The following is a 55,932-nucleotide window of genomic DNA, read 5'->3' as shown; positions in this document are numbered from 1 at the left end:
CGCCACGCCGTCGCGCAATTGATCCACGTGATCGGCAAACAGCCCTTTTATCAGGACGACGCCGTCGGTCTGGTAGGTGTCGATCATCTCTTTGGATACGAGGGGATGTGGCATGGCGACCTCCTTGATGTTTGCAACGGTTAAATGCCAACCATGCCTTCTGTTCAAATCATATCTTTGGAAGTTTTAAATAACCTGATGTTATATATTTCATTGCGCCAGTATGAATATGTCTGCGCCATCGGGCGCCATGGCAGCCTGTCTGCGGCAGCTCAGGCCCTCAATGTCTCGCAACCGGCTCTGTCCACTGCGCTGACGCGGGTCGAATCGCATCTTGGCTATCCTCTGTTCACCCGCAGGCGCGGGGCGGCCATGGCTTTGACGCCGCAGGGTCGCCGGTTCATCGAACAGGCACAAGGGCTGGTAAGCGCGGCGGCGGCAATCGAAGGCCCCTCGCCCGTGTCGCAGGGCTCATCCCAGTTGAGGTTGGGCTGTTTCGTCGATCTGGCACCCTTCCATCTGGCCTCGGCGTTGCAGGCCCTGAAGGCGGTCATGCCGGATGTTTCTGTGTCCTACCGGGTTGAAAGCTTCGAGGGATTGCAGGACTGCCTCATCGACGGGCAGATCGACATTGCCATCACCTATGATCTGGGCATGGATGCGGGTTTCGTCCGGCAAAAGCTGTTCGACTCTGTGCCTTGCGCCCTTGTCCCACCGGATCATCCCCTGGCGTCAGCTGGGACTGTGTCGCTGGCAGGGTTGGCAAGCGACCCCCTTATTCTGTCCAAGGAAGGCCTGTCCGCGCAGCATGTGCTGACCCTGTTCCGGCAAAACGGGCTGAACCCAACGGTCGCGCACAGGGCCGCAACGCTCGAGATTCAACGCAGCCTTGCCGCACATGGCGAGGGGATCGCGATCAGCTATGCCAGCCCTTCGAATGCGCTTAGCTACGACGCCAAGCCCTTGGTCAGCCTTCCGATTACAGACAAAGACGCGCCCGAGGCTGTCGTATTGGCCCGGCACGGGACAGGACCGGTCGATGCAACAGTCGCTCTGGCCGAGCAAACCCTGCTGGACAGACTAACGGCGTTTTAGGTTACTGCTTTTTGCGCAGGCGGATAACCACGTCGACCGAGGCGATCTCGACCCCTTCCGGGGCTTCGGGAAGGCGTTGAATGACCAGTTGCTCTGATGGCGCATCGCTCAGGCGGCCCTCGTCTTCCCAGAAGAAATGCGGGTGGTCATGCGTGTTGGTGTCGAAATAGCTTTTCGATCCGTCCACCGTGATTTCCTGCAAAACACCGGCGTCGCAAAACGCACGCAGGGTGTTGTAGACCGTCGCCAGCGACACTGCGTCGCCATTGGACTTGGCCGAGTCAAACAGGCTTTCGGCTGTCACGTGACGATGACGCCCGTCCCCAACCAGCAATTCGGCCAATGCCACACGCTGACGCGTCGGGCGCAAACCCGCGCCTTCCAACCAATTTGTCGCTATGTTCCGGCTCTGAGGTGTCATAAATCCGATACCCGTTCTTGCTGGTTATATATATAGGGTCGCTTGGTCAGGAATTTCAAATGAAATTCATTCGCAAAAACCTTGCGGGTGCAGGGAAAAGAGTGTCGCTGGAACACCATGACGTGGCCTGCCGCTCTTGCAGGACCTTGCATACGGGTGTTAGACGAGGCCAGATATAACGAACTGACCCCTGGCAGGAGAGGCGGCAAGAATGGCCCAATTCCCGAGCAGCTTTGACAAAGACGATCTGCTGAAATGCGCCCGAGGCGAGCTTTTTGGCCCCGGCAACGCGCAATTGCCCGCCCCGCCGATGCTGATGATGGACCGGATCACCGATATTTCGGCAGACGGGGGTGCGCATGGCAAAGGCCATGTTCTGGCAGAGTTCGACATTACGCCCGATCTTTGGTTCTTTGACTGTCACTTCCCCGGCAACCCGATCATGCCCGGCTGCCTTGGTCTGGACGGCCTGTGGCAGCTGACCGGCTTCAACCTGGGCTGGCGCGGCTGGCAGGGGCGCGGCATGGCGGTCGGCGTGGGCGAGGTCAAGCTGACCGGAATGGTGCGCCCGGACCGCAAGATGCTGACGTATAAAATTGATTTCAAAAAGGCGATCCAGACCCGCCGCCTGACCATGGGCGTCGCGGATGGTATCGTCGAAGCGGACGGTGAAATGATTTACGACGTCAAAGACATGAAAGTCGTTCTGTCCGAAGCCTGAGCCTGACCGGCCCGAATGTAAGGAGCACGCACATGCGTCGAGTAGTTGTCACCGGTCTGGGGATCGTCTCCTCTATCGGCAACAATGCCCAAGAGGTTCTGGCCTCGCTGAAAGCTGGCAAATCCGGCATCGAAGCCAACGAACAGATGGTCGAACATGGCTTTCGCAGCCAGATCGCCGGAACGCTGAAAATCGACGTGGCCGAGCATGTGGACAAGCGTACCCTGCGGTTCATGGGCCCCGGCGCAGCCTATGCCCATATCGCCATGAGCCAGGCGATTGCCGATTCCGGGTTGGGCGAAGACCAGGTGGTCAACCCGCGCACGGGTCTGGTGGCCGGTTCCGGCGGGCCATCCACAAGCGCCATGCTGACGGCGCATCAGACGGTTCTGAAAACCGGCGCAACCAAGCGGATCGGGCCCTTTGCGGTTCCCAAATGCATGTGTTCGACGATTTCCGCCAACCTCGCGACTGCGTTCAAGATCAAGGGTATCAACTACTCTATCACCTCGGCCTGCTCGACGTCGCTGCACTGCATCGGCAACGCGGCGGAACAGATCATGCTGGGCAAGCAGGACGTGATGTTCGCAGGCGGCGGAGAAGAGCTGGACTGGACCCTGTCCTGCCTGTTCGACGCGATGGGCGCGATGTCGTCGAAATACAATGACACGCCCGAAAAAGCCTCGCGCGCGTTTGATGAACACCGCGACGGATTCGTGATCTCGGGCGGCGGCGGCATCGTCGTGCTGGAAGAGCTGGAACATGCGCTGGCGCGCGGTGCCAAGATCTATGCCGAGGTCACGGGCTATGCCGCCACCTCGGACGGTCACGACATGGTGGCCCCATCCGGAGAAGGCGGAGAGCGCGCCATGCGACTGGCGCTGGATACGCTGCCCGAAGGCCGCAAGGTGGGCTACATCAACGCACACGGTACCTCGACCCCGGTCGGTGACGTGGGTGAGGTCGAAGCCGTCCGCCGCATCTTTGGCGAAGGCAACGTGCCGCCGATTTCCTCGACCAAGTCGATGACCGGCCACGCCCAGGGCGCGGCTGGCGCGCTTGAGGCGATCTTCTGTCTGCTGATGCTGGACAACGACTTTATTACTCCGTCGATCAATGTCGACACACTTGCCGAAGGCATCCTGCCCGGTGAAATTGCAACGAAAACAGTTGAAAACGCAGGACTGGACAGTGTCATGACCAACAGCTTCGGCTTTGGCGGCACCAACGGATCCATGATTCTGTCAAAGTATAACGGGTGAATGTGATGTCGGAACTTCTTAAGGGTAAGCGCGGCCTGATCATGGGCGTCGCCAATGACCGCTCGATTGCGTGGGGCATCGCCAAGGCCATGCACGAAGCCGGCGCAGAGCTGGCATTCACCTATCAGGGCGAGGCATTTGGCAAGCGGTTGGCGCCGCTGGCCGAAAGTCTTGGCAGCGATTTCATGGTGGATGCGGATGTCACCGATGACGCCTCGCTGGATCGTGCCTTCGCACAATTGGCCGCGCGTTGGCCCACGATTGATTTTCTGGTTCACGCAATTGCCTATTCCGACAAGTCGGAACTGGCGGGTCGGTTCCTGGACACCACACGGGCGAACTTCAAGCACTCGATGGACGTTTCAGCCTATTCCTTTGTCGAGGTCGCGCGCCGCGCCTATCCAATGATGAAGGACAATGGCGGCTCGCTGCTGACACTGACTTATCAGGGGTCGAACCGCGTTGTTCCGAACTACAACGTCATGGGCGTCGCCAAGGCCGCGCTGGAGTCGGCAACGCGCTATCTGGCCAATGATCTGGGCCCCGAAGGCATCCGCGTGAACGCCATTTCACCCGGCCCGATGAAAACGCTGGCGGGCGCAGCGATCGGCGGCGCGCGCAAGACCTACAAGTTCTGCGACCAGAACGCACCGATGCGTTCGAACGCCACGCTGGAAGCTGTTGGCGGGACAGCGGTTTACCTGACATCTGACGCCGGTGCCTGCACATCGGGCGAGATTATCCGCGTCGATGGCGGTTTTCACGTGCTCGGAATGCCACAGCCCGATTTCATGTGACCATATCTTTCCCTGCCGCCGCCAAGATTTAACCATCTTTCAGCGGCAGGGATTGCAGCATGAGCAAATTTGACCAGATCATCGCAAGCAATGCCCGGACGGCCCGACGCAAATCGGGGTTCCTGAGCCAACGCGCCCGCGTGCTGTTGCTGACCCTGACCACTCTGCTGGTGCTGTTCGTGTTCTTTACGCAGCCGCAGGTGCGCGGCGCGATCGAAGCCCTACTGGGATAGCCCCACGATCAGTTGACCGAGACGACCTCGATCTCGAAGATCAGGTCCTGCCCGGCCAATGGATGGTTGGCATCCAGCGTCACGGTCGCCTCATTCGCCTCGACCACCATAACCGGCAGCGCCTGACCGTCCGGGGTTTGCATCTGCAACTGCGTACCGGGTTCAAGCGGAATGTCATCCGGAATGCCTTCGCGTGGTATAACCTGCCGCATCGCCGGGTTAATCGGGCCATAAGCGTCAACGCAGGCAATCTCGACCCGCTTTTTGTCCCCGACCGCCAGCCCCGGCATGGCGCTGTCCAGACCGGGGATGATCTGGCCCGAGCCCACGACAAACTCCAGCGGATCGCGCCCGTCCGAGCTGTCAAAGACGTTTCCGTCCAGCAGCGTCCCGGTGTAGTGGATGCGAACCGTGTCACCTTGTTTGATGTCGGTCATTGGGGCCTCCGGGCCGTTTGGGAACTGAACGGCCAACCCTAGGGGCTTACACAATGATGTAAACCCTTCGCCCTTTAACGCCCTGCCCTTGTGTGCCAACCTGCGCCCGAATGTGGAGGGGAGCAGATGGCAATCACAACTTGTATCTTCGATGCCTATGGCACGTTGTTCGACGTGGCCGCAGCCGCCCGTCAGGCCGCATCCGAGCCCGGCTTTGAGGCATTGCGCGACACCTGGCCCGAGGTTGCAGGGCATTGGCGTCTGAAACAGTTGCAATACACCTGGTTGCGGGCCGTGGCCGATGCCCATGCCGATTTCTGGGATGTGACGCAGGACGGTCTGGACTGGGCGCTGGAAGCCGCCGGTTTGCAAGGGGATGCCAAACTGCGGCAGCGCCTGCTGGACCTGTACTGGGAACTGCAAGCCTACCCCGAAGTTCCGGCCATGCTGAAGGCGCTCAAGGATGGCGGCCTGCAAACGGCGATCTTGTCCAACGGCTCGCCCCCGATGCTGGAAGGCGCGGTAAAATCGGCCGGGATCGAGGACGTTCTGGACGACGTGCTTTCGGTCGAAAGTGTTGGTGTCTTCAAGCCGCATGTCCGGGTCTACGATCTGGTTCAGGACAGGTTCGGCTGCGCCCGTGACGAGGTCCTGTTCGTCAGTTCGAACGGCTGGGACGCTGCCGGGGCAAGCGGATACGGCTTTGTCACCGCATGGGTCAATCGCGCCGGGGAACCAATGGACCGGCTGCCCTGGACACCCGCGCATGTGCTGTCCGACCTGACCGCAATCCCCGAACTGGCAGGGCTTTGATGCCTGATTTCACGACCTCAGACGGCAGGCGGCTTCATTTTGAGGATACAGGCTCCGGTCAACCGGTGCTGTGTCTGGCGGGATTGACGCGCAACAGCCGCGATTTCTCGTTTACGCAACCGCACCTTTCCGACAAACGTCTGATCATGATGGACTACCGGGGGCGCGGGCAGTCCGAATACGATCCGGATTTCATGAACTACAACATCTTTCGCGAATCCCACGACGCGATCGAATTGCTGGATCATCTGGATGTGCCGAAAGCTGCGATTCTGGGCACGTCACGCGGCGGATTGATCGCCATGGCCCTTGCCGCCAGCCACCCTGAACGCTTGACGCATGTGATCCTGAACGATGTGGGCCCCGTGATCGAACCTGCGGGCATCGCCAAGATCATGGATTACGTCGGCAAGGCCCCGGTTTCGAAAACCTATGACGAAGCCGCCGAGACCCTGCAATCCGTGATGAAGCCGCAATTCCCGGGCGTTCCATACGAACGCTGGCGTGCGCAGGCCGAGATCCAGTACGCGGCAACCTCTGACGGCCTGAGCCTGCGCTACGATCCTGCCTTGCGCACGGCTTTGCTGGAACAGGCGGGTACCGGCGCGATCCCGGATATGTGGATGTTCTTCGACGCCCTGCGCGACATTCCAACGGGCGTGCTGAGGGGCGCAAATTCGGATGTTTTGGGTGCCGAGACACTGACCGAGATGCACAACCGCCACCCCGGCTTGATTTCGGCCGAGATTCCGAATCGCGGGCATGTCCCGTTTCTGGATGAACCCGAATCCTTAGACATCATTCGCAGGGTCCTGAGTGTGACATGAGTACGATTGAACTGATCGAAGCCGCCGCTGGACGGCTGCATGGACATGCTCGGGAAACCCCGATTCTGACCTCGCCCTTTCTGGACCAGATCGCAGGTCGACGTGTTCTGATAAAACCCGAGTGCCTGCAACACACCGGCAGCTTCAAATTTCGCGGCGCGTGGTCGGCCATCTCGGCGCTGGAACCGGATCAACGGCAGCGCGGGGTGATCGCTTATTCCTCGGGCAATCACGCGCAGGGCATTGCCATGGCGGCGTCGAAACATGGCGTGGCGTCGGTGATCATCATGCCCTCGGACGCGCCGCAGTTGAAGATCGACAACACACGCGCTTTGGGCGGTGAAGTGGTGCTGTATGACCGCGCGAGCGAGAGCCGTGAAGAGATTGGCGAGGCTTTGGCCTCGGATCGCGGGCTGACCCTGATCCGCCCCTATGACGAACCTCAGGTCATCGCCGGGCAAGGCACGGTGGGCCTTGAGATCGCACGTCAGGCCAAGGCGTTGGGCGTTACTCAGGCCGATGTGCTGGTATGTTGCGGCGGTGGCGGTCTGACCTCGGGCATCGCGCTGGCGCTGGAGAAACACGCCCCCGACCTGCGCCCCCGCCCGTGTGAGCCCGAGGGGTTCGATGACATAAAACGCTCTTTGGCAACGGGGCTGATCCAGAAGAACGCGGCGACCTCGGGCAATATCTGCGATGCGATTCTGACCCCGCAGCCGGGTGAAATTACCTTCCCGATTCTGAAACGCCTTTGCGGCCCCGGCCTGTCGATCACCGAGGACGAGGCGCTGCGTACCATGGCCTTGGCCTTCCTACGCCTGAAAGTCGTGCTGGAACCGGGCGGAGCCGTGGCGCTGGCTTCGGCCCTGTTCCGGACAGACGAGATCGAAGGTGACGCCGTGATCGTGGTGGCATCCGGCGGAAACGCCGACCCGGAAGTATTTGCAAAGGCGTTGGAATTCCTGACCTGACAATCGCCACAGTTCTGTGCAAAACATCGACACGGACAGAAGGATCAAACGCATGACCTGCGCGGATTTTGGCGATGTAAAGCTGCATTACCGGATCGATGGCGCCCCGGATGGCACCCCTATTGTCTTTGCCAATTCGCTGGGCACCGATCTGCATCTTTGGGACGCGATGCTGCCCCATCTGCCCGCCGGCCTGCGGATCATCCGGTATGACAAACGCGGGCATGGGCAATCCTCAGTCCCGCGTGGCCCTTATTCCATGGGTGCCCTGATTCGGGATGTCGAACGGTTGCTGGATCACCTTGAGGTGCGCGACTGTGTCTTTGTCGGTCTGTCCATCGGTGGTATGATTGCGCAAGGTCTGGCCGTCAAACGCATGGATCAGGTCCGCGCGCTGGTCTTGTCGAACACTGCAGCCAAGATCGGCAACCCGCCGATTTGGCAGGATCGGATACAGGCCGTGCAACAGGGCGGTATCGAAGCATTGGCCGATGCCACGATGGAGCGCTGGTTTTCCCGGGATTTCCGGGCAGCGCAGAAACATCTGCCGTGGCGAGATATGATGGTTGGGCAGCCGGTCGAAGGCTATCTTGGATGCTGCGCGGCCATTGCGGGCACGGATTTTTATACGCCCACCAGCGGCTTGCGGCTGCCTACCTTGGGCATCGCCGGCAGCGAGGACGGCTCGACCCCACCGGATTTGGTGCGCGAGACGGTCGAGCTGATCCCGGGCGCAGATTTTAAACTGATGCGCAGGGCGGGCCATCTGCCCTGCGTGGAAAAACCTGAAGACTACGCAGCTTTGCTGAACGAATTCTTGACCGGTATCGGGCATATTTGAAGGAGCCAATACATGGCTGATTTCCTTTTGGTCCACGGGTCCTGCCACGGCGCGTGGTGTTGGCGCGACCTGATTCCTGTTCTGGAATCCCTCGGCCACTCGGTCCGCGCCATCGACATGCCCAGCCATGGCGCTGATCCAACCCCCATTGCAGATGTCACGCTGGATGGGTGCAGGGATTCTATCCTGTCGGCGACAACCCCGGAAACGATCATCGTGGGCCATTCGTGGGGCGGGTATCCCATCAGCGCCGCGGCCGAGGCGCAGCCGGATACCATGCGCGCGCTGATATACCTCAGCGCCTATGTCCCGCAGGATGGTCTGTCGATGGTCGAAATGCGCCGACGCGGACCCAGCCAGACGATTGCCGACGCGGTGGAAAAATCCGCCGACGGGCTGTCCTATACCGTCCGTCCGGACTGCGTAAGAGAGTTATTCTACCACGACTGCGACCCGGACATCACACCCTACGCCTTTGGCCGCTTGTGCCCTCAGGCCATTCGTCCGCAAGATACTCCTTTGCATCTTGGCGCGCGCTACCAAAAGGTCCCGCGCGCCTATATCGCCACCAGCGATGACCACACAGTACCGTTTGAGTATCAGTGCAAGATGAGCGAGGGCATCCCGCCCGCGTTCCGACGCACCATCCACTCGGGGCATTCGGCCTTCTTTTCGCACCCGGATCAACTGGCCAACATCCTGTCTGATCTGAAACAGCAATTGTCGCATCACCAAACATAGATGACCTCGGGCAACTCTTTCCTAACGCGGTAACCCCGCCTAGGGTGCGAGGGTTGAAACGACGCGACGGTTCTGATGCGCCTGCCTTTTGTCTTTGTTCTTTCCATCGTCATGATCGACGCAATGGGCATCGGGTTGGTCATGCCGATCATGCCCCAACTGATTGTCGAGGTTCAGGGCGGTACGCTGGCCAATGCGGCGGTGTGGGGTGGCATCCTCAGCACCGCCTTTGCCGCGATGCAGTTCGTGTTCGGGCCGATTCTGGGTAATTTGTCCGATGCTTACGGACGCCGATCCGTTCTGCTGGTATCCCTGTTTGTCATGGCGTTGGACTATGTGGTCATGGCGCTGGCGGGCAGTATATGGCTGCTTCTGGCGGGCCGTATCGTCGGCGGGATCACGGCGGCCACGCATTCAACGGCGGCCGCCTTCATGGCCGACGTCTCGAAACCGCAGGACAAGGCGGCGAATTTCGGGCTGTTGGGCGCGGCTTTTGGCGTCGGTTTTGTGCTGGGCCCTGTCGTGGGCGGGTTGCTGAGCGAATACGGCACCCGCGCGCCTTTTTGGGCGGCTGCGGCCCTGTCTGCACTGACCTTTGCCATTGGCTTGTTCGTGATGCCGGAAACGGTAACGGACAAGACCCGCCGGGCCTTCAGTCTGAGGCGCGCGAACCCGATCAATTCGTTGAAGGCTATTGCCGCCCTGCCCGGCATTCGCCCCTTGCTGTGGGTCTATTTCCTCTACTCGGTGTCGATCTATGTCTATCCGGCCATCTGGGCCTATTTCACGACCGAGCGGTTCGGATGGTCTCCGCAGATGATCGGCGTGTCTTTGGGCGTCTACGGCCTTGCCATGGCAGCAGTTCAGGGCGGGTTGATCCGCCCTGCCACCCGCTATCTGGGTGAACGGGTGACAATCATATACGGGATGGTATTCGAAATCGTCAGCTTTGGCATTCTGGGTTTTCTGACCAACGGCCTGATCGCCCTGATGCTGATCCCGATCACCGCCATCGGGGCCGTCATTACTCCTGCACTGCAGGCAATGATGTCGCGCGCCACGCCGGATTCGCAACAGGGGGAATTGCAGGGTGTCCTGACTTCGCTGCATGCCTTGTCGATGGTCATCTCACCCCTGCTGATGACCAGCATCTTCGCGCAGTTCATCAGACCCGACACACTTATATACCTGCCTGGCGCACCGTTCCTTCTGGCGCTGGTTCTGATGCTGGCAGGTTGTGTGCTGTTTTTGCGCGCCCGCCCGGTCCAGGGCGTAACAGCGACATCAAACTGACGATTTCCGCCTTGCGGCCTGCATCTTCCCGCGCCACCGTGGCTGAAACAGTTCGGTGCAGCGCACGCGTCGACACGTCAAACCCACAGGGCCGGAGGGCACGGGATGAAACTGCAGGACCTCGATATCATTGTCACAGCGCCACCCGCACCGGGATGGGGCGGGCGCTATTGGATACTGGTCAAAGTGTCCACCGACACAGGCATTACCGGTTGGGGCGAATGCTATGCCTCATCCATCGGCCCCGAAGCCATGCGCCACGTGATCCGCGATGTGTTCGAACGGCACATGCTGGGCGAAAACCCCGAGAATATCGAGTTGATGTTCCGCCGCGCCTATTCCAGCGGTTTCACCCAACGCCCGGACCTGACCGTCATGGGCGCGTTCTCGGGGCTCGAAATCGCCTGCTGGGATATTCTGGGCAAGGACCGGGACCGGCCTGTCTACGCCTTGCTGGGCGGGCTGATGAACGAACGCATCCGCTCGTACACCTACCTCTACCCCCTGCCGCAGCATAACCTGAATGATTTCTGGACCGCTCCGGATCAGGCCGGGGAATGCGCCGCAGAAATGGTCCGGCGCGGCTATACCGCGGTCAAGTTCGACCCGGCTGGCCCTTATACGGTCCGGGGTGGGCATATGCCCGCCATGTCCGACATCTCAATGTCCGTAGCGTTCTGCAAAGCGATCCGTGAAGCGGTTGGAGACAAAGCCGACCTGCTGTTCGGCACCCATGGTCAGTTCAACACGGCTGGCGCAATTCGGTTGGGTCAGGCGTTGGAACCCTATTCGCCGCTGTGGTTCGAAGAACCCACCCCGCCGGACAATATCGAGGATATGGCCCGCGTCGCCCGCAACGTGCGCATCCCGGTCGCAACCGGCGAGCGCATGACCACCAAGGCCGAATTCGGTGCAGTTTTGCGCGCCGGTGCCGCCGAGATTCTGCAACCCGCCCTGGGCCGCGCTGGCGGGATATGGGAGATGAAGAAGGTCGCCGCCATGGCCGAGGTCTTCAACGCGCAGATTGCTCCGCATCTTTATGCCGGTCCGGTGGAATGGGCCGCGAATACGCATCTGGCCGCATCGATTCCGAATCTTCTGTTGCTGGAAACCATCGAAACACCGTTCCATGATCAGTTGATCAATGGCGCAATCCGGGTCGAGGACGGCTTTGTCACGCCACCAAGCGCGCCCGGTCTGGGGATCGAAGTCAACGAAGATCTGGCCCGCGCGCACCCGTACACCGGAGACGGGCTGCACCTGCAAATGCAGGAAGACCCCTGCGATTATGCCAACGGCAATGCCTTTCAGGGCGGAGCCCCCGCCACCGAGGGGTGACAAGCCCGTATGGGTTGGGGCATATTGCGCCAACCCCAATCGGACAAGTGGCCTACCCGTGACCCTGAATGAACTAACCGACGAAACCCCTGATACGTCGGCAAATATGAAAGAAAACGCGGCAAGCGCCGCGGCCTATCTCAAGACACTGGCCCATGAAGGGCGTCTTATGATCCTGTGCCATTTGGGCGACGGGGAAAAATCGGTTGGGCAGTTGGAAGACCTGCTGCAAATCCGGCAGGCGGCCGTCAGCCAGATGCTGGCGCGGCTGCGCGAGGAAAATCTGGTGTCTACCCGCCGCGATGGCAAGACCATCTATTATTCGCTGGCAGACGGGAACACACGGCAGGTGATCGGGTTGTTGTATGAACTGTTTTGCAAGCCCGCCGGCTAGCGGTCAGTTCGACACGTAACCGGCAATCACCTGCATCAGCTTGAAGGCGGTCGCAGCGTCGTTTTCGACCACGGCCAGGAATTCTTCCTCACCAATGCGCAGGCAGGACATCTTGGTCTCGGCCACCATGCTCAGCGCGCGAGGTTCCTTGCGGATCAGGCCCAACTCGCCCACCAACTCACCCGGCCCCACCTTGGTAATCAGCTGATCGGGGCCGTCGGGTTGCGGAAGGAACAGGCCCGCCTCACCTTCCAAAACCACATAGGCCCCATCGGTCGGCTGATCGTCTTTCAGGAACACCACCTGCCCCGGGATCGCCTCGAACCAGCGCGCACCAAAGGCCAGCAGACGCAATTGTCTGCGATCCAGGCCGGAAAACAGAGGTGTTTGTTCCAGGGCGCGCAGCTTGCGCGCAAGGTCAGCCGAGGCGGCGCTGTCTTCTTCCACGTCCGCAGGTCCTTCGTCCGTGACCACACGACCTTGCCGGATTTCGGCATACATGTCGAATACATCCGGGTTCTCGAACTGATCGTTCAGGTAGATGACCGTCGTGTCCGGCATCAGTTCGCGCAGGTTTTTGTAGACCGCTACCTGCGTTTGCATGTCATAGCTGGCCAGCGCGTTTTCCAGAATCAGGATGTCGGGTTTCTTGATCGTCGCACGGGTGAAGGCCAGCGGCTCGGCAAACACGGCGGGCAGGTTCTGACCGCCCAGCGCAACCGGAACGTCATAGATCAACTCGACAACCAGCAGCCGCGCGCCGTTTTCGGCCAGCACATCGACGATCAGCTTGCGCGCCTCGTCGGATCGCGCGCCGCCGATCTGGCTGACTTTGCCAAACAGCGCGTTCTCCATCACCGTCAGGCCGGGGGCGAACTGATCCGGGTCCAGTGAAACGAATACATCCTGCAACCGCGCCAAAAGCTTGTCGGAATGGCTGTGCCGCAGTTCAAGAATGCGGTTCTTCAACTCATCCGTGAAGGCCGGACCGATCTGTTCCGCGGAAATCACCAATGGCACGGCCAGCAGGTTGGCCAATTGCTCGTCATCCAGACCCGAGGCACCCTCTTTCCGTGTCCGCTCAACCAGTTCGACCGCAGTCTCATAGGTTGCGGCCTCAAGCCCCAGTTTGCGGAACAGCGGGTGATCGGTGCCATCAAGACCAAAGATCTGCCGCAACATATCTATCACATCGCGCGTCAGGGCGATCAGCGTTTCATCCAGACCCAACTCTCGCAACTGGCCCAGGAAGACGGTCTGTTTGGCCAGCAAATCCTGCGTCACCGGAACGCGTGGGGTGGCGAACAACAGGTTTTCGGCCACCGGCAACGCGGGGTTATAGCTTTGGCGGTCGAAAATCAGCGCCTGCTGCGTCAGGCCCGCTTTTTGAACAGCCTCTTGAACCTTTGGGCGAAGATCGATCAGTTTGCGGGCAAGCTCCGGGTGGGTGCCCGGATCAAAGACCTGCTCGGCCCCGCGTTGGAACAAGGCGGCACCCGATCCCATTCCATCGATCAGCTTCAACCACCAGTCCCGCAACTCGCTGGCATCCTGCAAACCGGCAAGGGACGGGTCCAGCCATTCGGTCTGGAACGGATCGTCGCTGTTGCCCGCCCGCAAGGTTTCGGCAAAATCCGGATCATCCGTCTGATCGGACAAGGGCTTGAACCGCATCGGCATCATGACATTGTCACCCAGCGTGCCCTGAAACATGACTGGCCGGGACGAGGCATAGCCGATCCGCGCCGCCACCACACCCTGATGAAGCTCGGACAGATTATGTTCACCGATTGCCACCTTGCCCGCGCTGGGCAGAATCTCGCGCGTCAGCAATTCGCTTACGGCGCGCCGATCTTCTTCGCTTGGGGCCGCGATGCCGATGATCTTGCCGCCCGGGAACGTCAGGTTCAGATCGTCCAGCACCTGATTGCCGTCCATATCGCGGACCGAGACGTGATCCAGAACGATGTCGCCGTTCAGATGCGGGCGTGCCTGTGGCTCACCCTCGAATAGTCTCTCGTCCTGCATTCCCAAAGGCGCGAAGCGTTCGATCACAACGTCCCAGCGCAGCGACATATCCTGCGTCTGGTTGTAATAGGTCAGCAGTTCCTTCCATGGCGAGCTCAGGTCCTTATACGCCGCCAAAGCCGCCACAAGTGCCCCCAGCGAGACCGAACCCTGCAGCACCAGCAAGCCGCCAACCAGATAGAACATGAACGGCGTCAGTTGCGAGATGAAGTTGTTTATGAACTTCATAAAGAACTTCTTCTGATAGATCTCGAACCGGATCCCGAACAACCGCCCCAACTGATCCGAGATCATAGCGCGACGATAGCGCCAGCCACCATTGGCGCGCAGGGTCGAGGCACCGGCGGCATTCTCGCCGATCTGGGCGGCCAGCACGCGCACCTCTTGTATGCGTTTTTTGTTCAACAGGTTGATCTGGCGCTGCAATTTCGGAATCAACCAGGCCTGCAAGGGGATCAGGGCCACCGCCGCCAGACCGAACCAGACGCTTTGCAGGAACAGGAAGGACAGGATAGTAATCATCTGTCCCGCCTGCAAAACCGGCTGGCTGATCGCATCCCCCATCAGCCCGCCCATCGGCTCGCTTTCGGCGGTGATCATCGACACCATCTCACCCTGACTGACCCGCTCGAAATAGGGCTGCGGGAAACGCAGGGCACGGCTGATCAACTGATAACGAAAGCGCCGCAGCATCCGTTCGCTCAGCACCCCTTTCATGGTGTTGATGCGCATCTTCATCAGGCCATGGGCCAGAACCGCCGCAAGAAAGGCAAAACACAGGATGATCAGGAAATTGGTCTGCGGCAGGCTGTATCCCCAGACATCCACAACATCGCTGCTGGCACCGATCGCATCGTTGATGATGCGTTTGGGCAACTCCAACGTCAGGTACAGCAAGGGAAACAGCGTCGAGGTCACGGCCAGCAGGATCAGCTGGTCGCGTTTGGAATACTTCCAGATAAAACGAAAGATCGTGCGCTCTATGGAACCTGCCCCTGCTTGTACTCAAAACTCATGATTGGCGATATGCCGGAAAACTGAACAGTATAAATCTACACAATCCCAGCAAAATTTCGCAAACACGTTTTCGAGCCTCAGATTTCTTTGCCAAATGTGAACTAGTTCATTTACCAATTGACGCATTCACGCCTAGTATCCGCTGAAGGACGATTTCGGGAGGGAACTTTTGACTGCCAGTTTTGGCGCAGTGTTTGTCATGCTCTGCTTGTTGCAGATCAAACATATGTTCGCTGACTATTACTTACAAACACCGAAAATGTTGTCCGGTCGGGGTGAATATCTTCACATGGGCCGTGCGCAGCATGCCGCTGTGCATGTTGTTGGCTCGATCATTGTCTTTCTGATTTTTGGCACGCCGTTGGCCTTTATCCTGATCATCGGCGCGCTTGAGTGGTTTATTCACTTCAATATCGACTACGCCAAAGCCAGCTATTCCGACAAAAAACGGCTAGAGCCCAACCAGCCCGCATTCTGGCGCGCGGCAGGTCTGGACCAGTTGATGCACAATCTGACCTACATCGCCATGGCCTGGGCCTGGGTTACTTTCGCACACTGACCGGGACCGCGTCGTGTTTCCGTCGCGCGGCAATGACCAGCATATTGACCAAGGTGTGACCCGCTAGAATTTGGGCCTCCAGTCATTCAGAACGTTTGGTCGCCTTTCGACTACCCCAAAACCGAAAAACTGCTTTCCTCGTTGATCGGGCGTTTGCGCGAATAAAAGCCGACATCGATCATGCGTTTGATGTAGGGCAGTTCAAACTGAAGCGGTTCGGCGTCGTGATCCGCTCCGCCCTCGCAATAATCGATCAGGGCGGTCATCATCTTCCCGGCGATCGGAGCGTTCTTGTACTGGTTCCCGCTGGTGCCGCAGGCCATGTAGAATCCCGGAAGGCTGGACTTGTCATAGATCGGAATCCAATCCGTCGAGGCGTCATACAGGTCAACCACCCCACGGGTCTTGGACGGAATGCCAAGGCTGGGCACACGCTGAGCGTAGCGCATGGCCTGCGTGGTCCACTGGTCGGTAAAATCGCGGTTGTAGTGGATGTCATCCTCGCACCACTGATGCGGGTCGCATTCCGGGTCTTCTGATCCGACAAGGATGTGATTGCCATGCTCGGGGCGGCAATAACACGCGATGTCGCTGTCCGAGACGATGGTGCCGTCGTTTTCGAAATCAAACCCCTCGGGGGCGGGCACATGCACCACCTCTTGCCGTAGGGGGCGGGTTTCGATGGTCATATCGTCCAGCACATTCGCCAGTTTGTTGATGATGGCCGATCCCGGCCCCGCCACGTTCACCACCACTTTGGCGTGGATTTCCTCGCCCGAGGCCAGCTTGACCCCGGCCACACGACCGCCGTCGGTCAGGATCTCGACCACCTCGGCCCCGGTGCGAACCTCGGCCCCGTGTTGTTTGGCCGCGTCCATCAGGTTCTGTGCCGACAGCGCCGGGTCGGTCACGTACCCCGCTTGTGGCCAGTAAACACCGCCCTGCATCTTGCGGCCATTGGGTTGGCCGAACTCCGGATCATCCATGCGGCGCGCGGGCGCGAAACTATCCAGCGAATAGACCGGCAAGCGTTCAACAACCTTGTCGGGCGACCATTCCTCGAACGGGCAATCCAGATCGGCGCTGTTCTTCATGTGCTTTTCCAGCATGCCATTGGCATCGGTTTTCATCACCAGACAGCCCGTTTCACGGAACTGCGCCAGATTGGCATCTGACGGCAGGCCCAGATATTCGGCCCAATCGCGCCAGTAGTGATAACCCTCCCACGCAAAGGCCGTGCCATCGAAGGTCGAATAATGCATCCGAATGATTGCACAAGACCCTGCGGTTGAGCCGTGCCCGACCTGCGCATTGCGATCCAGCGACAGCGCCTTCCATCCAGCCTTGGCCATCTCAAACGCGATGGCGGCACCGATCACTCCGGTCCCTATGATGATTGCATCCGGTTGGCTCATTCTGTGTCTCCTTCCCAATAGCGCTTGGAATAGGCGCTGAATTCTTCCACTTCTTCTGGGCGCGGCTCGACACCCGTGAATACGTACAGGTAATGCGAAACCATCGACAGCCGCGTCTCCATCGGCTCGTTCAGCTGCGCCAGATCGTATCCGATCTGCATGTAATACAGCACGCGGGCGCGGGTCTCGGATTCGATCTCGGAATAGCCAAAACGCGCGAACATGGCGTGAAGCGCCTGCAATCGTCGGGCATCCGATTGATCCAATGCGCGGCGCACCTTGCCGGATTTGCGCGCCCAGTCGCGCACCGCAAAGTCCAGCGCCGTATCGAACAGGTCGGTGTTCACCACACATCGATGCACGTTACAGACCGCTGCCGTGATCGTCCTGGCCGGTGCCTCTGCCTGCGCGACCAACGCAGCCGTATTGGTGGCCTGCCAGCGCGACAGCAGCGCGTCCAGAAGCTCCTGCCGGGATTTGAAATACCAATAGAAGGACGAGCGCGAGACTGCCATGCGCTCGGCCAGGTTCAGGACCTTGATCTGGTCCACACCGTCCGAGATCAGTACGTCCATGGCCACATTCAGCCAGTCGTCGCGCGTGACCTTGATGTTGCCGACCAAGGGTTCAGCCAGTGGATCATCCCGATGCAGAATTGGTTTGGTGTTCATTCAACTCTCCGGCGGTGCGCCGCCCTCGGCGGTCCGGCGCGCGATGAAATCATGTAAGGCACCCAGCCGGTCGCTGTCGCCAGCAGGGGCCTTGAAATCGTTCAGGATTGCCTTCCAGACACCGGTCGCGCGATGGTTGGCATCAACGCCCCCCCGCTCGGTCCAGGTGCCGAAATTGGCGTAGTCGTGGACGTGGGGCTGATAGAATTCGGTGTTGTAGCGCTCCATCGTTTGACTTGAGGCGAAGAAGTGGCCGCTGGGCTCGACCTCGGCCAGTGCTGTGTCAAAGCCGATCTCGGCAGTCCCGGCCTGCGCACCGGCGCAAAGCTCCGCAATCATGTTCAGAACCTCGGCATCGCAGATCATCTTCTCAAAGGACACCGTCAGACCGCCCTCAAGCCAGCCTGCCGAATGGATGATCACCGTCGCCCCGGCCATCAGACAACCCCAGAGGCCAAACTGATTTTCATTGGCCGCCTGCACATCGTTGATATTCGATGCCGACCCCGCCGCCGACCGCCATGGCAGACCCAGATGCCGCGCCAGTTGCCCTGCCGCAAGCGAGGCTTGGAAATGCGAAGGCGTGCCAAAGGCAGGCGCACCCGATTTCATGTCCACATTGCTGGTGAACGTCCCGTAACAAACCGGCGCGCCGGGACCCGCCAGTTGGGTCAGGGTCAGCGCCGCCAGTGCCTCGGCATGGGACAGCGTGATTGCGCCTGCCACGGTGATCGGGGCCATCGCGCCCATCAGGGTGAACGGGGTGATGATCGACATTTGGCCGTGCCGCGCAAAGTCGATCAGGCCTTGCGCCATTGGAATATCCAGCGTGCGGGGACTGTTGGTGTTGATAATCGTGTAGCAGTGCGGGTTGGCGCGGAACTCCTGATCCGACAGACCGCGCGCGGTAGAGAGCATTTCAAAGCAATCCATCACCTGCGGCGTCCCGCGCGAGAAGAAGAAGGGGAACTTGTCCGTCAACTCCATCTGCGCCTTGGTCGTGAAGTAATGGCGTAAATGGGTCGGCATGTCCTGCGGCTCGACCTGGGGCGAGATCATCTGGAACACGTCGAAATGATGGGTGAGTTTCAGGAACTCCAGATAGTCTTGCCCGGTCGCGGGGCGTCGCCCGCGTTCCAGATCGGTGGCGTTGGGTGCGCCAGCACCGGGCTGAAACACCAGCGAACCCAGTTCCAAAGTAAAATCCCTGCGCCGTGCCCCGGCGCGGCACGCGATCGATTTGGGGGCCGAACCCACAGCTGCCTCGACCATATCGCGCCCGATGAAGACCATTTCGCTGTCTTCATCCACCTTTGCGCCACCTGCCGCAAACAGGCGTCGCGCCTCGGGCAAAAGGACTTTGACGCCCAGCTCTTCCAACGTGCGCAAGGCCGTTTCGTGCATGTCGGCGATCTGATCGGCGGGGAACACCTCCATTTGCGGGAACGGGTTCCGCAATTGGCGGTAATTTACGTCGCGACTGGGTGTGGGCGCGGCCTCGGCCCCACGTCCGCGCCGTCGCCTGCCACGCTCAGGGGTTTGCGAGATCATCCTCAGCCCCTCATCGCCTTGCCCTGGGGATCATACGGCGATGGGGCGATCACCCGCGCGGGTCGTTCGACCCCCACCACATGCACGGTCAGTTCCGTACCCGGCGCGGCCTTGTCGCGGTTGACCAAGGCCATTGCCAGCGACTTGCCAGTGTAATGGCCATAGCCGCCCGAGGTGACGAAACCAACGCGGTCCTCGCCCGACCAGATGGGTTCATAGCCGCTGGCATCGGCATCCAAAGCGTCCACCTCCAGCGTCACCTGCACCTGCGCCGGGCCGTTGCCATCGCGCTCGGCCAAGGCAGCGTCTTTGCCGACAAAGTTCTTATCCCAGTCGATCCAGCGATCCATACCGGTCATGCCGGGGGTATAGGCCTGGGTGAACTCGGCGGACCAAATGCCAAAGCTTTTCTCAAGCCGAGTCGACAGCATTGCGTTGAAACCGCACTCGCGAATACCGTCCTCGGCCCCGGCCTCCAGCAACATGCGCCTCAGTTTGATGTGATCGCCATAGCGGCAGTTGATCTCGTACCCCTTCTCGCCCGTCACCGACATGCGGGCCACGCGGGCGCGGACCAAACCGATGTCGAAATCTCCACACCCCATGAATTTCAGGCCCGAGATATCCTGTTCCGCCAGTTTCTCGACCACTGCCTGCGATTTCGGGCCAACCACGGCGAACCCGCAGTATTCTTCGCCCAGATCGCGGACCTCAACCCCGTCGATCATGTGATCGTCGAACCAGCGCATGTGCCAGGCGCGCAGATAGTAGCTGCCCATGATCCACCAGGTGCCATCACCCCAGTTCAGGACGGTCAGATCACCCTTGAGGCGCCCGTTCTCGCCCAGCATCGGGGCCAGCTTGGCCCGACCCGGCGCGGGCAGTTTCGAGGCCATGATCTTGTCCAGCCAGATCTCTGCATTCGACCCTGTGACCTCGAACCGGGAAAAGCCTGAAATATCCAGCAGCCCAACGCCGTCGCGGATCACCCTGCATTCCTCGGCCACGATGTCATGCGCGTTCGAGCGTTTCAGCGTCGGCGTCTCTTGGAACCCTTTCGGCGCAAAATACAGCGGCACCTCAAGGTCCCAGCTGACGCCCCATTTGCAGCCCGCCTCGGTCATTGCATCATGGGCCGGGGCCATTTTCAGCGGACGGCCCGCAGGAAGCTGTTCGTTCGGATAGGTCATCACGAAACGGCGGGAATAGAACTGGCCGGTCGTCTCGCGGATGTATCGCTTGTTCTGCGCAAAATCTCCGTAACGTGCCACGTCCATCGGCCATGCGTCGGCTTCGGGCTCACCATGGATCATCCACTCGGCCAGCGTTTTGCCAACGCCGCCACCCTGAAGGAATCCGGCCATCACCGCGCAGGCCGACCAATAGCCACGCTTGCCCGGCACCGGCCCGACCAGAGGGTTGCCATCGGGCGAGAAGGTAAACGCGCCGTTTACCCATGTCTTGATGCCCACGTTCTGGATCGAGGGATAGCGTTCAAAGCCCAGCGTCAACTCGTTCTCGATCCGGTCGAGCTGTTCCTGAAACAGTTCCTCACCATAATTCCACGGCGCGCCATCCATGGCCCAGTGTTCGTGATCGACCTCATAAATGCCGACCAGAACACCCTTCTGGTCCTGCCGCATATAGGTGAACCCTTCCAGGTCCACGGTCATCGGCATCTCGAAATCGGCCTGCGCCACCTCGGGTACGGTGTCAGTAATCAGATAGTGGTGCTTGAGCGGCGAAACCGGCAGTTCCACGCCCGCCATCCGGCCCACCTGCTTGGCCCAGAGACCGGCGGCATTGACCACGTGTTCGCAGGTGATCGTGCCCTTATCGGTCACCACTTCCCAGCCATCGGCCGTCTGCGTCAGGTGTTCGACCTTGGTTTCCTCGTAATACTCGGCCCCGCGTTTTCTGGCGGCGGTGGCATAAGCCTGAACGGTGCCGGTGGTGTCGATATACCCCTCGCGATCCGCCCACATCGCGCCCAAAACGCCTTCAGTGGACATGATCGGGCAGCGTTTCTGTGCCTCTTGCGGGCTCAGCAACTCGCAATCGTCAATGCCGATGGATTGGAAGATTCGGTAATTGGCCTGCAACCACTCCCACCGTTCGGGCGTGCCAGCCAGCGTCAGGCCGCCGGTCATGTGCAACCCGATATTCTGGCCCGATTCCTTTTCGATCTCGCTGAGCAGGTCGATGGTATAGGCCTGTAGCGAGGCCATATTCGGATCCGCGTTCAGCGCATGAATGCCACCCGCCGCGTGCCAGGACGAGCCCGAGGCGAGCCGCCGCCGTTCCAGCATCACAACATCCGACCAGCCGAACTTGGCCAGATGATACAGAACCGAGGCGCCAACAACGCCGCCCCCGATGACCACGACACGGTATTGGGATTTCATCCCGACCTCCCCTAATCAGAACCTGGAAAGACGCTAGTGGCACTGTTCACTTCTGTCTAGACATTTCTGTACAGTAATCGACCCAATCAGACACCCGCCTGTTTTGGCTGCTTTCAAAGACTGGCGCTGGGCCTGGATTGAACCGTGTGAAACCACGTTTGCGTGGCGGTATTGCCCTCGGGTATCCGCATTTTGATCACGCGCGCGAAATCGACGAAAACGAAGGTCGAGATATCGGCGAGGCTGAAGGTATCCCCGGCGACAAAGGGGCTCTCGGCCAATCTGCCCTCAAGCAAGTCAAAAAACGCCCCGACACGTGCCGCACCACGTTCCGCCAGTTGAGGGATCTGGGCGTAATCGACCGGACCGGGAATGGCGCGATCCTTGAAGGCCGGATGCGCGTTCCGCAGCGCATCGGCAATCGGGGCACCGCCCTGTTGTTCGACAAGGGCGTGCCACATTAACACCTGGCCTTTTTCGTCAGGTGTACGCCCCATCAAGGGCGGTTCGGGAAAGCTCGCCTCAAGATAGGCCGCGATTCCCAGGTTTTCCGTCAGGACCGCGCCCTCGTCCGTCACAAGAACCGGCAGGGTCGCGCGCGGGTTCACCGCCAGAAACGCATCCTCCAGCTGCTCACCCTTGGCAATCGAGACCTCGCGCGTTTCGATGTCGATCCCCTTTTCGGCGATAAACATGCGAGCCCGGCGGGGGTTTGGCGCTGTTGAACAATCATAGAAGATCATCGGCTGGGTCCTTCTTGGATCATCGGCGATAGACGAAACAGCGCCCTACGACGGCCTCGCCGGGCAAAGGCAGTTCAGTCAGCGTTTCGAAATACATTCGGTCACTCGACACCATCAGCCCGCCCTCGGCCAGCAGCGGCTCGATCAGCGGGGAAACAAGGCGCGCGAAGGCATCGTTCTTCTCGCGATTATGCCCGCCAAGATCCGCGTGGATCAGGCTGGCAGACGCGCCGAAACGCGCGACCGAGGCGGGCAGCGTCTCGCGCACATCGCCCAGAATGACCCGATCCTCGGGCGGGGTGCTGTCCGGGTGCGAGGCCACCGCGCGTTCGAACACGTAAACCGGGCGGTCCTGAATGTGCCGGATCATGTGATGATAAGTCCGGCCATTGCCCAGACCCAGTTCGAATACCGGCCCCTCCATCCCTGCGGTCTGCGCTATCGCAAAATCCAGACAGGCGCGCTGCGACACCATGCGGTCGATGAACAGATCCAGACGGCTTTGATTCTCGGACACGGGGAAATCTCTCCTTGATACCGCTCACCAGCATAGACGCAGGCGGCTGTGCACTAGATGACAAAAACTCAAGAGTTTGTGTAGCAGCGAAGACATAACTTTCATATTCCCGAGACATTTCAGTCTAAGAACGGGTTTGACTAGACGGGCGGAACCGCGCGACACTGACGAAAAAATCACGGGGAGTTGATACAGCCGATGCTACCGTACGGCCAACGGGGTGGAAAACCCGAATGAGCGCGTTGTTGTCCGTCAGAGACCTCAGCATTGGTTTTGGCGTGGGTGATCCTGTGGTCACAGACGTGAATTTCGACGTTGAGGCCGGGCAGACACTTGCCCTTGTGGGCGAGTCCGGGTCGGGCAAGACGATCTCGTGCCGGGCAGCGCTGCGCATCCTTCCCCGAACCGCACAGATTCGCAGCGGCTCGATCATTCTGAACGATTCCAAGGGCACCGCTGATCTTGTAAAGATCGGCGAGCGTGAGATGCGCGGCATTCGCGGCAACCGGATTTCGATGATCTTTCAGGAACCCATGCGTTCGCTGTCGCCGCTGCACAAGATCGGCAATCAGGTTAGCGAGGTGCTGTGGCTGCATCGCGGCGCGTCCGAGGCGCAGGCCCGCAAAGAGGTGCTGACGCAATTCGAACGCGTCGGCTTCCCCGACCCGCAGCGCGCCTATGACTCCTATCCGTTCGAGCTGTCCGGCGGTATGCGTCAGCGCGCGATGATCGCGATGGCGATGGTGGCCAAGCCTGAATTGCTGATCGCGGATGAGCCGACAACCGCGCTGGACGTGACAACACAGGCGCAGGTGCTTGGTCTGATCAAGGAATTGCAACGCGAAACCGGGATGGCGCTGATCCTTGTGACCCATGACCTTGGCGTGGTTGCCAACATGGCCGAGCAGGTCGTGGTCATGCACAAGGGCCGCGTGATGGAGGCGGGTCCCGCCGCGCCCATCCTGACTGCGCCCGCACATCCCTATACCAAGCAGTTGTTCGATGCGGCGCCCGAAATCCCCGATCAGGATGCCGTGGGCATTCCCATGCCTGACGAAGACCTGATCCTGCAAATGAAAGGGGTTTCCAAGACCTATACGATGCGGGCCAGCAAGGGCTGGCAGGCAGATAAGGAAATTCATGCCTGTCGCGGCGTCGATCTGAAACTTGCGCGCGGTAAAACGCTGGCCATCGTAGGTGAAAGCGGCTCGGGCAAGACCACCGCGGCCCGGATCGCCCTTGGCGCGGAACTGCCCGATCCGGGCGGAGAGGTGCTGTTCCGCACCTCCGCAACCGAAGACCCGATCCCCGTCCACAAAATGAGCCGCGCCCAGCGCACCGCCTTTCAGCGCAAGGCGCAGATGGTGTTTCAGGACCCCTATAGCTCGCTCAGCCCCCGCATGCGAATACAGGATGCGATGACTGAGCCGTTGGAGATTCACCGGATAGGCTCAACGTCGGAACAGCGGGACAAGGCCGCCGAGATGTTGCAGCGTGTTGGTCTGAACGCCGACATGCTGAAACGCTACCCGCACGCCTTTTCCGGCGGTCAACGCCAGCGCCTGTCCATCGCCCGCGCCATGATGCTGGACCCGCAACTGATCGTGTGTGACGAGCCGACCTCGGCGCTGGACGTGTCGGTACAGGAACAAATCCTGACATTGCTGGAAAACCTGCAGGACAGTCTGAACTTGTCCTACTTCTTCATCTCTCACGATCTTGCGGTCGTGGCGCGCATTGCTGATGAGGTCGCCGTGATGCGCCGGGGGTTGATCGTTGAACAAGCCCCACCCGAAACCCTTTTCTACAATCCGCGCCACCCCTACACCAAGGCGTTGATTGCCGCTCAACCAGAACCCGATATCAACCGCCCGATCGACCTGAAAATGGTTTCGTTGGGCGCCGGCGCGCCGGACAGTTGGGATGAAGCCTTTCGTTTCTCTGACACCGTGATACCTTCACTTGTGGAATTGGAGCCGGGCCATAAGGTACGTTGTCATGTTTAAGACCACTCGCCATTTGTTTTTTGCCGCATCGCTGGCCTTTTCATCGACCTTGGCCGCCGCAGCCGAAACACCAACACCGCAAGAGGCCGAATACTGGGCCGCAAAGGTTGATGCCGGAGACTTGCCACCGGTTACCGAACGTTTGCCGAAAGAGCCTTTGGTCGTCGATCTGGCCGCCAAAGGGCGCGAGTTCGGAACGCCCGGCGGGACCCTGCGCACCATGGTGACCCGCTCCAAGGATATTCGTCAGATGGTCGTTTACGGATATGCCCGTCTGGTCGGCTTTGACGAAAATTACGAGATTGTCCCCGACCTGCTGGCCTCGTTCGAAAACGAAGGCAACCGCAAGTTCACCCTTAACCTGCGCGAAGGTCATAAGTGGTCCGACGGCTCGCCATTCACCTCCGAAGATTTCCGCTATTGGTGGGAAGATGTTGCCAATAACGAATTGCTCAGCCCATCCGGCCCCCCGGATTTTCTGATCGTCGAAGGCAAAACACCCACTGTTTCATTCCCGGATGAGACAACCGTGATCTTCGAATGGGATGACCCCAATCCGGATTTCCTGCAATCGCTGGCGCAGGCCCGTCCGCCCTTCATCTACCGGCCAGCCGCTTTCCTGAAGCAATATCACGAGAAATTTGCGGACCCGGAAGAGCTGGCGTTTCAGGTCGAAGATGCCCGCGTCAAAAGCTGGGCGGCCCTGCATAACAAGCTGGATAACCTGTATAAATTCGACAATAGTGAGTTGCCGACCCTGCAGCCATGGTTGAATGCCAGTTCGGGCAAGAAGATCCGGCACAGCTTTATCCGCAACCCATATTATCACCGCGTCGACTCGAACGGTGTGCAACTGCCCTATATCGACGTGGTCGAGATGGAGATTGTTGCCCCCGGACTGGTCGCAGCCAAGACCAACGCTGGCGAAAGCGATTTGCAGGGCCGTGGTCTGGCATTCCGCGATGCCTCGATCCTGAAAAAGGGGGAAGAGGTTGGCAACTACAAGACATTGCTGTGGAAAACCGGCGTGGCCTCGCAGATCGCGATTTATCCCAACCTGAACTACTCGGACGAAGCTTGGCGCAATGTGCTGCGCGACGTGCGTGTACGCCGTGCACTGTCGCTGGCAATTGATCGCAACACGATCAATCAGGCCCTTTACTTCAAGCTGGCAAAGCCGATGGCGATGTCGGTTCTGCCCGCCTCGCCTTTCTACAGTGAGGAAAACGCCAAGGCCTGGGCCGACTTCGATGTCGATCAGGCAAATGCCCTGCTGGACGAGGCCGGGCTGGATCAGCGCGACAAGAATGGCATCCGCCTGCTGCCCGATGGCCGCCCCATGGAACTGGTGATTGAAACCGCCGGTGAGCGACAAGAGGTTGAAAACGCATTGCAAATCGTCACCGACACGTGGCGCGAGATTGGCGTCAAACTGGTGATGCGCCCGCTGGACCGCGACATCCTGCGCAACCGTGTCTTTGCCGGGAACACCATGGCCTCGGTCTGGTTCGGGTGGGATGACGGGTTGCCGCAGGCCCATACGTCGCCGTCTTATCTGGCACCGACCGATCAGGTCTTTTTGGCCTGGCCGAAATGGGGCCAGTATTATCAGACCGGTGGCGAGGTTGGCGAAGCCCCCGATATGCCCGAGGCCGAGCGCCTGATGGAACTGGCCCATGAATGGGAGATCGCCACCACGGATGAAGAGCGTGAGGCCGCCTGGACCGAAATGCTGAATATTCACGCCGATCAGCTGTATGCCATTGGCATCCTGAACGGCGCACCGCAGCCCATCGTCGTCTCGAACCGTCTGCGCAATGTTCCGGAACAGGCCATGTGGGCGTGGGAGCCCGGCGCGCATTTCGGCGTTCACCGCCCGGATGAGTTCTTCTTCGCCGACTGACAGGAGCAGCTAAATGGTCATGCTGCGCTATGCGGTGTATCGCTTTTTCACGATGCTGCTGACCCTGTTGGTGGTCTCGGTTCTGATTTTCGTGATCATCAACCTGCCGCCCGGCGACTATCTGAGCAATCAGATCGCCGAACTTCAGGCTTCGGGTCAATCGGCAGGCGTGGCCAAGGCCGAGTTCCTGCGCACGGAATACGCGCTGGACCGCCCGATGTGGGAGCAATACCTGATCTGGATGGGGTTCTGGCCCGGTCCGCACGGCTTTTCGGGCATGTTGCAGGGCAACTGGGGCTGGTCCTTTGAATTCGACCGCCCGGTGTCCGAGATCGTTGGCGATACGCTGTGGCTGACCGTTGTCGTGAACCTTGCCGCGATCCTGTTTGTCTATGCAGTCGCCCTGCCCCTTGGCGTGATTGCCGCCGCGCGGTCGCGGACATGGATCGACTATACCTCGGCCTTTGTCGGGTATTTGGGTCTGGCGACGCCCAACTTCCTGCTTGCGCTGATCCTGTTTTATTACGGCCACCAGTATTTCAACCTGCCCATCGGTGGGCTTATGGACCCTAAATTCGAGGGCCAGCCGATGAGTTGGGATAAACTCAAATCCATCCTGATCCATCTGATCGTGCCAACCTTCGTCATCGGCACATCCGGAGCCTCGGCCATGATGCAACGCCTGCGGGCGAATATGCTGGACGAGTTGGGCAAGCCTTATGTGGAAACAGCCATCGCCAAGGGCATGGCCCCGTCGCGGATGCTGACCAAATACCCCCTGCGCGTGGCCTTTAACCCCTTCGTGGCCGATATCGGCAACCTGCTACCCTCGATGGTGTCGGGCTCGGTTCTGGTCTCGGTCGTTCTGGGCCTGCAGACCATCGGCCCGACCCTGCTGACGGCGCTCAAGACACAGGATCAGTTCCTGTCGGCCTTCATCCTGATGTTCGTGGCCTTGCTGACGCTGATCGGCACCATGATCTCGGACATTCTGCTGGTGATGCTCGATCCACGCATTCGGTATGAGGGGCGCGAAGCATGACCGACCGCCCCGATGATCGCTTTGTCGATGACGCCCCATTCGACCCGCAAGCCTCGGTCCAGCAGCTGGAACGTGCCGATCTGGACGCGCCAAACTGGGTGCTGGTCTGGCGGAAATTCAGAACCCACAAGCTGGGCCTGATTTCGGGCATCTTCCTGTTGCTGTGTTACCTGATGTTGCCCTTCGCCGGGTTCATCGCACCCTATGGCCCAAATGACCGGAACGGCGAACACCTTTATGCTCCGCCTCAATCGATCAACTGGTTCCACGAAGGGGAATTCAAAGGCCCGTTCATCTATCCCATCGTGGCCGAGGCGGATCTGGAGACGTTCCAGTGGAAATTCGTTCCCGATACCGAAGACCCGCGCCCGATCCGCTTCTTCTGCGAAGGGTCGGAATACCGGCTGGCCGGCCTGATCAAATCCGACACCCACCTGTTCTGCGCCCCGGACGGCGCTACCCTGTTCCTGTGGGGTTCGGATCGGCTGGGCCGTGATGTGTTCAGCCGCATCCTTTACGGCGCGCAACTGTCCTTGACGGTGGGCCTGATCGGCATTTCGGTCTCATTTTTCCTTGGCATCCTGTTCGGATCCATGGCCGGGTATTTCGGCGGGCGCATCGACTGGACGATCAACCGGGTCATCGAAGTCCTGCGCTCTCTACCCGAGCTTCCCTTGTGGCTGGCCCTGTCCGCCGCCGTGCCATCGAACTGGAGCCCGGTTGCGGTGTTCTTCATCATCTCGATCATTCTTGGCATCCTCGACTGGCCCGGCCTCGCCCGATCCGTCCGGGCCAAATTCCTGTCGCTGCGGGAAGAGGAATATGTCCGCGCGGCCGAGATGATGGGCGCAAGCTCGGGCCGGGTGATCCGCAAACACCTGTTGCCCAACTTCATGTCCCACCTGATCGCCTCGGCCACGCTGTCGATCCCTGCGATGATCCTTGGGGAAACGGCACTATCCTTCCTGGGCCTCGGCCTGCGCGCACCGGCGGTCAGTTGGGGCGTGATGCTGAATGACGCGCAGAACCTGGCCTCGATCGAGATCTACCCGTGGACCGCCATCCCGATGCTGCCAATCATCGTCGTCGTACTGGCCTTCAACTTCCTTGGTGACGGATTGCGCGACAGCCTTGATCCCTATCAGCAATGAGTCTGCTTGCCGCACTGCCTGCATCTGACGGCTATCGCACCACCGGGTCCGGGGCATTGCCCAGCGCCTTCGCGGTCTCTGAGCTTGCAACTGCCAGCCTTGCTGCCGTGGGTCAGGAGGTATCGCGCCTGATGGTGGCGCTCAACCTGACGCCCACAGCGCCCGACATCGAGGTCAACCAACGTCTGGCCTCGCTCTGGTTTCGCTATTCCTTCAAGCCCGATGGGTGGCAGATGCCCAGCCTGTGGGACGCCATCGCAGGGGATTACCGCGCCGCAGATGGCTGGATTCGGCTGCACACCAACCTGCCGCACCACCGGGCCGCCGCGCTGAAGGTCCTGGGCACCGAGGCCGACCGGGATGCGGTCACGCAGGCCCTCAGGTCGTGGTCCATTGGTGATCTGGAAAACGCCATCGTCGCGGAAGGCGGCGTTGCCGCTGCAATGCGCAGCCGGGTCGAGTGGCAGGACCACCCCCAAGGTCGTGCAGTCGCCCGAGACCCGCTGATCGGATGGCACAGCCCCAGACATATCACGCTGCGTGATCGGCCCCAGGCCACCGCTGAACGCCCGCTGGCAGGGTTGCGCGTGCTGGACCTGACGCGGGTTCTGGCGGGTCCGGTCTCGACCCGTACGCTCGCCGGGCTTGGGGCCGACGTGTTGCGCATTGATCCACCGGATTGGGATGAACCCGGCGTGATCCCCGATATTTCTCTGGGCAAGCACTGCGCTTATCTGGACCTGAAATCAACTGATGGGCTGGCGCGACTGCAGGCTCTGCTGGCCGAGGCGGATGTCTTTGTCCATGGCTACCGTCCCGGTGCTTTGGACGCCTTGGGCCTGACCAAATCCAAGCGGGACGAACTGGCCCCGAACCGGGTCGAGGTCACGTTGGATGCCTATGGCTGGCAAGGCCCCTGGGCCGGGCGGCGCGGGTTCGACAGTCTGGTGCAGATGAGCGCCGGAATTGCACATACCGGCATGGGCTGGGCGCAGGCGGACAGACCAACCCCGTTGCCGGTTCAGGCATTGGATCATGCAACCGGATACCTGATGGCAGCCGCCGTCCTGTCTGCACTGGCCGAGGCGGCGCAAAGCAACTCGGTCATGCATGCGCAACTGTCCCTTGCCCGCACGGCCGAGCTTCTTGCCGTTTTGGGCAAGACCGACGCAGCGGACGAAATCGGGGAAGTCACAAAAAGCGACTATTCCAAAACCATGGAAAATTCAGGCTGGGGCCCCGGATACCGGCTGAAATCGCCCCTTACCGTGGGCGGGACCGAACTGCGCTGGCCCCGTCCCGCCAACAAACTGGGCACATCTGATCCTGTCTGGCCGACGCCGGCCCCCTGACACACCCGCCGCGCGGCACGCGCGGCCCGGCCCAACGCTTTGGGTGGCGTCTCGTCAGAGACGCAGACCAAAGGGGCGGGAGAACCCCTAGCGGTCGTCGCCGCCGGGGCCGATATCGTCCAGATAATCCTCGTCAATCGCGGCCTGCACAGCGCCGGTTACCGCCTCGCGCTGTTTTGGCGTCAGGTCTTCGGCGTTCTTGTCATCTGCCAGCCGCACAGTGACTTCGCGGTGGGCAAAACGGATACCTTCGCGGGCAAACAATTCGCGAATTTCCTGATACACCTTCTTGCGCACCAGCCACTGATCGCCCGGTTTGGTCATGAACTTGACCCGGATGATCATCGCGGAATCCTGCATCTCGATCACGCCCTGCGATTTCAGCGGCTGGATAAAGTTCTCGCCGATCACCGGATCGCTCAGCAATTGCTGGCCCAGCTTCTTGATCAGTTTGCGCACCTTTTCCACATCGGTGTCATAGGTGACACGCAGGGGCAGTTTCATGATCACCCAGTCGCGGGAATAGTTGGTCAGAACCTTGATCTCACCAAAGGGAATGGTGTTCAGCGCGCCCAGATGGTGGCGCAACTGGAACGACCGGACCGAGATCTTTTCGACCGTCCCTTTCACATCCCCAATGTCGATATACTCCCCCTTGCGGAACGCATCATCCAACAGGAAGAACGCGCCCGAGAATATGTCGCGGACCAGCGTTTGCGAGCCGAACCCAACGGCCAGACCAACCACACCAGCACCGGCGAACAGCGGGCTGACATTGATGCCCAGTTCCATCAGCACGATCAGCACAATCGTGACCACGACAACGGCCAGAATCGCCCCCCGGAACAGCGGCAACAGAGTCGCCAACCGACTTTGACCGCCTTCGCCACCTTCATCACCCAGTTCGGCCTCGGTCCCGTCATCGGATTCTTCGGCGATTTTACTGTCGATCCAGATGCGGAAGAAGTTGAACAGGATGTAGCCGATGAACAGGATCACCATGACATCCAACGCGCGCCCGACGGGCAGGTCCTCGCTCCAACTGGCCTCGGGGTTCCAGATCACGACCAGCGCGTACATACCGACCACAAAGGCCAGAATACCGGCGACACGGCGGGCAAGGTCTTCGTAGGTCAGGATCGTGTGCTTTCGTTGCGTGGCCTCTGGCGTGTCCGAAACGAGTTCGCCCTCCAGAGGTTCGTCCGCCGTGGCATTCTTTTCTTCGATCTGGCGGTTACGGTTGAAATAGCGTTCCAGCAGATAGTTCATCGCACCATAGGCCACGACGACGGACATGAAGATCGCGTAGCTGCTGGCCACAATCGGGACCGAGTTTTCATTCTCCAGCACCAGATCCACTGCCAGCTTGAACCAGCTGAATACCATGTAAATGATCAGCACCGGGGCCCAGGCGAATGAGATGAACCGCAAGATCCACGACACCTGACCGGGCGCGCGCCCACCCCGGATCGCATTGGAAATGGCACCTGCATTGAACAGGATCATCAGGATATTGCCCAAGGCCCCCACCATGGTCAGGCCACCATAGACCATGGCATAGACATTGTAGTTCAGCCCGAAATCCGCCACCCAGGTCGAGAACATAACGACCGAGATGTCATAGGTGGCCAGTGCCGACGCCCAGATATACAGCCGCTTCGCGTTGCGGTCGGAAAAGGGCGGCAGGCGATATTGGCTCAGATACGGCGACAGCACCATCCGCCACAGGTCGGACACCGTGCGTGACAGGAAAAAGGCCGTGAAGATGGCCGTTACCGTGAATTGGATCGAGATATCCTCGGCCTCGCCAAAAAACAGATACCCGACGATCAGGGCCATCAGCATCGCAAATATGGTTCCGCCGATTCCCATCAGGAAGCGGAACACAAGGAACGGCATTTTTTCGCGATAGCCTTGGGGGTTTTCTTTGCTTCGGGCCACGACCCAGCGTTTGGCAAAGCGTTTGCCGTATATTTCCGTCGACAGCCATCGGCCTAACAACAGGAACAGGACGTTCCAAACCAGAACCTCGACATAGGTCTGAATGCGCCCATCGGGGCTGGTTTGGCGCAGGACGTACTGAACCTCGAATACCGAATAGGGCAAGGCTTCCAGGCGCGAGGCGACCGACTCGCGGAACTTCGAAAACCGCTCTTGCGCCCGCATCAGTTGCGATCCGTCGGCCATTGGGTTTTCCGCCGAGTCCTCGGACGCAGCCCCTCCGCCGGAGGTCGAGGTCACAACCTGCCCCGCACTGTCGATCACGATGACGCTGGCACCAGCCTCGCTGGCGGCGCGGATCGCGGCGGCCAGATCGCCTTCGCTGGCTGTCTCGGTCTCTTCGGTTGATCCTGTCGGATAACCGGGGATCAGAGAGGTTTGCGCAGAAACTCCAGCGGGCAAGACCAGAAGAACAGTCAGCAACGCCAGGATCAATCCAGCCAGAAAGTTAGGTTTCATAGGGTCTTGCATCCTAAACTCAAGATGCCGCTCAGAATACAGAACCCTTACGCTCTGTTCAAACCATCACGGCCATCGAACTCAATATCGTGCCGGGGCGTGGTCCTGGCGCAATGGGTCACTGCGGGTATTTTCAACTTCGCAAAAATTGAATATGACCTGTATTGCGCCCAGGCGCTGCCCAACTGGCCGTTTTCTCGACCATTCCGCTAACAATGCCAAACCCCGGAGAAAAATGCCCGCGATACAACATTCTTCTGTTGCCAATTCGCAATGCCTCGCGCATTTGCGATTGGGCCTTTCCGCCTTTGGCAAGCAAGGCTTAACAATATAAGATAACTGGTGCGAACGCGCGGATCCTGCACCAAGACCAGAAAAACAGGCACCAATATGAGCCTCGGCACAAACACTCTCAAATCCGGTCGCGCGCCGCGCATCCTGTTTTACAGCCATGATACCTTTGGTTTGGGTCATCTGCGACGCTCGCGCGCATTGGCGGCGGCGGCAACGCAGGCAGACCCAACCGCATCGGCGCTGATCCTGACCGGCTCGCCCGTGGCCGGGCGGTTCACTTTTCCCCGCCGCGTCGACCATGTGCGCCTGCCCGGCGTGACCAAGCGCGCCGACGGATCTTATGCCGCGCGCACTATCGGCATGGGAATCGATGAAGTGACCGAGCTGCGCGCGGGTCTGATCCAGACAGCCGTGCAGCAATTCGATCCGGACATGCTGATCGTCGATAAGGAACCCACCGGGTTTCGCGGCGAATTGTTGCCGACGCTGGAGTATCTGGAAAACAAGTGCGGCACCAAGCTGGTCCTTGGTCTGCGCGATGTGCTGGACGAGCCCGAGGTGCTGGCCGCCGAATGGGACCGGAAAGACGCCGTTACCGCGACCGAGCGGTTTTATGACGAGATCTGGGTTTATGGCCTGCGCTCGATCTACGACCCGACCGCTGGGTTGCCTCTGAACCCCGCAACACAGTCCCGCATTCATTGGACCGGCTATCTGCGGCGCGACCTTGGCCCTGTCGGTGAACCGCCTGAACAGCCCTATATCCTGATCACCCCCGGTGGGGGCGGCGATGGCAAGGCCATGGTCAATCTGGTTCTGTCCGCTTACGAACAAGACCCCAATCTGTCGCCCCGCGCCGTTCTGGTCTATGGGCCATTCCTGTCCGGCGAACTGCGCGACGATTTTGAAGCCCGCGTGGCCGCACTGAATGGCCGGGTGACGGCTGTGGGCTTCGAATCCCAGATCGAAACCCTGTTTGCCGGTGCTGCCGGTGTGGTCTGCATGGGGGGCTACAACACCTTTTGCGAGGTTCTGTCCTTCGATAAACGCGCCGTCATCGTTCCGCGTACCACACCGCGTCTGGAACAGTGGATCCGCGCCTCGCAGGCCGAGGGGTTGGGTCTTGTCCGAATGCTGGACGAAACCCGCGACGGCCTGACGCCTGATGCGATGATTCAGGCCATTCGTGCACTGCCGCAACAGCCGTTGCCGTCCGAGACGATCCAGGCTGGCCTGCTTGACGGTCTGGATTACGTGACCGACCGGATCGAAACCCTGCTGACCGGCGAACAGGAACGGGCCACCGGATGAGTGCAAATACGCCGAAGCTGGCGGTGCTGGTCAAAGGCTGGCCGCGCCTGTCCGAGACGTTCATCGCGCAGGAACTGGTCGCCCTTCAGGACGCGGGCCACGCGTTTGACATCTGGTCGCTGCGCCACCCGACGGACACCAAACGCCATCCGCTGCATGACCGCTTTACCGGTCGCGTGCACTACCTGCCCGAATATCTGTATCAGGAACCCCAGCGGGTCTGGTCCGCACGCGCGATTGCACAGAGCCTTCCGGGCTATGCCGAGGCATACCGGGTATGGCGGCAAGACCTGCGTCGTGATCCCACCCACAACCGCATCCGCCGCTTTGGGCAGGCCTGCGTTCTGGCTGCGGAACTGCCCGGCGACACACGGGCGCTTTATGCGCATTTCATGCACACGCCATCCTCGGTCGCGCGCTATGCGGCCATCATGCGCGGCGTTCCATGGAGCTTTTCCGCCCACGCCAAGGATATCTGGACCTCGCCGGACTGGGAGAAACGCGAAAAGTTGCAGGCGGCGACACATGGCGCAACCTTCGGGGCCACCTGCACCGCCATCGGGGCGCAACACCTGCGCGGTTTGGCGGATACGCCGGATCGGGTCGATCTGATTTACCACGGGCTGGACCTTGGCCGCTTTCCATCCCCGCCCGAGCGCGCGTTGCGCGATGCGAATGGGCCGTTTCACATGATCTCGGTCGGGCGGCTGGTCGAGAAAAAGGGCTTTGACCGTCTGATCGCGGCCTTCGCCCTGCTGCCCAAGACACTGGACTGGCATTGGACACATATCGGCGGCGGTGGTATGGGGCAGGCGCTGCAGGAACAGGCAAAGGCTGCGGGTGTTGCCCACCGCATCACCTGGAAAGGCGCATGTGATCAGCCCGAGGTGATTGCGGCGATGCGGGATGCGGACCTGTTCGTGCTGCCCAGCCGAATTGCCGATGACGGAGACCGGGACGGGTTGCCGAATGTGCTGATGGAGGCAGCGTCGCAAAAACTGCCGATCCTTTCGACGCCCGTTTCCGCCATTCCCGAATTCATCGAGACCGGAACGCATGGCGTTCTGTCCCAGGACGACCCGGCGGCTTTGGCCGAGGCGATGGCCCAGATGGCGGCGCAGCCAGCGAAAACTGCCCAGATGGCCCAAGCCGCTTATGATCGTTTGCTTGCCGAATTCCGGATGGACCCGGGCATCGCTCAATTGTCGGCCCGGCTGAGCGCTTTGTGCACGGACGCCGCCTGATGGCGCGCGTCGCGTTCTATGCGCCGATGAAGTCCCCCGACAGCCCAAAACCTTCGGGCGACCGGGAAATGGCCCGCAACCTGATGCAGGCCATTTCGGCGCAAGGGGACCGGGTCGATCTGATCTCGAACCTGCGCATCTATGACAAAACCGGAGACGCGGCACATCAGCAATCGCTGCGTTTGGCGGCTGAGGCCGAGGCGCAGCGGTTGATCTCTCAGATGCCAGCGGACGTCGATCTTTGGGTGACCTATCACAACTACTACAAAGCCCCCGATCTGTTGGGCCCTGTGGTATCAAAGGCGCGCGGTATTCCTTATGTTCAGTTGGAAAGCACCCGCGCCTCCAGCCGCCTGACCGGCCCCTGGTCGGGCTTCGCTCGGGCGGCGCACGCGGCCTGCGATGCGGCGCAGGTGATTTTCTATCACACGGCAAATGACCTGATCACCCTGCAGCGCGACCGCTGCAACAATCAGGCTTTGGTCGAGTTGCCACCCTTCTTACCGATCTCCGACCTGCCACCAAGCGGCACCGCGGACGGCCCGATGCTGAGCGTCGGGATGATGCGCCACGGGGACAAGCTGGCCTCGTACACCATTCTCGCCGAAGCCTTGGCGCATCTGACTGGTGACTGGCGCCTCAACATCGCAGGGGACGGCCCCGCCCGCCCCGAGGTCGAGGCCCTGATGGCACCCTTTGCGGAACGCGTCACCTTCTTGGGTCAACTGGACCGGGACGCTCTGCAAGCTGCCTACCAAACTGCCAGCCTGTTCGTCTGGCCCGGCGTGAATGAGGCCTATGGGATGGTCTACCTCGAAGCGCAGGCAGCCGGCCTGCCCGTTGTGGCGCAGGATCGGCCGGGGGTTCGGGATGTTCTCTGTCCGTCGGATTACCCATCCGTGGACGCCGGAGTACCGGGGTTTGCCATGCATCTTCAGGCGCTGCTGGATGACCCCGCCAGACACCGAACCCTTGGTGCCGACGCGCGGGCGCATGTGGCGGCGCATCACCTGATGCCGCGCGCAACCGAAACCTTCTGGGCGGCGGTGCGCCCGTTGGTGGAGGCATCGGCATGACCAGACTGGCCCTCTTGCGACACGGGCACACAAGCTGGAACCGCGCCGGTCAGATACAAGGGCGCAGCGATATTCCCCTTGATGATGACGCGCGGGCTGAACTGGCGGGCTACGATCTTCCACCCGGATGGGAGCAGGCTGACATCTGGTCCAGCCCATTGGCCCGCGCGCACGAAACGGCGCAGTTGGTATCGGGTCGCACTCCGCAGACATCTGCGGCCCTGACCGAGATGAACTGGGGCGAATGGGAGGGGCTGCGCGGCGTCGATCTGATTGAAGACCCTAAAAGCGGCTATCGCCATATCGAAGACTGGGGCTGGGATTACCGCCCGCCCAATGGCGAAAGCCCCGCCGAGGTCTGGCGTCGCTTGCAACCATGGCTGTCCGGGTTGCAGCGGGACACGGTCGCGATCTGCCATATCGGCATCATGCGGGTGATCCTCGCCCGCGCCTGGGGTTGGAATTTTGAAGGCCCCGCGCCTTTCAAGATCAAACGCAATCGGCTTTATGTCGTTGAGATGCCTGACCTGACCGCCGAACCTGACCCTGTGCGCCTGATCCCTCGCGGAGCCACACAATGAGAGTGATGATCGTCGTCACCCATCTGCTGGGCACGGGCCATCTGAGCCGCGCGCTGACATTGGGCCGCGCCTTTGTGGACGATGGGCAGCAGGTGTTGGTTGTGTCGGGCGGCATGCCCGCGCCGCAATTGAACACGGACGGCATGACCCTGCTTGGCCTGCCGCCGTTGCGCTCGGACGGGACGAATTTCACACGCCTTCTGACAGAGACCGGCGAGGTCGCCGATGCAGGGTATCTGACTGCGCGGAGCACCGCTTTGGTTCAGGCGATACACAGCTTTCAGCCCCAGGTTCTGATCACCGAGCTTTTCCCCTTTGGCCGCCGTGTGCTGGCCGCCGAGTTCGAAGCGGGTCTGGAAGCCGCACACGCACTGGAATCGCGCCCCATCATTCTTTGTTCGATCCGCGACATTCTGGCGCCGCCCTCGAAGCCCGCGAAGGCCGAACGCGCCGATGACATCGTGCAGCGTTATTATGACGGTGTGCTTGTGCATTCTGATGAAAACATCACCCCGCTTTCGATCAGTTGGCCGGTGTCGGAACACCTTGCGAAACGGCTGCATTATACGGGGTTTGTCGCACCAGAGGCTCCACGCCCGCATCCAGAAGCCGTGGGACGGGACGAAGTTTTGGTCAGCACGGGCGGCGGATCTGTCGGCCAGCCGATCTTTCGCGCGGCCATCGAGGCCGCCCGAAAGATGTCCAACAGGCGCTGGCGCCTGTTGGTGGGCGGGCGGGACGCAAAGGGCCGCATTGCCGAGTTGTCCGGGTACGTTGATGGGGCACCGGTGACACTGGAACCCGTGCGCCCGGATTTCAGGCAGATGCTGCCCCATGCCGCGGCCTCGGTCAGCATGTGCGGCTACAACACCGCTTTGGATATCCTGCAATGTGGAACGCCTGCGGTGTTTGTGCCCTTTGACGATGGCAAGGAAGTCGAACAGGGGCTGCGCGGTCAGAGTCTGTCGGGTTTGCCCGCGATCGAGCTGCTGCACAGTCAGGACCTGACCGGGTCTGCGTTGGCCCAGCGGGTTGAACGTGTGATTTCCGACGGGCGGCGAAAGCCCGAACGCGCAGGGTTTGACGGCGCACAGCACAGCGTTGAGATCGCCAAACACTTGTGGGAGCAACGGCCATGAACCCCGACTGGAGCCCATTGGACGCCGAACTGGCCCTGTGGCGCGAGGGCGACCTGTCCCTGCCCCTGTGGTGGCGGGACGATGATGCGACGACGCTTACACCGCAATTGGACAGGCTAACCGAACTCTCCGAGCGGTTGGGCTTGCCTGTCCATCTGGCTGTGATCCCCCGTGATGCGGATGCAAAACTTGCGGGATATGTCGACCAGCATCCGGTTTTGATCCCCGTTGTCCATGGATGGGCGCATCAGAATCACGCACCCGAAGGTGAAAAGAAGTCCGAGTTTAGGGCGCATCGACCACTGGATGCGGTTATCGCCGATGCAAAAGCGGGGCTTACCCGTATGACAGAGATGTTCGGTGATCGGCTGCGACCGATGTTTGTCCCACCTTGGAACAGGATCGGCGATGAAGCCGTCGCGCAACTGCCCGCGCTGGGCTTTCGCATCCTGTCCACGGCAACGCCGCGCAAGGCCGCGATGGCCGCCCCGGGGCTGGAGCAGATCAACACCCATCTCGATCCCATTGACTGGCGTGGAACACGCGGGCTGGTTGCTCCGGATGTTTTGATCTTGCAGGTCGTGGACTTTCTCAAGGATCGCCGCAATGGACGGGCAGAGAATGCTGAACCGTTCGGAGTGCTGACCCACCACCTTGTCCACGACCCGAACATCTGGGCCTTCACCGAGGCCCTGCTGACGAAACTACTGGACGGCCCCGCACAGGCGTGGACCGCCCCCAAGACCTGAAGAACGGAGTTCCCCTGATGAGCCGATTGGATTCCATGCTGCGTCGCCTGACTGCCCAGCGCGACGGGCTGAACTGGGCCGCATCCCGGATCGCGGATAAGGACGGCGATGTGCTGGACATGGGCCTAGGCAACGGGCGCACCTATGACCACCTGCGAGAGATCCTGCCCAACCGGCGCATCTGGGTGATGGACCGGGTGTTGCAATGCCACCCCGACAGCACCCCGCCCGAACAGGATTTCCTGCAAGGCGAGGCCGAGCCGATGCTGGAAAGGCTGGCCCGTGAAGGCCACAAGATGGCCATGGCGCATTATGATTTCGGACGTGGGATCAAGGAAGAGGACGTGGCCGAAGCTGCCCGCCTCAGCCCGTTGATCGCGCAGGTGATGCAGCCCGGAGGGTTGCTGATCTCGGGCCAGCCATTGGTGGGCTTCGATCAGATCAAAGGGCCCGAAACCATCGCACCGGACCGGTACTTGTTTTACCTTGCCTGATCAGGCCACGCGCTGCCCACGCGACCAGACCGCCTTCAAGGCCGGAACATCGCCCCGCATCTGAAACCGGATCAGGTCGGCACGCGCGCCGCTGCGCAGCTCTCCCCGGTCGTGCAACCCTGCGGCTTGCGCCGGGGCCAGAGTGACGGTCCTGAGACCGCGTGCCATGTCGCCCCACATCTCACCCAGACGCACTGCCGACAGCAACAGGGCCGACGGCACATAATCCGACGACATGATGTCCAGATGACCCAGCCGGGCCAGTTCCTCGGCCGCCACATTCCCGGAATGAGAGCCGCCACGTATGATGTTCGGCGCCCCCATCATCACCTTGATGTTGTGGTCATGACAGGCGCGCGCGGCCTCGACCGTTGTCGGGAATTCGGCCAGACAAATGCCGTGGCCTGCAGAAACCTTCACCTGATCTTCGGTCGTGTCATCATGGCTGGCGATCACCGCCCCGAACCGTTGCGCGGCCTTCACGGTTTCGACCTCGTGTGTGTCACCGTGTTGGTCGCGCAGGCCCTTCAACTGCGCCACGTGCTGCAAAAACGTATCGTCGTCCATCGCGTATTTGCCCTTCATATAGGCCTCGAACTTTGACAGATCGCGAAACTGCCGCTGGCCCGGCGTATGGTCCATGATCGACACCAGCCCAACCCGGTCCTCGGGGCCGAACTCATTCAGTTCTTCGACCAGCGTTTCCGAGCACACCTCGGCCCGCAGATGCAGGAAATGGCTGATCTTCAGCGCATCCTGTTCCCGCAGGTCCCAAAGCTCCTGCGACAGGCCACGGGCGTATTTCCCGTATCGCGCGGCCCCAGACGGGATCGAGCCCACGCGCATGGCATCGAAGACAGTGGTGATCCCGGTGCTGGCCAACTCGGCATCGTGGGCAAGGATCGCGGCGGCATGCGGCCAGTCCACTCGGGGGCGCGGCTGGATATGGCGTTCCAGATTGTCCGTGTGCAACTCCACCAATCCGGGGCAGACATAGTCGCCGCCGCAATCGATCGCCCCCGTCGGAACCGAGGTGCCTGTGTCCATCTCCGCAATGGTGCCACCGACGATCCGAACGCTGCCGGTCACGGTCTCTTCGGGCAACACAAGCGTGGCATTGGCAAGGATCATTTCTTCTGTCATCTGAACTTCACGCAGTTTGAGATATTGAACGGCCACGTAGCTAGGAGGCCAATGTGACATTCACGCGATACGCGATCTATTTTGCCCCGCCCGTTGACGCGGAATGGACGAGATTTGCCACCCGTTGGCTGGGCTGGGACATGGAGGCCGGAACGCAGGTTACGCACCCGGTTGTCGACGGCATCGACGTGGCCACCGTCACCGAGGTTCCGCGCAAATACGGGCTGCACGCAACGATGAAGCCCCCCTTTCGCTTGCGCGACGGCCAAACCGTGGACGCGCTGCACGATGCCTGCGCCGCGCTGGCCGCGCGTCACGCGCCGGTCACGCTGGACGGGCTCGAGATCGCGCGTCTGGGCCGGTTTCTGGCCTTGCGCCCCGTTGGGAACACCGATGCCCTGAACGCTCTGGCCGCTGGCTGCGTGCAGGATCTGGATACGTTTCGCGCGCCCGCGTCCGAGGCGGAACTGGCCCGCCGCCGGGCGGCAAAGCTGACCCCGGAACAGGACGCCAATCTTGTTCAGTGGGGCTATCCCTATGTGCTGGACGCGTTCCGATTTCACATCACGCTCAGCGGGCGATTGGACAAAACCAAGCTGACAGACGTTGAAAGCGCACTGGCCGATCATCTGGCCCCGCTGCTGCCGTCGCCCTTTCAGATCAACGATCTGGCCCTGATGGGCGAGGCTCAGGACGGTCGCTTTCACCTGATCCATCGCTACGCCCTTTCCGACTGAAGCTGCGCAAGGATTTCGCTGACCGTGTCATCCAAAGCGCCCGAATTGTCGATCTTGATCACCCGGTTCAGCCCGTCCGGCAGGGGCGTTTTGGCCCGGCCCAGACGCTTGGCCTGATCCGCCGCGCTTTCGCGATCCCGCGCGGCCAGACGCTGTGCAAGCACCTCGGCATCAGCGGTCAGAGAGATCACGATCAGATCGCCAAACACCTTCTGCGCCTGCACCAGCACAGCGCGCGAGAAATTGACCAGCACTGCCTGACAGTTCTGTCGCTGTTCGGCGATCCCGGCTGGTACGCCATACAGCAACCCATGCGCAGGCCAGTGCATGGCAAAGGCACCGTCCAGCACCATCTGCTCGAACACCTCGACCGAGACACGGTCGAACTCCTCGCCCTCTTCCCCTTCGGGCCGGGTGATCACCCGCCGCAATCGCTGAATACCCGGCGCGCGCGCCTCCAGCGCCGCCATGACGCTGTCCTTGCCAACGCCTGATGGACCCACAACCGCTATGACCGGGGCGAGTGTCATGCCGCCTGTCCGGGCGTGAATGTGGACACATCCACCGCGCGGTCGCAGACCCGATCACGCGCATCAACGTCGTGGAATATCCCAACAATCGCCGCGCCACGCGCCTTGGCCTCATCGATCAAGGACAGAACGGTTTCCCGGTTCTGTGCATCCAGACTGGCGGTCGGTTCGTCCAACAACATCGCCGGATACTCTTGCGCGAAGCCGCGCGCGATGTTCACACGTTGTTGTTCGCCCCCGGAAAAGGTCGTCGGGCTCAGGGACCACAGCCGTTCCGGTATGTTCAGCCGCGCCAACAATCCCGCTGCCTTGTCCAACGCCATCTGCCGATCGCATCCAATCGCCAGTAACGGCTCGGCCACTACCTCCAACGTCGGCACGCGCGGCACAACCCGCAGGAACTGGCTGACATAGCCAAGCGTGTCCCGCCGCAGAGCCAGAATCTCGCGCGGTTCGGCTTGCGCAACATCCAACCCAGCAACCTGTACCGAACCGGACGCGGCCAGATAGTTCCCATAGATCACCCGCATCAGCGTGGACTTCCCCGCACCGGACGCCCCGGTCAGGGCAACACATTCGCCCGGCGCCACCGTCAGCGAAGCCCCCTCCATCACCGGGATCACCGCACTGCCCTGATTGTGCAGGGTAAAGCTCTTGCTGACGTCCTTCAGCTCAATCATCACTTCATCTTTTCCCAAATACTCAAACCTGCAGGACGCTGGACACAAGCAACTGCGTATAGGCATGTTGCGGATCGTCCAGCACCTGATCGGTCAACCCGGCCTCGACCACGTGCCCGTCCTTCATCACTATCAATCGATCCGCCAGCAGGCGCACCACGGCCAGATCATGGGTCACAATGATCGCGCTCAGGCCCATTTCGCGGACCAACCCGCGCAACAGGTCCAGCAGACGCGCCTGAACCGAGACGTCCAGCCCCCCGGTCGGCTCATCCATGAACACCAGTCGAGGGCCCGTGACCAGATTGCGCGCAATCTGCAACCGCTGCTGCATCCCGCCGGAAAACGCTGTCGGGCGGTCATCGACCCGGGATGCTGCGATCTCGACCCGGCCCAGCCAGTCAATCGCCTTGTCGCGGATTTCGCCATAGTGCCGGTCGCCTACGGCCATCAGCCGTTCACCAATGTTGCCTCCGGCACTGACCGACATGCGCAACCCGTCGCGCGCGTGCTGGTGCACAAAGGCCCAATCGGTGCGGCCCAGCATCCGGCGCGCAGGTTCCGACATGGTGACCGTATCCACCGGTCCATCTGCGCGAGTGTCAAAGATCACCTGCCCCGCATCCGGTTCCAGATGACCGGCCAGACAGTTCAGCAGGGTGGATTTCCCCGACCCGCTTTCGCCAACGATCCCCATCACCTCGCCGGGGTAGAGATCGAAGCTGACATCCGCACAGCCGATCCGCGTGCCATAGCGTTTCTCGATGCCCTTGACGCTCAACAATGGCACGTTTTGCCCCATCATTCCGCGCCCCAATCCGGAGCAACCGTCTGAGGCTGATAGCTGCCAAACGACCACTCATGCCCTTCTGAATCGCGCGCCCGATAACGGCGCGTTCCAAATTCAGTATCCTCGGGCGGGTAAACAATTTCGGCGCCAGCCGCCTTTGCGGTTTCGAAATGGGCGTCCACATCCTCGACGACCAGATAAACGCCGGGGCTCTGCACCTGCACGGCATCGTCGACCGTGCCCATCATGATGATGCCGTTGCCATATCGCATCTCGCCATGCATCAGCCGACCGTCCTCGCCATCAAAGGCCTGAACAACCTCCAACCCAAACGCACGCTGCAAAAACTCAACCGCAGCCTTTGCATCGACATAGCTGAAATAGGGAACAATCGAAGGCCTTCCTGTCATCTCATCTCTCCTTGCAATTCTGGCTGTGTTTCGCCCAATCGGCCCAAACGGCCCGCCGCGCGGCGCGAGCGGCAGTAATCGGTATCCGAGCATACGAACATCCGGTTGCCCGCATCATCAATGATAACCTCATCCAGATAGCTGTCTTCGGCCCCGCACAGATCGCAGGCGTGATCGGCCTTGGTGGCCTCAAACGGATAATCCTCGAAATCGAGGCTGACGACCTTGGTGTGCGGCGGCACTGCGTAAATCCGCTGCTCCCGCCCGGCCCCGAACAATTGGATCGCGTCCATTTCCAGCTTGGGGTTGTCGAATTTCGGGATCGGCGACGGGTCCATCACATAGCGGTCGGACACTTTCACCGGATAAGCGTATGAGGTCGAAATCGCCCCGTGCTGGCTGATGTCTTCATACAGTTTCACATGCATCAGCCCGTATTCTTCAAGGCTGTGCATCTTCCGCGTTTCGGTCTCTCGCGGCTCCAGAAAGCGCAAGGGTTCCGGGATCGGCACCTGATAGACCAGTATTTGATCCTCGGTCAGCTTGGCCTCGGGGATGCGGTGGCGGGTCTGGATGACCGTCGCCTTTTCCGTCTCTTCCGTGGTTTCAACACCTGCCGTGTTCTCAAAGAACTTTCGGATCGAGACGGCATTGGTGGTGTCATCCGCCCCCTGATCAATCACTTTGAACGTATCATCCGGCGTCAGCGTCGCGGCCGAGACCTGCACCCCGCCCGTGCCCCAGCCATAGGGCATCGGCATCTCGCGGCTGGCAAAGGGCACCTGATAGCCCGGAACGGCCAAACCCTTGAGAATGGCACGGCGGATCATCCGCTTGGTCTGCTCGTCCAGATAGGCGAAATTATACTCGCTCATAGGAACCCTCTTTCAGTTAGAGCGATCTCCAGCGCCTGCGGTGTCGTGAAATGGATACCATCCATTCCGACCGCCCGAGCGCCTTCGACATTGTGCAATCCGTCATCAATAAAAACGCAGCCCTCGGGCGCAATTCCCGCCCGTTCACACAGCAGATGGAATATCCGCGCGTCCGGCTTCATCATCCCTTCTTCGCCAGACACAACCAGAGTTCCGAACACCTCACCCAGACGTGGGTGTACTTTTAACCCCTCGGGCCAGGTTTCAGCGGACCAGTTGGTGATGGCATGCACCGGTGTTCCCTGCGCCTTGAGCCTGTCCAGCACGTCCCAGGTCCCGTGGATCGCATTTTCAACCGTTCGGGCGTAAAGATCGACATATCCGGCGAACAAATCCCGGTCCTGCGGGTCCTCCAGCTCCTGCGCCAGATCAGCAAAGCACTCGCCATTGTCCCCGCGCGCGTTTTTTTCCCGAAAACCTGTCCGCTCAATAAACGCATGGGCGGCGTCCTCGGAACCCAATGCCTCGACCCAGGCCAGATGCGGCTGCCAGTCGATCAGCACACCACCAATGTCAAAAACAACCGCCTTCATTCCGCAGCCTCCCTGGGCGTAATGCGTTCTTCCGCCTCGCGGCGCAGTTTGCGCACCAGTTCCAGTTCGGACTGAAAATCCACGTAATGCGGCAACTTGATGTGTTCGAGGAACCCTGTGGCCTGAATGTTATCCGCATGGCTCAGAACAAATTCTTCATCCTGCGCGGGGGCACCCAGATTTTCCTCTCCCAACTCCTCCCACCGCAGCGCCCGGTCGACCAGAGCCATCGAGATCGATTTGCGTTCGGATTGACCAAAGACCAGCCCATAACCGCGCGTGAATTGCGGCGGTTCGGTTTTTGAGCCTTTGAACTGGTTTACCGTCTCGCATTCGGTCAGTTCGACCTCGCCAATGTCGATGGCAAAACCCAGTTCCGGGATGTCCATCTCAACCGTGACCTTGCCGATCCGCAACTCGCCGACAAAGGCGTGGTTGCGGGCATAGCCGCGCTGGGTCGAGTAGGCCATGCCCAGCACAAACCCTTCATCCCCGCGCGTCAGAGATTGCAGGCGCAGCGGGCGGTTCGAGGGAAACTCCATCGGTTCACGTGTCAGATCGCCCGGGGTTTCATCGCTAAGGGGTTCGTCTTGGATGATATCCTCGCCTTTGAGGAATTCGGTGATATGCGGCGTTGGTTCGGTACGCGCTGATCCTTCAGGGGTGGCAGGCACCTCGCCATCTGCGGCCAGTTTGAAATCCAGCAACCGGTGGGTGTAATCAAAAGTCGGGCCCAGAACTTGCCCGCCCGGTGCGTCCTTGAAGGTGGCCGAGATGCGACGGTCGCAAGCCATCTGCCCTGTCTCGACAGGGTTCGAGTAGCCAAAGCGTGGCAGGGTGGTGCGATAGGCGCGGATCAGAAAGATCGCCTCGATCAGATCCCCGCGCGCCTGTTTGATCGCCAAAGCGGCGAGATCAGGATCGTACAGGGACCCTTCGGCCATGACCCGATTGACCGCAAGGCTCAGCTGTTCCCGGATCTGGCCGAGGCTGAGCTCCGCCACATCTGTCGCGCCGCGCCGTTCCTCGGCAAGCCAGCTATGGGCGTTCTCAATGGCTTTTTCGCCCCCTTTGACAGCGACATACATGACCTAGCCCTCCGCCCTGATCTGCGTACTGCGTGGCACGGCAGCGACCTGTTCTCCGCAGGTCAGAAAGAAATCGCACCCCAACGGGTAGAGTTTCGAATTCGCCTGAAACGCAGCGATGTCGGGCACAGCCAGATGCGCCACATCCTTGATGCCGGGACCGGACAAAACAGCACCCACCTGTTCCAGCGCCTCGCATTCGACAATCAGAGTGGCCGAGCGATCCGGGTATTCCGGCGTTCCGATGCGATAGACGTCAAGCGGGGCCAACGCATCCCAGGTTCCAACCGCAAAGTCGGCCTCGGGCGCGGGTACCAGCGGAGCGCCGGTGTGAAAGGTCAGCCAGTTGCGGACAGCGTCGGTGTCAACAGCCCCGGCCAGATTCAGCTTGGTTTCCGGGTCACACAGCGTCAAAAGCAATGTTCCGGCGGCCGCGGACAGCGGGCTGGGCGGCACAACACCGGTCAGCGGGCGGATTTCGCCGGGGCGCGCCATCACTGTCATCGCAGCGCGGAACGCATGAGCGGCCTGGATCGGTGCGTTGTCGAAGCCACCCGAGAATTGCGTTTGCGCCGACATCAATCTTCCCCCCGGACCATCGTGAAGAACTCGACCTTGGTTGCGGCTGCTTTGGCCGCGCGCGTGGCCTTGACCGCCTGCATCTGCTGTTTCAGCGGATCAAGGAGTTCGGACCGCAGGGTTGACGCCGCCGCCGTCTGCATCATCGCATCGATCACCGCCGCCGCCTCGACCTTGGGTTTCGAGCGTCCCTGAACGTAGCCATGCCCAACCGTGCCATCCTTCAGAACAACCGAGCAACGCGTAACCGTCATTTCACCCAGGTTGAACGGCGCACCGGTTCCACCCGCGCGTCCGCGCACCATCACGCCGCCGGTTTCGGGCCGACGCAACCACTCAAAAGGGGGACGGTCCGCAAGATCCTTCCAAAGCGTCAACATTGCATCTTCCGGAGCGCGCGCCAAAAGGCCCATCCACTCTTGCCGGGCAGCCGTCGCGATTTCTGTTTGATGTGTCATCAAAGCCTCTTGGCTGGGTTGTCTATCTATACTATACAACTAGACAAATATTAGCGTGCGTGCGTGCGCCGTGCAATCAGAACTCTGTGAATATTTGGTGACATGAGCAAAACGCCGATCTGGAAAAGCATCGCCCTCAGCCTGACGTCGGATATCGCCGAAGGGCGGTATCAAACGGGTGATCGCCTGCCGACCGAGGCGCAGTTGGCGGCAACTCATGGGGTCAACCGCCACACGGTCCGGCGTGCCCTGTCGGATATGGCCGATCAGGGGCTGGTCCACGCACGGCGCGGAGCGGGCGTGTTTGTGGCGGCGAGGCCCACGGATTATCCCATTGGCAAGCGGGTGCGTTACCACAAGAATATCTCAGCCGGCGGCAAGATCCCCGGCAAGAAAATCCTAGCGCTGACCACCCGTGCGGCGGATGAGGCAGAAGCCGAGGCTTTACAGCTTGAACAAGGTGCCTCGGTGCACGTCTATGACGGGTTGTCTTTGGCGGACGGGCAACCCATCGGCCTGTTTCAAAGTGTGTTTCCGGCTGAGCGGTTTCCCGATCTGCTCAAGGCCCTCTCGGACACGCAATCCGTTACCAAAGCCCTGCAAACCTGTGGCATTTCCGATTACACCCGAATTTCGACCCGGCTGACAGCGCGGGCGGCGACCGCAACACAGGCGCTTCATTTGCATATGGCAGAAGGGGCTCCCGTGCTGTTTTCAATCGGCATAAACGCCGACCCGGACGGCAATCCTGTGGAATATGGCCGAACCGTTTTCGCCGGCGAGCGTGTGACATTGACCCTGAATGAGGATTGAACCCAAGGGGCTCCCGCCCGTCTTCGCCCTCCTGCCGGAGGCCTCATCCTGTTGGGCGTAGCGCCGCGCGCAGCGCGGCGCCGGGCCCAAGGTCGCCAAGGGGGATCGGCGCAGCCGATGCACCAGCGGGCGCGGGAGAGTTTGCCTTTTCCTATTCGTACTTCTCCAGGAAGGCTTCGGCACTCAGGGTGCGGAAGTCCGGAAGGGCCGCCCGCAAACGGGCATTGTCCCAATCCCACCATGACAGGGCCAACATCCGGTCGGACACCGTGTCAGAGAACCGACGGCGTATCTGGGCCGCTGTGACGCCACCAACGATGGTGTAAGGCGCGACATCCTTGGTCACAACGGCACCAGAGGCGACGACTGCCCCATGCCCGATGGAAACCTCGGGCTTGATGATCGCCGCATGACCGATCCAGGTGTCGTGGCCGATCCGCGCCGTCCGGCTGGCACGATGGGCAAACCATTCGGCATCGTCCTCTTCACCGTCCCAATAATCTGCCGACCGGTACAGGAAATGGTGCAGCGAGGCTTTCTCTATCGGGTGATCCGTTGCCCCGATCCGGGTGAAGCTGGCGATATTGGCGAATTTGCCGATCTCGGCATTGGCAATGTCACAGGTCCGGTCGCAATAGGAATAGTCACCCCAGACCGTATTGGCGAGGCGGCTACCCGCGCCGATTTCGACATATTCCCCGAACCGGCTGTTACTGATCTGGCAATCGGGATGGATGAACGGCTGATCCGCGCGCAGTCGTGGCATTGTCTCGTCCGTTGTTAGATCAGGGCAGCAGGAAGGGTTTGCGCTTGGGATCGCGCGGTTTGCGTGCCTTTCCAATCTCCCCCTGTATCAGGCGACGCCGCAACCAGCCCGAGAACCAGTCCATCAGCATCACCATCAGGATGATCAGGACGATGTAATAGGCGACCTCCTCCCAGTCTTTCTGCGTGATGATCGCTTGGGTCAGCAACAGGCCGATACCGCCGCCCGTGATCGCACCGATCACGGTGGCGCTGCGGGTGTTGGATTCCAGGAAATACAGAAGCTGGCTCAACAATACAGGTGTGATCTGCGGGATGACCCCAAAGCGATAGCGCTGCGGCGCGTTTGCACCGGTCGATTGCACGCCCTCAATCTGTTTCTGGTCCACATTCTCCAAAGCTTCCGAGAATATCTTGCCGAAGGTGCCGGTATCCGTCACCAGCATGGCCAAAGCGCCGGTCAACGGGCCGGGCCCAAAGGCGCGGGCCAGAACAACCGTCCAGATCAAGGCGTCCACGCCGCGCACAAAGTCAAAGATACGTCGTGTGACGAACCGAACGGATTTCAGCGGGTTGAAGTTGCGCGTCGCCAGAAAGGCCAGTGGCAAGGCCACGATGGCCGCGCCGAACGTGCCCAGAAACGCCATCAGGACCGTCTCGAATATGGCCCAGGCCACGTCCTGGTGCCGCCACATCTTGTTGGTCCAGAAATCGTTGAAAATTGCCCCGGCTTCCCCGGATGCAGCGCGCCCGGCGAGATCGGAGAATGACTGGCCGTAATAGGGGCTGTCCAAAGTGAACCAGAACAGCTCCCACCCGGTGAAATACCGAAACACCTCGGCCCGGTTCCGGGTCACAGTCAGGCGACCGGCATCGGTGGTGATCGCCATCCGGTTCTTTGAAACATTGATCCAATCGGGCACATCGCCCGGCGGCAGTTCGGCCTGCACCCCGGCGGATCGGGTCGGTGTGGCGCGCACGGTGCCGTAGCCGGGAATGTCATATTCGATGGTCTCCGGACCAAAACGCACCACATGCCCGTCTTCCAGATCGATGACGGTCGTTTCGCCCAGCGTCACCCAATCCGGCGCCTCGCCTTCGGGGTAGGCGCCCTTGCGCTCGCCTTCGATGGCGGCTGAGACCTCACCTGTGCGATTATCCCGCTCGATATGGGTTTTGTAACTATAACTGTCGGCGACCAGAGTTCTGCCGTTTTCCAGGTTCGCCCGCCCCGCCAAACCCGGCACGTCGAAAGCGAAGAACACATAGACAAGATAGACCAGCACCAAAGCCGGAAGGCCGAAATTCACCAGACGTTTTCGGCTGAACAGACGGTCCGCTTCGGCCTTCAGTTCAACAACGGTCAGATCGGTTGCGAAGGTGCTCATGCCGAAGCTCCTTTTTCCGACCCATGGGTCAGGCGGTCGCGCAGCACACCCGAGATCTGGTCCACGACGACAATAGTGACAAAGAGAAGAAGGAAGATGGCGGCGGCCTCGTCATAGCGCCCCTGCCCCCAGGACATCGAGTTGCGCAGCTCATAGCCCAGACCGCCAGCCCCGACGAAACCGAGGATGGCCGAGGCGCGGATGTTGATCTCGAACCGCAGCAAGGCATAGCTGACATAGTTCGGCCCGACCTGCGGGATCACACCCAGATACATCCGTTGTGACCAGTTCGCACCGACCGAATGCAACCCCTCGACCGGTTTCAGCGAGGCGTTCTCATTCACTTCCGAGAACAGCTTGCCCAAGGCCCCTGCCGTATGAATGGCAATCGCGATCATCGCCGGAACCGGACCACCGCCCAGAACAAAGATCAGCACCAGCGCGATCACGATCTCCGGTATCGCCCGGCAAATGTCGGCAATGCGGCGGAACAGCGGGATCAGCGAAGGCCAAAGCGCCATGCCCCGCGTCGACATCAAGGCCAGAAACGTCCCCGCGATAGTCCCGATCAGGGTCGATGCTGCGGCGATGTTGATTGTCTCGATCAAGGCCGGGAAGAACGTGACCAGATTCTCGGGCATCGCGCCGATCTTCTCCCACGCCTCGGCCAGAACCTCGGACGGGTAGTCGAAGATGCGGTGCCAACCATCGATAAAGCTGCCCGCGTTGCGGCTGTCTGCTGTACGAAAGCCCGCGACCATCAGCGCCACAAACAGGATCAGAAGGATACCACCATAGACCCGCTTGCGCCGTGTCATCTCGGAATAGTCGGCCCGGATCTGGGCGACGCTGGGGGGCCCTGCGGTCAGGTCTGTCATGGAATGCTCCTGAGTGGAAAAACGGGGCCCGGCAGGTACCGGACCCCGATCTTGGAGGATGCAGGCTTAGTTCGACTTCAGCTTGCGCGCTTCGATGATGATTTCGTAAGCGTCATGGGTGATCGGTTCGAACGCTTTGGCCTCACCAGCGGCAACGCCGTAGAAGCATTCACGGTCCTTTTCGGCCAGACCCGCCATCAGCGCGGTCATCTTTTCCTTCACATCCGCAGGCAGCGCGGTGCGCAGTACAACCGGGCCTTCCGGGATCGGCTTGGACTGCCAGATCATGACCATGTCGTTCATGTCGATCAGACCCGCATCAACCGCACGACGCAGGGCACCGGAGTTGAAACCGTCTTCCCAGTCACCCAGTCCATCGGCCCAGGTCACGCCGCCATCAACGTCGCCGTTATTGACAGCAACGATGGTCTGTTCGTGACCGCCAGTGAACTTGACTTCAGCAAAATAGTCGCCCGACTCCATGGTCGAACCGGTGGCCTGTGGGATTTCGATGGACGGGATCAGATAGCCCGAGGTCGAGTTCGGATCGCCGAAGCCAAAGGTCTTGTCCTTCATGTCTTCCAGCGAGGTGATGCCGCTGTCCTTGCGGGCAAAACCGATCGAGTAATAGCCGTAGCCGCCATCGGTGTTGACCTTGACCAGAACCGGCTCGACCGCTTCGGGGTCGCTCAGATAGGTTTTTGCGTAACCCGATGCGCCCAGCCACGCCATGTCGATTGTGCCGCCCAGCAGGCCTTGAATCACGCCATCATAGTCGGCAGGCGCGAACAGCTTGGTTTCAACGCCCAATGTTTCTTCGGTGTATTCACGCAGGCATTCGTTGTTGTTCAGGCGGTCCTGAGCGTTCTCACCGCCCAGAATGCCAATGCGGAACTCGCTGATGTCGTCAGCCAGGACCGGCGCGGCCAAGGCGGTGGTTGCAGCAAGGGCAGCAATCAGTTTTTTCATCTGTCTCTCTCCAGGTTTTTGTGCCGGCCTTTCATCGGCCGGTCGATGAAAGGGGTCGGGTGGCTCAGATGGTGGCTTCCGCTTCCATCAGCGCCTTCTGGGTGGCGTCCAGAGTGTCGATCTCGGTCGAGGTTGCCTCTTCCGAGAAGCTGGCATCAGCGCCATAGATTTCGCGGGCGACGCCGGTTGTCAGTTGCTCGGGCAGGCCGTCGAAGACAATGCGACCGTCACGCATTCCGACGACGCGGTCGCAATAGCGGCGCGCCGTGTCCAGCGTGTGCAGATTGGCGATGACGGTGCGGCCATCTTCCTCGTGGATACGACGCAGCGCCTGCATCACCACCTGCGCGTTCATCGGGTCGAGCGAGGCGATGGGCTCATCCGCCAGAATGATCTTAGGGTCCTGCATCAGAGCGCGGGCAATGGCCACACGCTGCTGCTGTCCACCCGAGAGCGCCTCGGCCCGTTTGGGCGCGTGTTCGGCGATGCCCAGACGGTCCAGAATATCGATGGCGCGGTGAATTTCGGCCATTGGATACAGGTTGAACATGGTCGCCAGCGTGGAATGGCGGTTCAGAGTGCCGTGCAGAACGTTAGAGACCACATCCATGCGCGGCACCAGGTTGAACTGCTGAAAGATCATCGCGCAGTCCGCCTGCCAGGCGCGTTTCTCACGGCCTTTCAGCTGCGTTACATCGCGGCCTTTGAACAGAATCTGACCCTCAGTCGAATCCGTCAGGCGGTTGATCATTCGCAACAGGGTCGACTTGCCCGCACCCGAACGCCCGATGATGCCAATCATGCACGGCTTGTCCACATCCAGCGTTGCCGCGTCCACGGCTGTATTCTCGCCAAAGCGCTTGGTCAGTTTCTCGATCCGCAGCACGTGCCACCCCCAATTCGTGTTGGCGGTCTGCTACAGATGCCGTTCAACGAATACGTGTCACTGCGGTGAAAGTTTTGTAACGGCGCACGGGTCGCAGGGGCTACCCTTTGCGTCACGGCGCGGGTATACGCGACCGCGACTCTTTTGCTGACACGAGGCCACCATGAGCTTTGACCGCCCCATCAAGATCGCTCCGTCGATCCTGTCCGCCGATTTCGCCAATTTCGGGGCCGAGATTCAGGCCATCGAAGCCCAAGGTGCCGACTGGGTACATGTGGACGTGATGGACGGCCATTTCGTCCCGAACCTCACCTTCGGCCCCCCGGCAGTCAAGGCGTTCCGCCCGCATGTGAAAACCGTGATGGACGTGCACCTGATGATCACGCCGGTCGATCCCTACATCCAGGCCTATGCCGATGCGGGCGCCGACATCCTGACCGCCCATGTCGAGGCCGGGCCGCACACCCATCGCACCCTGCAGGCCATCCGCGCGGCGGGCATGAAAGCAGGCGTCGCCCTGAACCCCGGCACCCCTGCCGAGGCGGTCGAGCATCTGCTGGACCTGACCGATCTGGTTTGCGTGATGACGGTGAACCCCGGGTTCGGTGGCCAGAAGTTCATCGACATGACCGCCAAGGTCCGCAAACTGCGCCAGATGATCGGCGACCGCCCGGTACATATCGAAATCGACGGTGGCGTCGATCCCCGGACGGCACCACTGGTTGCGGCAGCGGGTGCGGATGTGCTGGTGGCCGGATCAGCCGTATTCAAGGGCGGATCGGTGGATCAGCCGGAGGTTTATGGTGAGAACATCCGGGCCGTTCGCGCGGCGGCTGAGGGTGGGTTGTCCTAATTCAGCAGCTTATGGCGGCGGCTGACTGGGTCTGTGCCGAATGGATCCCGGGTCACAAAGTCAGTCGCTATGTAGCCATTCGTGCGCCGCTGACACGGCGTTTTCGGGCCCGGCCACGGGAAGCGGAAACGCTTCTTGGGTATTTTTGTTTCGCGAAGACGATAAGCTCTGACACACGTGTGCAGTGGTGTGGGAAAGACGAAAAAGCACGGGCCAACCAGCCAAAGAAACTCCCATTGTATTTTCTTCCCTGTGCGACATACGCGCGAATGTTGACACGGTCAGCAATCTCGGAGCCTACAGCCATTTTCATCATGGACCTCACAGCGACCCGAGTGTTGCCATCAATCATGCGCAATCCCATTCTGTCGCCTGATAGTTTGGTTGCGCGTTCGTAGGGGAAAAGCAAAATATTGAAGATCAATAGCTTCTCCACACTGTTAATGAAGAATTGCAACCAGCCAAACCGGAAATGTTTAGCTGCCAATGCGCCCACAAATCGCCCCACAATAAATCGCAGTTCGTCCTTAGTGTTTTCGTTCCTCAGAAGCTCGGAATTCAGAAGCAATATCTTGGTGTTGAGAAGCGACAGGATTGATGCATTGTAAGATCCATCCTCATGAACATATGCCTCGACCGTTCGGTTGTAACCAAAAAGCTCCTTCGCTTCTTTGATCGCATCGTTGGCTTCAGGGAAAGACGCCGCTGAAACCTGGACAAAATTGTTCATCCAATGCGCGACAGCCAACCTAAGGCTAAACCACAGCGAGAAAAGGATGATCGGAACCAGCAAAAGAATGGTTCCAAAAGTTGCGACTGTTAGCAGCGCCGTTACGAAACCAAACGGAATCAAAACAAACAAGGTTATGTAAAAGCGTGGAGTCTCAGTAGGATGTCTTAGTTCCTGCATTTCATTTTTTGACAAAGGCATGGGAAATCCCCCACAAAAATCGTGAAAAGTAATAGATTATGAAATTACATCTATTTTGTAAGACGAAATCAACTGTTCAGTCTTTCTACGGAATCGCGGAACCCGGTCGTATTATTGAGTACTATGCGCTAACGCCAAATGTTCGGCGATGACTTTCGCAGCGAAGGGCTCGCCACAAAAAAGGCCGCCCCTTAGGGAGCGGCCTTCTCAATCTCAACGACGAGCCGGGCTGAAGCCTGGCCTACCGATTACTCGATGATCTTCGACACACTACATTTGGTGTGTCTCGGGATCATTGAGTTCAAACAAAAAAGGCGTCCCGAGGGACGCCCTTTCCGTTTGATCATTCGCAGGTGCGAATTATTCAATAATTTTGGAAACAACACCCGCACCAACGGTGCGGCCACCTTCGCGGATGGCGAAGCGCAGACCGTTTTCCATCGCGATCGGTGCGATCAGCTCAACGCCGAACGACACGTTGTCGCCGGGCATGACCATCTCGGTGCCTTCCGCCAGGGTCACGGTGCCGGTCACGTCAGTTGTACGGAAGTAGAACTGAGGACGGTAGTTCGCGAAGAACGGAGTGTGACGACCGCCTTCTTCCTTGGTCAGGATGTAGGCTTCGGCTTCGAACTTGGTGTGCGGTGTAACCGAACCCGGCTTACACAGAACCT

Annotated in this window: 57 protein-coding genes (1 of these 57 only partly in view); 29 read left to right on the top strand and 28 right to left on the bottom strand. The window is 60.3% G+C overall.

Features of this window, described 5'->3' with window-relative positions:
* Window positions 1-114, bottom strand: the 5' portion of a protein-coding gene (locus tag ACR0AC_RS13700; RefSeq protein WP_170623837.1) for a phytanoyl-CoA dioxygenase family protein. 684 nt of this gene lie to the left of the window's left edge; 114 of the gene's 798 nt are visible here — the first part of the coding sequence; the start codon lies at window positions 112-114; its stop codon lies beyond the left edge, outside the window.
* An 84-nt stretch (window positions 115-198) separates the two neighbouring features.
* On the opposite strand from ACR0AC_RS13700, the gene ACR0AC_RS13695 reads away from it, so the two are divergent.
* Window positions 199-1,095 carry a LysR family transcriptional regulator gene (locus tag ACR0AC_RS13695; RefSeq protein ID WP_480874112.1) on the top strand — a complete coding sequence of 299 codons (897 nt, stop codon included), beginning with the start codon at window positions 199-201 and terminating at the stop codon, window positions 1,093-1,095.
* Between the two features lies 1 nt (window position 1,096).
* Here the strand turns inward: ACR0AC_RS13695 and irrA are convergent, their stop codons facing one another.
* Window positions 1,097-1,516: an iron response transcriptional regulator IrrA gene (irrA, locus tag ACR0AC_RS13690; protein ID WP_170454458.1), complete on the bottom strand. Its 420-nt coding sequence runs from the start codon at window positions 1,514-1,516 to the stop codon at window positions 1,097-1,099.
* A gap of 211 nt (window positions 1,517-1,727) precedes the next feature.
* On the opposite strand from irrA, the gene fabA reads away from it, so the two are divergent.
* Genes fabA through ACR0AC_RS13670 form a run of 4 tightly spaced genes read left to right on the top strand, consistent with a single transcriptional unit; the run spans window position 1,728 to window position 4,529 of the window.
* Window positions 1,728-2,237, top strand: a complete 510-nt coding sequence (fabA, locus tag ACR0AC_RS13685) for a bifunctional 3-hydroxydecanoyl-ACP dehydratase/trans-2-decenoyl-ACP isomerase (RefSeq protein WP_170326986.1) — start codon at window positions 1,728-1,730, stop codon at window positions 2,235-2,237.
* A 32-nt stretch (window positions 2,238-2,269) separates the two neighbouring features.
* On the top strand, window positions 2,270-3,499 hold the full coding sequence (gene fabB, locus ACR0AC_RS13680; protein WP_170623841.1) for a beta-ketoacyl-ACP synthase I: 1,230 nt from the start codon (window positions 2,270-2,272) through the stop codon (window positions 3,497-3,499).
* A gap of 5 nt (window positions 3,500-3,504) precedes the next feature.
* Window positions 3,505-4,296 (top strand): enoyl-ACP reductase FabI, encoded by a 792-nt coding sequence (locus ACR0AC_RS13675; RefSeq protein ID WP_480874108.1) that lies wholly within the window; start codon window positions 3,505-3,507, stop codon window positions 4,294-4,296.
* 59 nt (window positions 4,297-4,355) lie between these two features.
* The gene (locus ACR0AC_RS13670) at window positions 4,356-4,529 is read left to right on the top strand and encodes a hypothetical protein (RefSeq protein ID WP_170454464.1); all 174 of its coding nucleotides are present in this window, start codon (window positions 4,356-4,358) and stop codon (window positions 4,527-4,529) included.
* Between the two features lie 8 nt (window positions 4,530-4,537).
* Here ACR0AC_RS13670 and ACR0AC_RS13665 read toward each other — a convergent pair whose 3' ends face one another.
* Window positions 4,538-4,966, bottom strand: a complete 429-nt coding sequence (locus ACR0AC_RS13665) for an FKBP-type peptidyl-prolyl cis-trans isomerase (protein ID WP_170623842.1) — start codon at window positions 4,964-4,966, stop codon at window positions 4,538-4,540.
* Window positions 4,967-5,092: 126 nt separating this feature from the next.
* On the opposite strand from ACR0AC_RS13665, the gene ACR0AC_RS13660 reads away from it, so the two are divergent.
* The 8 genes from ACR0AC_RS13660 to ACR0AC_RS13625 all read left to right on the top strand — a co-directional run bounded on the left by ACR0AC_RS13660 (window position 5,093) and on the right by ACR0AC_RS13625 (window position 12,184).
* Window positions 5,093-5,779, top strand: a complete 687-nt coding sequence (locus ACR0AC_RS13660) for a haloacid dehalogenase type II (protein WP_480874104.1) — start codon at window positions 5,093-5,095, stop codon at window positions 5,777-5,779.
* Entirely contained in the window at window positions 5,779-6,606 is an 828-nt protein-coding gene (locus tag ACR0AC_RS13655; protein WP_480874101.1) for an alpha/beta fold hydrolase, read from the top strand. Before ACR0AC_RS13660 ends, ACR0AC_RS13655 begins: the two co-directional genes overlap by 1 nt.
* Window positions 6,603-7,577, top strand: coding sequence for a threonine ammonia-lyase (locus ACR0AC_RS13650; protein WP_480874098.1), 975 nt, complete (start codon window positions 6,603-6,605; stop codon window positions 7,575-7,577). Before ACR0AC_RS13655 ends, ACR0AC_RS13650 begins: the two co-directional genes overlap by 4 nt.
* A 52-nt stretch (window positions 7,578-7,629) precedes the next feature.
* Window positions 7,630-8,418, top strand: coding sequence for a 3-oxoadipate enol-lactonase (gene pcaD, locus ACR0AC_RS13645; protein WP_170454473.1), 789 nt, complete (start codon window positions 7,630-7,632; stop codon window positions 8,416-8,418).
* 12 nt (window positions 8,419-8,430) lie between these two features.
* Window positions 8,431-9,159: an alpha/beta fold hydrolase gene (locus ACR0AC_RS13640; RefSeq protein WP_480874094.1), complete on the top strand. Its 729-nt coding sequence runs from the start codon at window positions 8,431-8,433 to the stop codon at window positions 9,157-9,159.
* Window positions 9,160-9,234: 75 nt separating this feature from the next.
* Window positions 9,235-10,452, top strand: coding sequence for a TCR/Tet family MFS transporter (locus tag ACR0AC_RS13635; RefSeq protein ID WP_170454478.1), 1,218 nt, complete (start codon window positions 9,235-9,237; stop codon window positions 10,450-10,452).
* A 105-nt stretch (window positions 10,453-10,557) separates the two neighbouring features.
* Entirely contained in the window at window positions 10,558-11,790 is a 1,233-nt protein-coding gene (locus tag ACR0AC_RS13630) for a mandelate racemase/muconate lactonizing enzyme family protein (protein WP_480874091.1), read from the top strand.
* Between the two features lie 106 nt (window positions 11,791-11,896).
* Window positions 11,897-12,184: a metalloregulator ArsR/SmtB family transcription factor gene (locus tag ACR0AC_RS13625; protein ID WP_170737018.1), complete on the top strand. Its 288-nt coding sequence runs from the start codon at window positions 11,897-11,899 to the stop codon at window positions 12,182-12,184.
* A 3-nt stretch (window positions 12,185-12,187) separates the two neighbouring features.
* Here the strand turns inward: ACR0AC_RS13625 and ACR0AC_RS13620 are convergent, their stop codons facing one another.
* Window positions 12,188-15,184: an ABC transporter transmembrane domain-containing protein gene (locus tag ACR0AC_RS13620; protein ID WP_480874431.1), complete on the bottom strand. Its 2,997-nt coding sequence runs from the start codon at window positions 15,182-15,184 to the stop codon at window positions 12,188-12,190.
* Between the two features lie 244 nt (window positions 15,185-15,428).
* Here ACR0AC_RS13620 and ACR0AC_RS13615 point away from each other — a divergent pair, with 244 nt between their 5' ends.
* Window positions 15,429-15,788, top strand: coding sequence for a DUF3307 domain-containing protein (locus ACR0AC_RS13615; RefSeq protein ID WP_170454596.1), 360 nt, complete (start codon window positions 15,429-15,431; stop codon window positions 15,786-15,788).
* Between the two features lie 110 nt (window positions 15,789-15,898).
* On the opposite strand, the gene ACR0AC_RS13610 is transcribed toward ACR0AC_RS13615, so the two are convergent.
* The 6 genes from ACR0AC_RS13610 to ACR0AC_RS13585 all read right to left on the bottom strand — a co-directional run bounded on the left by ACR0AC_RS13610 (window position 15,899) and on the right by ACR0AC_RS13585 (window position 23,090).
* Complete coding sequence (locus tag ACR0AC_RS13610; protein ID WP_170454482.1) at window positions 15,899-17,203, bottom strand: FAD-dependent oxidoreductase; 1,305 nt, start codon at window positions 17,201-17,203, stop codon at window positions 15,899-15,901.
* Window positions 17,200-17,874, bottom strand: coding sequence for a TetR/AcrR family transcriptional regulator (locus ACR0AC_RS13605; protein WP_170454484.1), 675 nt, complete (start codon window positions 17,872-17,874; stop codon window positions 17,200-17,202). Before ACR0AC_RS13605 ends, ACR0AC_RS13610 begins: the two co-directional genes overlap by 4 nt.
* Entirely contained in the window at window positions 17,875-19,425 is a 1,551-nt protein-coding gene (locus tag ACR0AC_RS13600; protein ID WP_480874087.1) for a trimethylamine methyltransferase family protein, read from the bottom strand.
* A 2-nt stretch (window positions 19,426-19,427) separates the two neighbouring features.
* Window positions 19,428-21,830 (bottom strand): GcvT family protein, encoded by a 2,403-nt coding sequence (locus tag ACR0AC_RS13595; RefSeq protein WP_480874084.1) that lies wholly within the window; start codon window positions 21,828-21,830, stop codon window positions 19,428-19,430.
* 113 nt (window positions 21,831-21,943) lie between these two features.
* On the bottom strand, window positions 21,944-22,573 hold the full coding sequence (locus ACR0AC_RS13590; protein WP_480874081.1) for a glutathione S-transferase family protein: 630 nt from the start codon (window positions 22,571-22,573) through the stop codon (window positions 21,944-21,946).
* 19 nt (window positions 22,574-22,592) lie between these two features.
* On the bottom strand, window positions 22,593-23,090 hold the full coding sequence (locus ACR0AC_RS13585; RefSeq protein ID WP_170623863.1) for a class I SAM-dependent methyltransferase: 498 nt from the start codon (window positions 23,088-23,090) through the stop codon (window positions 22,593-22,595).
* Window positions 23,091-23,323: 233 nt separating this feature from the next.
* On the opposite strand from ACR0AC_RS13585, the gene ACR0AC_RS13580 reads away from it, so the two are divergent.
* From ACR0AC_RS13580 to ACR0AC_RS13560, 5 genes are read left to right on the top strand one after another with little or no spacing between them, the layout of a single operon-like run.
* On the top strand, window positions 23,324-25,096 hold the full coding sequence (locus ACR0AC_RS13580; protein ID WP_170520404.1) for an ABC transporter ATP-binding protein: 1,773 nt from the start codon (window positions 23,324-23,326) through the stop codon (window positions 25,094-25,096).
* Window positions 25,089-26,999, top strand: coding sequence for an ABC transporter substrate-binding protein (locus tag ACR0AC_RS13575; RefSeq protein ID WP_170520401.1), 1,911 nt, complete (start codon window positions 25,089-25,091; stop codon window positions 26,997-26,999). Before ACR0AC_RS13580 ends, ACR0AC_RS13575 begins: the two co-directional genes overlap by 8 nt.
* Window positions 27,000-27,012: 13 nt before the next feature.
* Window positions 27,013-28,041 (top strand): ABC transporter permease, encoded by a 1,029-nt coding sequence (locus ACR0AC_RS13570; RefSeq protein ID WP_170454498.1) that lies wholly within the window; start codon window positions 27,013-27,015, stop codon window positions 28,039-28,041.
* Window positions 28,038-29,192 (top strand): ABC transporter permease, encoded by a 1,155-nt coding sequence (locus tag ACR0AC_RS13565; RefSeq protein WP_170454501.1) that lies wholly within the window; start codon window positions 28,038-28,040, stop codon window positions 29,190-29,192. The genes ACR0AC_RS13570 and ACR0AC_RS13565 overlap by 4 nt, the downstream gene beginning before the upstream one ends.
* Entirely contained in the window at window positions 29,189-30,544 is a 1,356-nt protein-coding gene (locus ACR0AC_RS13560) for a CoA transferase (protein WP_170623867.1), read from the top strand. Before ACR0AC_RS13565 ends, ACR0AC_RS13560 begins: the two co-directional genes overlap by 4 nt.
* 87 nt (window positions 30,545-30,631) lie before the next feature.
* Here the strand turns inward: ACR0AC_RS13560 and ACR0AC_RS13555 are convergent, their stop codons facing one another.
* The gene (locus ACR0AC_RS13555) at window positions 30,632-33,004 is read right to left on the bottom strand and encodes a mechanosensitive ion channel domain-containing protein (protein WP_170454505.1); all 2,373 of its coding nucleotides are present in this window, start codon (window positions 33,002-33,004) and stop codon (window positions 30,632-30,634) included.
* Window positions 33,005-33,394: 390 nt separating this feature from the next.
* Here ACR0AC_RS13555 and ACR0AC_RS13550 point away from each other — a divergent pair, with 390 nt between their 5' ends.
* From ACR0AC_RS13550 to ACR0AC_RS13520, 7 genes are read left to right on the top strand one after another with little or no spacing between them, the layout of a single operon-like run.
* Entirely contained in the window at window positions 33,395-34,609 is a 1,215-nt protein-coding gene (locus ACR0AC_RS13550) for a glycosyltransferase (RefSeq protein ID WP_170454508.1), read from the top strand.
* Window positions 34,606-35,853, top strand: a complete 1,248-nt coding sequence (locus ACR0AC_RS13545; protein ID WP_480874074.1) for a glycosyltransferase — start codon at window positions 34,606-34,608, stop codon at window positions 35,851-35,853. Before ACR0AC_RS13550 ends, ACR0AC_RS13545 begins: the two co-directional genes overlap by 4 nt.
* Window positions 35,853-36,929: a glycosyltransferase family 4 protein gene (locus tag ACR0AC_RS13540; protein ID WP_480874071.1), complete on the top strand. Its 1,077-nt coding sequence runs from the start codon at window positions 35,853-35,855 to the stop codon at window positions 36,927-36,929. Before ACR0AC_RS13545 ends, ACR0AC_RS13540 begins: the two co-directional genes overlap by 1 nt.
* Window positions 36,926-37,510 (top strand): histidine phosphatase family protein, encoded by a 585-nt coding sequence (locus ACR0AC_RS13535; RefSeq protein ID WP_170454515.1) that lies wholly within the window; start codon window positions 36,926-36,928, stop codon window positions 37,508-37,510. The genes ACR0AC_RS13540 and ACR0AC_RS13535 overlap by 4 nt, the downstream gene beginning before the upstream one ends.
* Window positions 37,507-38,649, top strand: coding sequence for a glycosyltransferase family protein (locus ACR0AC_RS13530; protein ID WP_480626861.1), 1,143 nt, complete (start codon window positions 37,507-37,509; stop codon window positions 38,647-38,649). The genes ACR0AC_RS13535 and ACR0AC_RS13530 overlap by 4 nt, the downstream gene beginning before the upstream one ends.
* Window positions 38,646-39,398, top strand: a complete 753-nt coding sequence (locus ACR0AC_RS13525) for a polysaccharide deacetylase family protein (RefSeq protein ID WP_170623878.1) — start codon at window positions 38,646-38,648, stop codon at window positions 39,396-39,398. The genes ACR0AC_RS13530 and ACR0AC_RS13525 overlap by 4 nt, the downstream gene beginning before the upstream one ends.
* A 17-nt stretch (window positions 39,399-39,415) precedes the next feature.
* Entirely contained in the window at window positions 39,416-39,892 is a 477-nt protein-coding gene (locus ACR0AC_RS13520; protein ID WP_170623880.1) for a class I SAM-dependent methyltransferase, read from the top strand.
* Here the strand turns inward: ACR0AC_RS13520 and ACR0AC_RS13515 are convergent, their stop codons facing one another.
* Window positions 39,893-41,035, bottom strand: a complete 1,143-nt coding sequence (locus ACR0AC_RS13515; RefSeq protein WP_170454523.1) for an alpha-D-ribose 1-methylphosphonate 5-triphosphate diphosphatase — start codon at window positions 41,033-41,035, stop codon at window positions 39,893-39,895. It lies immediately after the preceding gene.
* A gap of 53 nt (window positions 41,036-41,088) precedes the next feature.
* Here ACR0AC_RS13515 and ACR0AC_RS13510 point away from each other — a divergent pair, with 53 nt between their 5' ends.
* Window positions 41,089-41,772 (top strand): DUF1045 domain-containing protein, encoded by a 684-nt coding sequence (locus ACR0AC_RS13510; protein ID WP_480874065.1) that lies wholly within the window; start codon window positions 41,089-41,091, stop codon window positions 41,770-41,772.
* On the opposite strand, the gene ACR0AC_RS13505 is transcribed toward ACR0AC_RS13510, so the two are convergent.
* Genes ACR0AC_RS13505 through phnG form a run of 9 tightly spaced genes read right to left on the bottom strand, consistent with a single transcriptional unit; the run spans window position 41,754 to window position 47,775 of the window.
* A complete protein-coding gene (locus ACR0AC_RS13505) occupies window positions 41,754-42,302 on the bottom strand; it encodes an AAA family ATPase (RefSeq protein ID WP_170454527.1) in 549 nt (182 codons plus the stop codon). The genes ACR0AC_RS13510 and ACR0AC_RS13505 overlap by 19 nt on opposite strands.
* Window positions 42,299-42,982: a phosphonate C-P lyase system protein PhnL gene (gene phnL / locus ACR0AC_RS13500; protein WP_480874061.1), complete on the bottom strand. Its 684-nt coding sequence runs from the start codon at window positions 42,980-42,982 to the stop codon at window positions 42,299-42,301. Before phnL ends, ACR0AC_RS13505 begins: the two co-directional genes overlap by 4 nt.
* A 22-nt stretch (window positions 42,983-43,004) precedes the next feature.
* Window positions 43,005-43,784, bottom strand: coding sequence for a phosphonate C-P lyase system protein PhnK (gene phnK / locus ACR0AC_RS13495; protein WP_480626874.1), 780 nt, complete (start codon window positions 43,782-43,784; stop codon window positions 43,005-43,007).
* Window positions 43,784-44,182 (bottom strand): VOC family protein, encoded by a 399-nt coding sequence (locus ACR0AC_RS13490; protein ID WP_480579985.1) that lies wholly within the window; start codon window positions 44,180-44,182, stop codon window positions 43,784-43,786. Before ACR0AC_RS13490 ends, phnK begins: the two co-directional genes overlap by 1 nt.
* A complete protein-coding gene (locus ACR0AC_RS13485) occupies window positions 44,179-45,057 on the bottom strand; it encodes an alpha-D-ribose 1-methylphosphonate 5-phosphate C-P-lyase PhnJ (protein ID WP_480874058.1) in 879 nt (292 codons plus the stop codon). Before ACR0AC_RS13485 ends, ACR0AC_RS13490 begins: the two co-directional genes overlap by 4 nt.
* Window positions 45,054-45,650 (bottom strand): HAD family hydrolase, encoded by a 597-nt coding sequence (locus ACR0AC_RS13480; RefSeq protein ID WP_480874055.1) that lies wholly within the window; start codon window positions 45,648-45,650, stop codon window positions 45,054-45,056. The genes ACR0AC_RS13485 and ACR0AC_RS13480 overlap by 4 nt, the downstream gene beginning before the upstream one ends.
* Window positions 45,647-46,738, bottom strand: a complete 1,092-nt coding sequence (locus tag ACR0AC_RS13475; RefSeq protein ID WP_170623884.1) for a carbon-phosphorus lyase complex subunit PhnI — start codon at window positions 46,736-46,738, stop codon at window positions 45,647-45,649. Before ACR0AC_RS13475 ends, ACR0AC_RS13480 begins: the two co-directional genes overlap by 4 nt.
* A gap of 3 nt (window positions 46,739-46,741) precedes the next feature.
* Window positions 46,742-47,317, bottom strand: a complete 576-nt coding sequence (phnH, locus tag ACR0AC_RS13470; RefSeq protein WP_170454542.1) for a phosphonate C-P lyase system protein PhnH — start codon at window positions 47,315-47,317, stop codon at window positions 46,742-46,744.
* Window positions 47,317-47,775 carry a phosphonate C-P lyase system protein PhnG gene (phnG, locus tag ACR0AC_RS13465; RefSeq protein WP_170623886.1) on the bottom strand — a complete coding sequence of 153 codons (459 nt, stop codon included), beginning with the start codon at window positions 47,773-47,775 and terminating at the stop codon, window positions 47,317-47,319. The genes phnH and phnG overlap by 1 nt, the downstream gene beginning before the upstream one ends.
* A gap of 102 nt (window positions 47,776-47,877) precedes the next feature.
* Between phnG and phnF the strand changes: the two genes are divergently transcribed.
* Window positions 47,878-48,588, top strand: a complete 711-nt coding sequence (gene phnF / locus ACR0AC_RS13460; protein ID WP_170623887.1) for a phosphonate metabolism transcriptional regulator PhnF — start codon at window positions 47,878-47,880, stop codon at window positions 48,586-48,588.
* A gap of 151 nt (window positions 48,589-48,739) precedes the next feature.
* Here phnF and ACR0AC_RS13455 read toward each other — a convergent pair whose 3' ends face one another.
* The 5 genes from ACR0AC_RS13455 to phnC form a co-directional block, all read right to left on the bottom strand.
* Complete coding sequence (locus ACR0AC_RS13455; RefSeq protein WP_170454549.1) at window positions 48,740-49,354, bottom strand: LbetaH domain-containing protein; 615 nt, start codon at window positions 49,352-49,354, stop codon at window positions 48,740-48,742.
* 19 nt (window positions 49,355-49,373) lie between these two features.
* Window positions 49,374-50,741: a phosphonate ABC transporter, permease protein PhnE gene (gene phnE, locus ACR0AC_RS13450; RefSeq protein ID WP_480874050.1), complete on the bottom strand. Its 1,368-nt coding sequence runs from the start codon at window positions 50,739-50,741 to the stop codon at window positions 49,374-49,376.
* Window positions 50,738-51,619, bottom strand: a complete 882-nt coding sequence (gene phnE / locus ACR0AC_RS13445) for a phosphonate ABC transporter, permease protein PhnE (protein WP_170454553.1) — start codon at window positions 51,617-51,619, stop codon at window positions 50,738-50,740. Before phnE (ACR0AC_RS13445) ends, phnE (ACR0AC_RS13450) begins: the two co-directional genes overlap by 4 nt.
* A 66-nt stretch (window positions 51,620-51,685) precedes the next feature.
* Window positions 51,686-52,588 carry a phosphonate ABC transporter substrate-binding protein gene (gene phnD / locus ACR0AC_RS13440; RefSeq protein ID WP_480874047.1) on the bottom strand — a complete coding sequence of 301 codons (903 nt, stop codon included), beginning with the start codon at window positions 52,586-52,588 and terminating at the stop codon, window positions 51,686-51,688.
* A 64-nt stretch (window positions 52,589-52,652) separates the two neighbouring features.
* The gene (gene phnC, locus ACR0AC_RS13435) at window positions 52,653-53,474 is read right to left on the bottom strand and encodes a phosphonate ABC transporter ATP-binding protein (protein WP_170520349.1); all 822 of its coding nucleotides are present in this window, start codon (window positions 53,472-53,474) and stop codon (window positions 52,653-52,655) included.
* Between the two features lie 163 nt (window positions 53,475-53,637).
* Here phnC and rpe point away from each other — a divergent pair, with 163 nt between their 5' ends.
* Complete coding sequence (gene rpe, locus ACR0AC_RS13430) at window positions 53,638-54,327, top strand: ribulose-phosphate 3-epimerase (RefSeq protein ID WP_480874044.1); 690 nt, start codon at window positions 53,638-53,640, stop codon at window positions 54,325-54,327.
* A gap of 67 nt (window positions 54,328-54,394) precedes the next feature.
* On the opposite strand, the gene ACR0AC_RS13425 is transcribed toward rpe, so the two are convergent.
* Complete coding sequence (locus ACR0AC_RS13425; protein WP_170454561.1) at window positions 54,395-55,258, bottom strand: M48 family metallopeptidase; 864 nt, start codon at window positions 55,256-55,258, stop codon at window positions 54,395-54,397.
* A gap of 360 nt (window positions 55,259-55,618) precedes the next feature.
* The coding region (locus ACR0AC_RS13420) for an EF-Tu C-terminal domain-related protein (RefSeq protein ID WP_480694945.1) at window positions 55,619-55,932 on the bottom strand (314 nt) is incomplete at its 5' end.

This window comes from Ruegeria sp. H7, from assembly GCF_056532945.1.
The sequence above is the reverse complement of the archived record's forward strand: the minus strand, read 5'-3'. Positions and strand labels throughout refer to the sequence as shown.

Bases quoted from the DNA above. Each gene is read 5' to 3' on its own strand.
- phnE (WP_170454553.1), bottom strand. From the start codon at position 51,619: ATGACAGACCTGACCGCAGGGCCCCCCAGCGTCGCCCAGATCCGGGCC.
- ACR0AC_RS13485 (WP_480874058.1), bottom strand. From the start codon at position 45,057: ATGAGCGAGTATAATTTCGCCTATCTGGACGAGCAGACCAAGCGGATG.
- ACR0AC_RS13535 (WP_170454515.1), top strand. From the start codon at position 36,926: ATGACCAGACTGGCCCTCTTGCGACACGGGCACACAAGCTGGAACCGC.
- ACR0AC_RS13625 (WP_170737018.1), top strand. From the start codon at position 11,897: ATGAAAGAAAACGCGGCAAGCGCCGCGGCCTATCTCAAGACACTGGCC.
- ACR0AC_RS13670 (WP_170454464.1), top strand. From the start codon at position 4,356: ATGAGCAAATTTGACCAGATCATCGCAAGCAATGCCCGGACGGCCCGA.
- ACR0AC_RS13425 (WP_170454561.1), bottom strand. From the start codon at position 55,258: ATGCCTTTGTCAAAAAATGAAATGCAGGAACTAAGACATCCTACTGAG.
- ACR0AC_RS13650 (WP_480874098.1), top strand. From the start codon at position 6,603: ATGAGTACGATTGAACTGATCGAAGCCGCCGCTGGACGGCTGCATGGA.
- ACR0AC_RS13480 (WP_480874055.1), bottom strand. From the start codon at position 45,650: ATGAAGGCGGTTGTTTTTGACATTGGTGGTGTGCTGATCGACTGGCAG.
- ACR0AC_RS13550 (WP_170454508.1), top strand. From the start codon at position 33,395: ATGAGCCTCGGCACAAACACTCTCAAATCCGGTCGCGCGCCGCGCATC.
- ACR0AC_RS13555 (WP_170454505.1), bottom strand. From the start codon at position 33,004: ATGAAACCTAACTTTCTGGCTGGATTGATCCTGGCGTTGCTGACTGTT.
- ACR0AC_RS13695 (WP_480874112.1), top strand. From the start codon at position 199: ATGTTATATATTTCATTGCGCCAGTATGAATATGTCTGCGCCATCGGG.
- ACR0AC_RS13600 (WP_480874087.1), bottom strand. From the start codon at position 19,425: ATGATCTCGCAAACCCCTGAGCGTGGCAGGCGACGGCGCGGACGTGGG.
- ACR0AC_RS13635 (WP_170454478.1), top strand. From the start codon at position 9,235: ATGCGCCTGCCTTTTGTCTTTGTTCTTTCCATCGTCATGATCGACGCA.
- ACR0AC_RS13675 (WP_480874108.1), top strand. From the start codon at position 3,505: ATGTCGGAACTTCTTAAGGGTAAGCGCGGCCTGATCATGGGCGTCGCC.
- phnK (WP_480626874.1), bottom strand. From the start codon at position 43,784: ATGGGGCAAAACGTGCCATTGTTGAGCGTCAAGGGCATCGAGAAACGC.
- ACR0AC_RS13660 (WP_480874104.1), top strand. From the start codon at position 5,093: ATGGCAATCACAACTTGTATCTTCGATGCCTATGGCACGTTGTTCGAC.
- ACR0AC_RS13505 (WP_170454527.1), bottom strand. From the start codon at position 42,302: ATGACACTCGCCCCGGTCATAGCGGTTGTGGGTCCATCAGGCGTTGGC.
- ACR0AC_RS13610 (WP_170454482.1), bottom strand. From the start codon at position 17,203: ATGAGCCAACCGGATGCAATCATCATAGGGACCGGAGTGATCGGTGCC.
- phnG (WP_170623886.1), bottom strand. From the start codon at position 47,775: ATGACACATCAAACAGAAATCGCGACGGCTGCCCGGCAAGAGTGGATG.
- ACR0AC_RS13490 (WP_480579985.1), bottom strand. From the start codon at position 44,182: ATGACAGGAAGGCCTTCGATTGTTCCCTATTTCAGCTATGTCGATGCA.
- fabA (WP_170326986.1), top strand. From the start codon at position 1,728: ATGGCCCAATTCCCGAGCAGCTTTGACAAAGACGATCTGCTGAAATGC.
- ACR0AC_RS13615 (WP_170454596.1), top strand. From the start codon at position 15,429: ATGCTCTGCTTGTTGCAGATCAAACATATGTTCGCTGACTATTACTTA.
- ACR0AC_RS13545 (WP_480874074.1), top strand. From the start codon at position 34,606: ATGAGTGCAAATACGCCGAAGCTGGCGGTGCTGGTCAAAGGCTGGCCG.
- phnL (WP_480874061.1), bottom strand. From the start codon at position 42,982: ATGATTGAGCTGAAGGACGTCAGCAAGAGCTTTACCCTGCACAATCAG.
- ACR0AC_RS13575 (WP_170520401.1), top strand. From the start codon at position 25,089: ATGTTTAAGACCACTCGCCATTTGTTTTTTGCCGCATCGCTGGCCTTT.
- ACR0AC_RS13655 (WP_480874101.1), top strand. From the start codon at position 5,779: ATGCCTGATTTCACGACCTCAGACGGCAGGCGGCTTCATTTTGAGGAT.
- ACR0AC_RS13640 (WP_480874094.1), top strand. From the start codon at position 8,431: ATGGCTGATTTCCTTTTGGTCCACGGGTCCTGCCACGGCGCGTGGTGT.
- ACR0AC_RS13560 (WP_170623867.1), top strand. From the start codon at position 29,189: ATGAGTCTGCTTGCCGCACTGCCTGCATCTGACGGCTATCGCACCACC.
- fabB (WP_170623841.1), top strand. From the start codon at position 2,270: ATGCGTCGAGTAGTTGTCACCGGTCTGGGGATCGTCTCCTCTATCGGC.
- ACR0AC_RS13605 (WP_170454484.1), bottom strand. From the start codon at position 17,874: ATGAACACCAAACCAATTCTGCATCGGGATGATCCACTGGCTGAACCC.
- pcaD (WP_170454473.1), top strand. From the start codon at position 7,630: ATGACCTGCGCGGATTTTGGCGATGTAAAGCTGCATTACCGGATCGAT.
- phnD (WP_480874047.1), bottom strand. From the start codon at position 52,588: ATGAAAAAACTGATTGCTGCCCTTGCTGCAACCACCGCCTTGGCCGCG.
- ACR0AC_RS13565 (WP_170454501.1), top strand. From the start codon at position 28,038: ATGACCGACCGCCCCGATGATCGCTTTGTCGATGACGCCCCATTCGAC.
- ACR0AC_RS13515 (WP_170454523.1), bottom strand. From the start codon at position 41,035: ATGACAGAAGAAATGATCCTTGCCAATGCCACGCTTGTGTTGCCCGAA.
- ACR0AC_RS13665 (WP_170623842.1), bottom strand. From the start codon at position 4,966: ATGACCGACATCAAACAAGGTGACACGGTTCGCATCCACTACACCGGG.
- rpe (WP_480874044.1), top strand. From the start codon at position 53,638: ATGAGCTTTGACCGCCCCATCAAGATCGCTCCGTCGATCCTGTCCGCC.
- ACR0AC_RS13525 (WP_170623878.1), top strand. From the start codon at position 38,646: ATGAACCCCGACTGGAGCCCATTGGACGCCGAACTGGCCCTGTGGCGC.
- ACR0AC_RS13580 (WP_170520404.1), top strand. From the start codon at position 23,324: ATGAGCGCGTTGTTGTCCGTCAGAGACCTCAGCATTGGTTTTGGCGTG.
- phnH (WP_170454542.1), bottom strand. From the start codon at position 47,317: ATGTCGGCGCAAACGCAATTCTCGGGTGGCTTCGACAACGCACCGATC.
- irrA (WP_170454458.1), bottom strand. From the start codon at position 1,516: ATGACACCTCAGAGCCGGAACATAGCGACAAATTGGTTGGAAGGCGCG.
- ACR0AC_RS13595 (WP_480874084.1), bottom strand. From the start codon at position 21,830: ATGAAATCCCAATACCGTGTCGTGGTCATCGGGGGCGGCGTTGTTGGC.
- ACR0AC_RS13455 (WP_170454549.1), bottom strand. From the start codon at position 49,354: ATGCCACGACTGCGCGCGGATCAGCCGTTCATCCATCCCGATTGCCAG.
- ACR0AC_RS13630 (WP_480874091.1), top strand. From the start codon at position 10,558: ATGAAACTGCAGGACCTCGATATCATTGTCACAGCGCCACCCGCACCG.
- ACR0AC_RS13530 (WP_480626861.1), top strand. From the start codon at position 37,507: ATGAGAGTGATGATCGTCGTCACCCATCTGCTGGGCACGGGCCATCTG.
- phnF (WP_170623887.1), top strand. From the start codon at position 47,878: ATGAGCAAAACGCCGATCTGGAAAAGCATCGCCCTCAGCCTGACGTCG.
- phnE (WP_480874050.1), bottom strand. From the start codon at position 50,741: ATGAGCACCTTCGCAACCGATCTGACCGTTGTTGAACTGAAGGCCGAA.
- ACR0AC_RS13540 (WP_480874071.1), top strand. From the start codon at position 35,853: ATGGCGCGCGTCGCGTTCTATGCGCCGATGAAGTCCCCCGACAGCCCA.
- ACR0AC_RS13520 (WP_170623880.1), top strand. From the start codon at position 39,416: ATGAGCCGATTGGATTCCATGCTGCGTCGCCTGACTGCCCAGCGCGAC.
- ACR0AC_RS13570 (WP_170454498.1), top strand. From the start codon at position 27,013: ATGGTCATGCTGCGCTATGCGGTGTATCGCTTTTTCACGATGCTGCTG.
- ACR0AC_RS13475 (WP_170623884.1), bottom strand. From the start codon at position 46,738: ATGTATGTCGCTGTCAAAGGGGGCGAAAAAGCCATTGAGAACGCCCAT.
- ACR0AC_RS13590 (WP_480874081.1), bottom strand. From the start codon at position 22,573: ATGATCTTCTATGATTGTTCAACAGCGCCAAACCCCCGCCGGGCTCGC.